Source organism: Pseudomonas sp. CF161 (genome assembly GCF_000416215.1).
In the GTDB taxonomy this organism is placed as follows: Bacteria; Pseudomonadota; Gammaproteobacteria; order Pseudomonadales; family Pseudomonadaceae; genus Aquipseudomonas.
This window is the reverse complement of sequence record NZ_ATLP01000054.1, coordinates 57,145-113,564: the sequence shown is the minus strand read 5'-3', so window position 1 is coordinate 113,564 and position 56,420 is coordinate 57,145. Positions and strand designations below refer to the sequence as shown.

Sequence of the window (56,420 nt, the reverse complement as noted above, 5' to 3'; positions counted from 1 at the left end):
CGCCAGCGCCGCGCCCAAGGCTGCGCCGCTGGAGACCCCCACCAGCCCGGGATCGGCCAGCGGGTTGCGAAACAGGCCTTGCATCGCCACCCCGGACAACGCCAGCACCCCGCCCACGGCCAGGCCCAGCAGGGTGCGCGGCAGGCGGATCTGCCCAAGGATCAGCTCGGCCTGCTCCAGGCCCTGGCCGTCGATCGGCAGCCCAAGCATGCGCAAGGCAGCGCGCAGGGTATCCAGCAGAGGCAGGCTGACCGGCCCCAGGGCCAGGGACAGCCAGATCGCCAGCAGGCAGAGACCACTCAGACCGATAAACAGACTACGAGGTTTGACCAGAGGCTTCATGGAGCGGTGTTCGCCGAGCTCGCGGCATCAGGGTAGAAGGTCGCCGCCAGCACCTTGAGGCTGTGCGGCAGGCGCGGACCCAACCCGCCCACGAGGAGCGTTGGGTCGAGCTCAACCACGCGCCCAGACTTGGCTGCTGCGGTGGAGGCCAGAATCGGGTTTTCCTTGAACAAGGCAGCGCGCGCCGCATCACCGCTCAAGCTGCGGTCGGCAAACACCAGTACATCCGGGCTGAGAGCGGCCAGCGATTCAACCGAAAAGGGTTTGTAACCGCTGTGGGTCGCCAGGTTGCGGCCACCCGCCTGGCGCAATATCCAGTCCGCCGCCGTGTCCTTGCCCGCGATCAGCGGCTTGCCACCGGCATGCCCGAGCAACAGCAGCACACCTGGGGCCGCATGCTTGGCCTGAGCCTGGCTGACGCTGGCCTGCTGTTGCTCAAGCTGCCGCTGATAGCCCTGGAACAATTGCGTGGCCTGGGCCTCGTTACCCAGCAGTTGGCCCAGATGCTCAAGTGTGCGCTGCAGGGTCGGCAGATCGGCCTGGGCCGAGAACAGCTCGACCTGCACCCCAGCGCTGCGAACCTGCGACAGCACCGGCGGCGGCCCCATTTCCTCGGTGCCGACCAGAATCTGCGGGCGCAGGCTCAAGATGCCCTCGGCGGACAACTGACGCTGATAACCGATACTCGGCAGCGTCTTGAGCGACTCGGGATGCTGGCTGGTGGTGTCGACACCGACCAGCTTCGATTCGGCCCCCAGCGCACTGACCCACTCGGACAATGCACCGCCGGCACTCACCCAACGTTGCGGCAACTCGACCGCGTTGGCATGGCCGGCCAGCATTGCGATACAGAGCGCGATTGCGCTGGCACTCAGGCGCATAAAAGCATTTCCTATAGAAGATTGAGCCGATGACGCCGCCGTCCATGTGACAAGCCCTGTAACCCGGGCATCGAAATGAGCAAGCGCCGCAAACGGGCGAAGCGGCCATTTGATAATTGTTTGCATTTAGCAGTCAAGCACAGACGTGTTTCAGCAAATCACCCGAAAACGCACCGACAGCCTGAGCTTAAAGCCTCCGGCGCCCGAGGATTGAAATGAAGTTTCTTTGCGCCAATGACCACCTGCCCGACGCTTGCAGCCGGGGCTTCGAGCTTGACGGCGTCAAGCTGTTCGCCGTGCGCCGCAACCAGCAGGTGTATGTCTACGCCAATCGCTGCCCGCACCGGGGCGTGGCCCTGGAGTGGCAGCCCGACCAATTCCTCGATCAGAGCGCCAGCCTGATTCAATGCGCGACCCACGGCGCGCTGTTTCTGATCGAGGACGGTGAATGCGTCGCCGGCCCCTGCGCCGGCCAATCCCTGACCGCCATCCCCTGCCGCGAAGATCAACAGGGGGTCTGGGTCCAGCTTTAACCGTTGAGCAAGACCTCCAGACGCCGCTCGACACAGACTTCTTCAGCCGTCAGGCGCACGCCATAGGCCAGCACCTCAACCCCCGCCGCCACCGCCTCGCGCAATGCGGCAGCGTAGGCCGGGTCGATTTCCTCGGCCGGACGCACGGCCTCGATCCCGCTCAGGTTGACGCAATACAACTGCACTGCCCGCACGCCGTCGCGCGCCAAGCTTGCCAATTCGCGCAAATGCTTGGCCCCACGCTGGGTCACGGCATCCGGAAAAGCCGCCACGGGCGTGCCGTCGAACCCCAGGGTCACGCTTTTGACTTCGACGAAGGCCGGGCCGTCGGCATAGTCGAGGCGAAAATCGATGCGGCTGTTTTCCTGGCCGTACGGCACCTCGCGCTTGAGCGCTGTAAACCCATTGAGTTCACTGATCAGCCCGGCGCGCAGCGCCTCTTCAATCAGCGGATTGGCCCGCGCGGTGTTGACACAGGCCAGGCGCCCTTGCGGGGTTTCGCTGATTTCCCAGGTGCCGGGCAACTTGCGCTTGGGGTCGTTGGACCGACTGAACCAGACCTGCCCGCCCTCGACCATGCAGTTGAACATCGAGCCGGTGTTGGGGCAGTGGATTGTCAGAAGTTCGCCGCTGGCGGTCTCGATATCCGCCAGGAACCGTTTGTAGCGCCGTATCAGACGGCCTTCTTCGAGAGGAGGATGAAAGCGCATCAGCCTTGCCAGCTCCGCAAGCCACGAGCAATGCGCTCCACCGCTTCCTGCAGGCGCGGCAGGCTTTGGGTGTAGGCAAAGCGCACATGGTGCCCGGCCTGATGCCGACCGAAATCCAGGCCCGGGGTGAACGCCACGGACTCGGTTTCGAGAAAGTGTCGACAGAAGGCAAAGGCATCACCGCCAAACGCGCTGATGTCTGCATACAGGTAAAACGCCCCTTCGGGCTCGACGGCAATGCCAAAGCCCAGCTCGCGCAACGCCGGCAGGAGAAAGTCCCGCCGCCGGCCGAACTCCGCGCGGCGCTCTTCAAGGATGCTGATGGTCGCGGGCTCAAAACAGGCCAACGCCGCATACTGGGCCATGCTCGGGGCGCTGATGTAGAGGTTCTGCGCCAACTTTTCGAGCTCGCCGACGGCTGCTGGCGGGGCTACCAGCCAACCCAGGCGCCAACCGGTCATGCCGAAGTACTTGGAAAAACTGTTCAGCACAAAGGCGCTGTCGTCGACCTCCAGCACACTGGCGGCATCCGTGCCGTAGGTCAGGCCGTGGTAGATCTCGTCCACCACCAGGTGACCATTTCGCGCCTTGATCGCAGCCGACAGGCCGGCCAGCTCATCGCGAGTCAGGATGGTCCCAGTCGGGTTGGCCGGCGACGCCACCAATGCGCCGACGCTGTCCTGATCCCAGTAACGCTCCACCAAATCCGGCGTCAGTTGGTAACGCACATCCGGGCCAACCGGCACCAACTGCGCCGCCCCCTCCACCAGCCGCAGGAAATGCCGGTTGCACGGATAGCCCGGGTCCGCCAGCAGCCAGTGTTTGCCGGGGTCGACCAGCAGGCTGCTGGCCAGCAGCAAGGCGCCGGAGCCGCCCGGGGTGATCAGGATGCGCTGCGGGTCGATATCCAGGCCGTAGCGCTGTTGATAGAAACCGGAAATGGCTGTACGCAGCTCGGGAATCCCGCGGGCAGCGGTGTAACGGGTCTTGCCGGCGGTCAGCGCGGCCTGGCCGGCCTGGATGATCGGCTCGGCCGTGGTGAAGTCCGGCTCGCCGATCTCCAGATGAATGACATCCCGACCGGCGGCCTGCAATTCATTGGCGCGCGCCAGCAGGGCCATCACATGGAAAGGTTCGATAGCGCGGCTGCGCGCACTGTAGGGCTGAGCCATTTGCCTTCCTTCATATAATAAGAGAGGGAACAAAAGCTCGATTCTACCCAACCGGGGAGCGAGGAGAGACTTTAAAGCGCTTGGCTCCGCCCGATGGCCGGGGGCCATGAGCACCAACGTGGGGCAGAAAACTGACTAAAATTACATTTTGGCCAGGCCCCCGGACTGGCCGGAGCAACCCTCTCCAGGATCTGCAAGCGCCGTGGGCTGGGGGCTCGACAACCGGGAGTAGCGCGCTCCGACTTGTTCTGGTAAGTTCGCCCGCTTGCAGGCGCAGGGCCGGCAACCGTCGGAGATGGAGCAATCCTGCGCAATGGATTACAAGAGTAGAGGCGGTCCATTCATGCCCACCCAAGCAAAGCAACAGAGCAGCCAATCGATCAGTGGCTTCGAACCCTACGTTGAAACGAAGGGCGAAGAGTACATGGGCAAGCCCATGCGCGAGCACTTCACCAAGATCCTGAACAAGTGGAAACAGGACTTGATGCAGGAGGTCGACCGCACGGTTGACCACATGAAAGACGAAGCCGCCAACTTCCCTGACCCGGCCGACCGTGCCAGCCAGGAAGAAGAGTTCAGCCTTGAACTGCGTGCCCGTGACCGTGAGCGCAAGTTGATCAAGAAGATCGACAAAACCCTGCAACTGATCGAAGACGAAGAATACGGCTGGTGCGAATCCTGCGGCGTCGAGATCGGTATTCGCCGCCTGGAAGCCCGTCCTACAGCCGACATGTGCGTCGACTGCAAGACCTTGGCCGAAATCAAGGAAAAACAGGTCGGCAAATAACAGCCGGCCCGAGTGAAAGACGGAGCGTGCGAACGCTCCGTTTTTGTTTCTGCCATTTCAACCGATGGCGCTCCCTGAGCCCGCAGCACGCGCCAACCTGGTGTCGACCGAATCAGAGCCTGTAATCGCCCTCCCATGACTGCCTCGAACTCCTCATACATCGGGCGTTTCGCCCCGACGCCCAGCGGTTACCTGCATTTCGGCTCGCTGGTGGCGGCCCTGGCCTCGTACCTGGACGCACGCGCCGCCGGTGGGCGCTGGCTGTTGCGCATGGAAGACCTTGACCCACCACGGGAAGAGCCCGGCGCCCAGGCGGCGATTCTCAAGGCCCTGGAAAGCTACGGCTTTGAATGGGACGGTGAAATGGTCCGCCAGAGCGAGCGTCATGATGCCTATGCCGACGTCCTGAATCGCCTGTTCAACCATGGCCTGGCTTACGCCTGCACCTGCTCGCGCAAACAGCTGGAGGCCTATCAAGGGATCTACCCCGGGTTGTGCCGCAACGCTGGCCATGGCCAGGATGATGCCGCGATCCGTTTGCGCGTACCGGAGCTGGAATACCATTTCAACGATCGGGTACAGGGCGAGTTTCGCCAGCATCTGGGACGTGAGGTCGGCGATTTCGTGATTCGTCGGCGTGACGGTCTGTACGCCTATCAACTGGCGGTGGTGCTGGACGATGCCTGGCAGGGCGTGACCGATATTGTGCGCGGCGCCGACCTGCTGGACTCCACCCCACGCCAGCTATACCTGCAAGAGTTGCTCGGGCTGTCGCAGCCACGCTACCTGCACGTGCCCTTGATAACCCAGCCGGACGGCAACAAGCTGGGCAAGTCCTACCGCTCACCGCCGCTGGCCGAAGATCAGGCCACAGCCCTGTTACTGCGCGCATTGCGGGCGCTGGGGCAGATGCCCGGCAGTGAACTGGACGACGCCACCCCGCGAGAAGTGCTGAACTGGGGTATCGCCCACTGGGACGCCGGGTTGATCCCGCGCACCCTCAGCGTGCCGGAAGCGCAATTACGCTGACGCCACTTGCAGCTTCGCGCCCATCCGTTACCATCGCCGCACGTTTTCGGGCACGCACACAATAAAGAGAGGCCGGGATGTACATCTATCGCTTGGTCCTGCTCCTGGTAGTGGGGATCTATCTGTTTTCCCCCGCCATCATGGATTGGTGGATCGATGCTACTGGCGCCTGGTATCGCCCGTATCTGCTCTGGCTGATTCTGATCGTCGTGACCTTCATCCTGCAGAGCCAAAAAGATGCCGATGAGCTTTAGCCTGACCCAGATGATCCTGATCAGCGCCGCCTACCTGGCCGTGCTGTTCGGCGTCGCCTGGATCAGTGAACGCGGAATGATCCCGCGCTCGATCATTCGCCACCCACTGACCTACACCCTGTCCCTCGGGGTCTATGCCAGTGCCTGGGCGTTCTACGGCACGGTTGGCCTGGCGTATCAGTACGGCTACGGCTTCCTGTCCAGTTACCTGGGGGTGTCCGGGGCCTTTCTGCTGGCGCCGGTGCTGCTGTACCCGATCCTGAAAATCACCCGCACCTACCAGCTGTCATCCCTGGCCGATCTGTTCGCCTTCCGCTTTCGCAGCACCTGGGCCGGCGCACTGACCACGATTTTCATGCTGATCGGCGTGCTGCCGCTGCTGGCGCTGCAAATCCAGGCAGTTGCCGACTCCATTGGCATTCTCACCCGCGAGCCGGTGCAGCATCGGGTCGCCCTGAGCTTCTGCGCACTGATCACCCTGTTCACCATCTTCTTCGGGTCCCGGCATATCGCCACCCGGGAAAAACACGAAGGCCTGGTGTTCGCCATTGCCTTCGAGTCGGTGATCAAACTGATCGCCATCGGCGGCGTCGGCCTCTATGCCTTATATGGCGTGTTCGATGGTCCGCAGCAGCTGGAAATCTGGCTCCTGCAGAACCAGACCGCCCTTGCCGCCCTGCACACCCCGCTGCAGGAAGGTCCGTGGCGTACCCTGCTGCTGGTGTTCTTCGCCTCGGCGATTGTGATGCCGCACATGTACCACATGACCTTCACCGAGAACCTCAACCCGCGCTCGCTGGTCAGCGCCAGTTGGGGCCTGCCGTTGTTCCTGTTGCTGATGAGCCTGGCGGTGCCGCTGATCCTCTGGGCCGGCTTGAAACTGGGCGCCACCACCAACCCGGAATACTTCACCCTTGGCATCGGCATCGCCGCCAACAGCAAGGCCTTGGCGCTGCTGGCTTATGTCGGCGGGCTGTCGGCGGCCAGCGGCCTGATCATCGTCACGACCCTGGCGCTGTCAGGCATGGCCCTGAACCACCTGGTGCTGCCGCTGTACCAGCCACCGGCCGAAGGCAATATCTACCGCTGGCTGAAATGGACCCGTCGCGCGCTGATCGTCGCCATCATCATGGCCGGCTACGCCTTCTACCTGCTGCTGGGGGCCGAGCAGGACCTGGCGAACCTGGGCATCGTCGCCTTTGTCGCCACGCTGCAATTCTTGCCCGGCGTGCTGTCCGTACTGTATTGGCCGACCGCCAACCGCCGGGGCTTTATCGCCGGCTTGCTGGCGGGGATCCTGGTATGGCTGGTGACCATGCTGCTGCCGTTGATCGGCAACTTGCAGGGCTTCTATATTCCGCTGCTGAACATGATCTACGTGCTGGATGACACCAGCTGGCATATGGCGGCGATCGCCTCCCTGGCCGCCAACGTGCTGATGTTCACCCTGATTTCGCTGTTCACCAACGCCAGCGCCGAAGAGGCCAGCGCCGCCGAAGCCTGCGCGGTGGACAACGTGCGCCGCCCGCAGCGCCGTGAACTGCATGCGGCTTCGCCCCAGGAGTTCGCCACCCAGCTGGCCAAGCCCCTGGGCGCCAAGGCTGCGCAGAAGGAAGTCGAGCAGGCCCTGCGCGACCTTTATCTGCCCTTCGACGAGCGCCGTCCGTACGCCCTGCGCCGCCTGCGCGACCGCATCGAGGCCAACCTGTCCGGGCTGATGGGCCCCAGCGTGGCCCAGGACATGGTCGAGACCTTCCTGCCCTATAAGGCCAGCGGCGAAAACTATGTCACCGAAGACATCCACTTTATTGAAAGCCGCCTTGAGGATTACCACTCGCGCCTCACAGGTCTTGCCGCCGAGCTCGACGCCTTGCGCCGCTATCACCGGCAAACCCTGCAGGAACTGCCGATGGGGGTCTGCTCCCTGGCCAAGGATCAGGAGATCCTGATGTGGAACAAGGCCATGGAGGAGCTGACCAATATCCCGGCGCAACACGTGGTCGGTTCGCGCCTGAGCACCATTGGCGATCCCTGGAAAGAACTGCTGCAGGGCTTTATCAACCTGCCTGACGAACATTTGCACAAACAGCACCTGGCCCTCGACGGCCAGACCCGCTGGCTCAACCTGCACAAGGCTGCCATCGACGAGCCCCTGGCCCCGGGCAATAGCGGCCTGGTACTGCTGGTGGAAGACCTGACCGAAACCCAGATGCTCGAAGACAAGCTGGTGCACTCCGAGCGCCTGGCCAGCATCGGCCGCCTGGCTGCGGGCGTGGCCCACGAGATTGGCAATCCGATCACCGGTATCGCCTGCCTGGCGCAAAACCTGCGCGAAGAGCGGGAAGATGACAGCGAGCTGACCGAAATCAGCGGGCAGATCCTCGAGCAGACCAAACGGGTGTCGCGCATCGTGCAATCGCTGATGAGCTTCGCCCATGCCGGCAGCCATCAGCACAACGACGAGCCGGTCTGCCTGGCCGAAGTTGCCCAGGATGCCATCGGTCTGCTGGCGCTGAACCGGCGCAATTTCGAAGTGCAATTTTTCAACCTGTGCGACCCCGATCACTGGGTCGACGGCGACCCGCAGCGGCTCGCCCAGGTTCTGATCAATCTGCTGTCCAACGCCCGCGACGCCTCACCGGCGGGCAGTGCAGTACGAGTGAAAAGCGAGGCCTCGGAACATACGATCGATCTGATCGTGGAAGACGAAGGCAGCGGCATTCCGAAGAACATCATGGATCGATTGTTCGAACCTTTCTTCACCACCAAGGATCCTGGCGAAGGCACCGGACTGGGCCTTGCACTGGTCTATTCCATCGTTGAAGAGCATTATGGACAAATCACCATCGACAGCCCGGCTGACACCGAAAGCCAACGCGGCACCCGTATTCGGGTGACTCTACCGCGTCATGTCGAAGCGACGTCCGCTGTGAACTGAGACCGTCGAGAGAATTGAATCAATGCCGCACATTCTGATCGTCGAAGACGAAACCATCATCCGCTCCGCCTTGCGTCGTCTGCTGGAGCGCAACCAGTACCAGGTCAGCGAAGCCGGCTCGGTGCAGGAAGCGCAGGAGCGTTTCAGCATCCCCACGTTCGACCTGATCGTCAGTGATTTGCGCTTGCCGGGCGCCCCCGGTACCGAGCTGATCAAGCTCGGCCAGGGCACGCCGGTGCTGATCATGACCAGCTACGCCAGCCTGCGCTCGGCCGTTGACTCAATGAAGATGGGCGCGGTGGACTACATCGCCAAACCTTTCGACCACGATGAAATGCTCCAGGCTGTGGCCCGCATCCTGCGTGATCGGCAAAGCGCCCAGGCCAACCCGGCTGAACGCCCGGTGGGCAAGGCGGCCAATACCGGCGAGAAAGCCGGCGCCGGTAACAGTAATGGCGAGATCGGCATCATCGGCTCATGCCCACCGATGCAGGACATGTACAGCAAGATCCGCAAGGTCGCCCCGACCGACTCCAATGTACTGATCCAGGGCGAATCCGGGACCGGCAAGGAACTGGTGGCCCGCGCCCTGCACAATCTGTCGAAACGCGCCAAGGCGCCGATGATTTCGGTCAACTGCGCAGCCATTCCGGAAACCCTGATCGAGTCCGAACTGTTCGGCCACGAAAAAGGCGCATTCACCGGGGCCAGCGCCGGGCGCGCGGGCTTGGTGGAAGCGGCGGACGGCGGCACGCTGTTCCTCGACGAAATCGGCGAGCTGCCCCTGGAAGCCCAGGCGCGCCTGTTGCGGGTACTGCAGGAAGGCGAAATCCGTCGTGTCGGCTCGGTGCAGTCACAGAAGGTGGATGTGCGCCTGATCGCTGCAACCCACAGGGACCTCAAGAGCCTGGCCAAGATCGGCCAGTTCCGTGAAGACCTTTATTACCGACTGCACGTGATTGCCCTCAAGCTGCCCGCACTGCGTGAGCGTGGCGCCGACGTCAACGAGATCGCCACCGCCTTTCTGGCACGCCAGAGCGCACGCGTGGGCCGCACCGACTTAAGGTTTGCCCCGGACGCCGAGCAGGCCATTCGTCATTATTCCTGGCCAGGAAACGTGCGAGAGCTGGAAAACGCCGTCGAGCGTGCGGTGATCCTGTGTGAAAGCCCGGAGATTTCTGCCGAGCTGCTGGGGATCGATATCGAACTGAGCGACCTGGACGATGACGACTTCATCGGCCTGGCTCCGCAACAGGGCGGCGCCAACACCACCAGCCACGAGCCCACCGAAGATCTGTCCCTGGAAGACTACTTCCAGCATTTCGTGCTTGAGCATCAGGACCATATGACCGAGACCGAACTGGCGCGCAAACTGGGCGTCAGCCGCAAGTGCCTGTGGGAACGGCGCCAGCGCCTGGGCATTCCACGGCGCAAGACCGGGGTCGCCAGCGAAAGCTGAACCTTGGCTGTAGGGAGTGCGGGTAACACTCGATTTTGTGAAAAAACTGTTACCTCTGCAATTTCACGTAACAAAAGCCGGGGCTAAAGGTAACGAAGCCCCGGCTTTTTTTTGCCCGTAAAAAACCAAAAACACCGCTCAACCCCCAGTTTCATTGGGGCTCACAAAAGTTGGCACGGCATCTGCTATATGTCTGGTACAAGAACAATAACAAGCAATGCATAAGACAATAAAAATAAGACGAATCGACTCACGCATAATAAAAACAACACGGCGGAGGCGCAGCTAACTGATTCTTTTGGAGAGGCGTTGTATTTGGGGCTTGCCCCACAACCAGGCCGAGAACAACAAAAACTGCCCTAAGGCAGAGCCTGAACTGGTTGGATCATCAGATCATTGCAACACAGCGATCAAAGCAATCCGTTTGCTCTTGGCTCCCGATTGGGAGGGTCACTCTGGGTAAACCAGGTGACACGGGCGTTAAACAAAAACAAGAAGCCCAAAACCAATAATAAAAATAGAGCACGCAACTACTTCTGGGGGAGCTTCGGCTCCCCTTGTAGTTTCCGCGATTCAGCTTTCCCCGCCCAACCCATGCCGCTCACGGCTTTCAGCTCAAAACTCCGCCGTCCTACACCATCCCCCGACTAAATGCTAGAATCCCGGCCCATCATGCGGTCATTCTTCGTTATGGCCGAACATTCCTTCAAACAGTGCATCCCATGCTGAAGAAGTTGTTCCAGTCATTCCGTTCGCCCAAGCGTCATACGCAACACATCCGTAGCACGCCTGAAGTGCTCAACAGCAGCCAACATTCGCTGCAACGCGCCCAGTTCAGCCGCTATGCGGTGAACATCGTCGAACGCCTGCAGAACGCTGGCTATCAGGCGTACCTGGTAGGGGGCTGCGTGCGCGACATGCTGCTCAATATCACGCCCAAGGATTTCGACGTCGCCACCAGCGCCACACCGGAACAGGTGCGGGCAGAGTTTCGTAACGCGCGCATCATCGGGCGCCGTTTCAAACTGGTGCATATCCATTTTGGTCGCGAAATCATCGAGGTCGCGACCTTCCGCGCCAACCACCCGCAGAACGACGAAGAGGAAGACAGCAACCAATCCTCGCGTAATGAAAGCGGGCGGATCCTGCGCGACAACGTCTACGGCACCCTCGAAGAAGATGCCCAGCGCCGCGACTTCACCATCAACGCCCTGTATTACGATCCGGTCAGCGAGCGCATTCTCGATTACGCCAATGGCGTGCACGACATCCGCAATCATCTGATCCGCCTGATCGGCGACCCTCAGCAACGCTACCAGGAAGACCCGGTGCGGATGCTGCGGGCCGTGCGCTTCGCGGCCAAGCTGGATTTCGGTATCGAGAAGCATACCGCCGCGCCGATTCGCGACCTGGCTCCGATGCTGCGGGAGATCCCGTCGGCACGCCTGTTCGAGGAAGTGCTCAAGCTGTTCCTTTCGGGTCACGCGGCAGACACCTTTGAGATGCTGGTGGACCTGCAGCTGTTCGATCCGTTGTTCCCGGCCAGCGCCGAGGCCCTGGAATACAACCCGACGTACACCCACACCCTGATCAGCGAAGCCCTGGCCAATACCGATCTGCGCATCAAGCAGAACAAACCGGTGACCCCGGCCTTCCTCTTCGCCGCCCTGCTCTGGCCGGCCCTTCCGGCCCGCGTGTTGCGCCTGCAGGAACGCGGCATGCCGCCAATTCCGGCGATGCAGGAAGCGGCACATGAGCTGATCGCCGAGCAGTGCCAGCGCATAGCAATTCCGAAACGCTTCACCATGCCGATCCGCGAGATCTGGGACATGCAGGAGCGCCTGCCACGTCGCAGTGGCAAACGCGCCGACCAGTTACTGGACAACCCGCGCTTTCGTGCCGGCTATGACTTCCTGTTGCTGCGTGAGAGCGCCGGTGAGCAGACCGATGGCCTGGGCGAGTGGTGGACTGATTATCAGGATGCCAACGATGCCGAACGCCGCGACATGATCCGCGACCTCAGCGGCAAGGATGACAGTGCCAGCGGCGCGCCACGTAAACGCCGCCGCAGCAGCGGGGCCAAGCGCAAACGCAGCGCGGGCGCACCCGGTCCGTCCGGCGAGTAAGTTGATGGAGCGCATCTACATCGGCATGGGCAGCAATCTGGCGGCCCCAACGCAACAACTGCGCAACGCGGCTGATGCCCTGGCGCAGCTGCCCGAGACCGAGTGGGTGGGCGTGTCGTCTTTCTATCAGAGCGACTCCCTGCTGCCCGGCCAACCGCGCTACACCAACGCGGTCGCGGCGCTTGATAGCCGCCTATCCCCCCTGGCCTTGCTGGATGCGCTGCAAGCCATCGAAAACAGCCAGGGCCGGGAGCGCAACGAGCGCTGGGGCCCGCGCACCCTTGATATGGATATCCTGCTGTTCGGTGACCGCCTGATCGACGAGCCACGGCTCAAGGTTCCGCATTACCACATGCACGCCCGGGCCTTTGTCCTCTACCCCCTGGCGGAACTGGCTCCGGAAAGCCTGCAACTGGCCGACGGCCGAACCCTGCGCGAACTCCTCGCGGCCTGCCCTTTTGTCGGGCTGGAACGGCTGGCCTGACAGCTGAAACGCATCAGTAACCGCGGTAACACCCGCGGCGTAACAATGCGGTAACACATCCAATTGACTTCCCGAGTTCTCCTCACGACTATAGGCGTCCCGTTGCCGCCAACCTGGCGCTAAAGGGCGCAATCCAGGCCTTATAAGCACGACAAAAGACCGTGCGCCTGAATAAACGAAGAATCACGCGCGTTACTCGCAGTAGTTTCCAAAGCGCCTGAATGAGGACCCTTTTGATGCCGGATATCACCCTGACCACCCTGCAAAACCTCAAGCAGAAAGGCGAGAAGATCGCCATGTTGACCTGCTATGACGCCACCTTCGCCCACACCTGCTGCGAAGCGGGCGTCGACGTTCTGCTGGTGGGCGACTCCCTCGGCATGGTCTTGCAAGGGCACGACAGCACCCTCCCCGTCACCACCGCCGAAATGGCCTACCACGTGGCTTCGGTCAAACGCGGTAACAGTGGCGCGCTGATCCTGGCCGATCTGCCCTTCATGGCCTATGCCACCACCGAACAGGCCCTCAACAACAGCGCCCAGCTGATGCAGGCCGGTGCGCACATGGTCAAGGTCGAAGGTGCACTGTGGCTGGCGGATTCGATTCGCCTGCTGGCCGAGCGCGGCATTCCGGTGTGCGCGCACATGGGCCTGACCCCGCAGTCGGTGAATATCCTTGGTGGGTACAAGGTCCAGGGCCGCAACGAGAACCAGGCGCGGCAGATGCGCGCGGATGCCATCGCCCTGGAGCAGGCGGGGGCAGCGATGCTGCTGCTCGAATGCGTGCCCAGCGAGCTGGCCACTGAAATCACCCAGGCGGTGAAAATCCCGGTGATCGGCATTGGCGCCGGCAGCGCCACTGACGGCCAGGTTCTGGTGATGCATGACATGCTCGGGCTGTCACTGAGCGGCCGCGCGCCCAAGTTCGTGAAGAACTTCATGGCCGGCCAGGACAGCATCCAGTCCGCCCTGACCGCCTACGTCAATGAAGTCAAAGCCGGGACTTTCCCGGGCGCTGAACACGGGTTCTCTGCATGAATACTGTTAAAACTGTGCGCGAACTGCGCGCGGCGGTGGCTCGCGCCCGTAGCGAAGGCAAGCGTATCGGCCTGGTCCCGACCATGGGCAACCTGCACAGCGGCCATGCCGCACTGGTGACCAAGGCGGCGCAGCGAGTGGATTTCGTGGTGGCAAGCATTTTCGTCAACCCCCTGCAATTCGGCGCGGGCGAAGACCTCGACAAGTACCCTCGGACCCTGGCCGCCGACCAGGAAAAACTGCTGCAAGCCGGCTGCCATCTGCTCTTCGCCCCCAACGTTGAGGAAGTGTATCCGGAAGGCATGAGCGGCCAGACCCGAGTCAGCGTCCCCCAGCTTTCCGAAGGCCTGTGCGGCGCCAGTCGTCCCGGGCATTTCGAGGGCGTGGCGACCGTTGTCTGCAAGCTATTCAACATGGTGCAGCCAGACCTCGCGGTGTTTGGCCAGAAGGACTTTCAGCAACTGGCGGTGATTCGCGCCCTGGTCCAGGACCTGAACATGCCGATCCAGATTATCGGCGAGCCGACCGTACGGGCTGCCGACGGCCTGGCACTGTCCTCGCGCAACGGGTACCTGGACGAGCAACAGCGCGCCATCGCCCCGGCGCTGTACCGCAGCCTGAGCCAGATTGCCCAGGCTATCGAGCAGGGCGAACGGGACTATCCCAAGCTGCTGGGCGAACAGCGGCAGCAACTGGAAGCGGCCGGTCTACGCCCCGATTACCTGGAGATCCGCCACGCCACGAACCTGCGCCCGGCCACGGCAGATGACCGTGACCTGGTGATTCTGGCGGCCGCGTATCTGGGTGCCACACGCCTGATCGACAACCTGCATCTGAACCTCGACGCCACGGCATAAAAGCCTGATTGCCCGAAGCAGGACCTTCGGGCAAACTGCCGCCGCCAGGGGCCCGCAGCCACTATTGCCGCGCCCCGCCCGAGGATCTGACAAGGGATACACCCCATGCACGCCATCATGCTCAAGGCCAAGCTGCATCGCGCCGAAGTCACCCACGCTGTGCTCGATTACGAAGGCTCTTGCGCCATCGATGGCGAATGGCTGGACCTGTCTGGCATCCGTGAGTACGAACAGATCCAGATCTACAACGTCGACAATGGTGAACGTTTCACCACCTACGCCATTCGCGGCGAGCCCGGCTCGCGCATGATCTCGGTCAACGGTGCCGCAGCGCACAAGGCCAAGGTCGGCGATCGGGTGATCATCTGCGCCTATGCCCACTACAGCGAAGCCGAGCTGCTCAACTTCCAGCCGCGCATGCTGTACATGGCCCCCGGCAACGAGCTGAGCCACACCAGCAATGCCATCCCGGTTCAGGTCGCCTGAACCCACTCTTTTCTAACAATCCACACCCCTTTGTTGCACCCGCCGTGCGCGCCGGTATAAAAAAGTACCGGCCACAGGTCAGACAAAGCCAAGACAGATCAACACGCGAGGGTTACTGTAATTGCCCCGCGCGATTTATCGTGTTGACGCAGGGTCGACCGAACGAGGCCTGTCATCCAACAGGACGTTCCGGGCTTTTCAGTGTCCAAAAGGCAGTTCAAGCAAAAGGAAAACCGCAGCGATGGCGTACTACCGCACCCCTCACGACGTTACCGCTCTGCCCGCCTGGCAGGCGTTGAATGACCACCGCCAAGCCATGCAGGATTTCAGCATGCGCGAAGCCTTTAATGCCGACCCGCAGCGCTTTCATCATTTCAGCCTGAGCAGCTGTGGGCTGTTTCTTGATTATTCGAAAAACCTGATCAACAGCGAAACCCGCGACCTGCTGGTGGGCCTGGCTGACGAAGTCGGCCTGCAGGACGCTATCAAGGCGCTGTTCAATGGCGAGTTGGTCAACTCTTCCGAAGGCCGCCCGGCCCTGCATACCGCCCTGCGCCGCCCGGTAGGCGACAAACTGTCGGTCAATGGCGTCAACGTGATGCCTGACGTGCACAAGGTGCTGAATCAGATCACCGACCTGGTGGGTCGCATTCACGACGGCCTGTGGCGTGGCTACACCGAAAAACCGATCACCGACGTGGTGAACATCGGTATCGGTGGGTCGTTCCTGGGCCCGGAACTGGTTTCCGAAGCCCTGCTGTCCTACGCCCAAAAAGGCGTGCGCTGCCATTACTTGGCAAACATCGACGGCAGTGAGTTCCATGAACTGACCCTCAAGCTGCGCGCCGAGACCACGCTGTTCATCGTCTCGTCGAAATCCTTCAACACCCTGGAAACCCTGAAAAACGCCCAGGCCGCGCGCGCCTGGTACCTGGCCCAGGGTGGCTCGGAAGCCGAGCTGTATCGTCACTTCATTGCGGTTTCCAGCAACAACGCCGCTGCCGTGGCGTTCGGTATCCGCGAAGAAAACATCTTCCCGATGTGGGACTGGGTTGGCGGCCGCTATTCACTGTGGTCGGCCATCGGTTTGCCGATCGCCCTGGCCATCGGCATGTCGAACTTCAAGGAACTGCTGTCCGGTGCCTACACCATGGACCAGCATTTCCAGAGCGCGCCATTCGAACAGAACATGCCGGTACTGCTGGCGTTGCTCGGTGTCTGGTACGGCAACTTCTGGGGCGCGCAGAGCCACGCGATCCTGCCGTACGACCACTACCTGCGTAACATCACCAAGCACTTGCAGCAGCTGGACATGGAATCCAACGGCAAGAGCGTGCGCCAGGACGGCACCCCGGTGTCCACCGATACCGGCCCGGTCATCTGGGGCGGCGTCGGCTGCAACGGTCAGCACGCTTACCACCAGTTGCTGCACCAAGGCACCCAACTGATTCCGGCCGACTTCATCGTGCCGATCGTCAGCTTCAACCCGGTCTCCGACCACCACCAGTGGCTGTACGCCAACTGCCTGTCGCAAAGCCAGGCACTGATGCTGGGCAAGACCCGCGCCGAAGCCGAAACCGAGCTGCGCGACAAAGGCCTGAGCGAAGACGACGTGCACAAGCTTGCGCCGCACAAGGTGATTCCGGGCAACCGCCCGAGCAACACCCTGGTGGTCGAGCGCATCAGCCCGCGGCGCCTGGGCGCACTGGTGGCGCTGTATGAACACAAGGTGTTCGTGCAGAGCGTGGTGTGGGGCATCAACGCCTTCGACCAATGGGGCGTGGAGCTGGGCAAGGAGTTGGGCAAAGGCGTCTACAACCGCTTGGTTGGCAGCGAGGAAACACCGGCTGACGATGCCTCGACCCAGGGCCTGATCAACTACTTCCGCGGTCGCCACCGCGGCTGACGGGTTGTTCGCGTGGCCTGTGCAACGGGCCACGCTTTCACCTCCTGCAACAAAGCCAACAGCCAACCGGCATGCACCCGCAAGCCGCGCCGGGCCTAACCTGCTGCGCCCCTGGCCAAACCGCCTCGACCGCTACGGCGGGCCTGCCTCTTGAACCCTCCCCCCGCTCGGCGCATCTTTATTACTTGTCGCAAAAACAAGAATAAGGAACCGTCATGTTCGATATCAGCACGTTCCCCAAAGCCGATGCCGTCCGCCGGGCAGCACAACTGAGCCAGGACGATTACCAGCGCCTGTACCGCCAATCCATCGAACACCCCAGCACCTTCTGGGCCGACCAGGCCACACGGTTTCTCGACTGGAGCAAACCGTGGCAGACCGTCCAGCGCTATGACCTGAAAACCGGGGCCGCCAGCTGGTTTGCCGGTGCCGAGCTGAACGTCAGCTACAACTGCATCGACCGTCACCTGGAACAGCGCGGCGATCAGGTGGCTATCCTCTGGGAAGGCGACGACCCGGCCGAGTCGCTGCAGATCACCTATAAAAAGCTCCACCACTACGTGTGCCGCCTGGCCAACGTGTTGAAAAGCCGTGGCGTGAAGAAAGGCGACCGGGTGTGCATCTACATGCCGATGATCCCCGAAGCCGCCTACGCCATGCTCGCCTGCACCCGAATCGGCGCCGTGCACTCGGTGGTATTTGGCGGCTTCTCCCCGGATGCCTTGCGCGACCGGATTCTGGATGCCGACTGCCGCACCGTCATCACCGCCGATGAAGGCGTACGCGGCGGCAAGTTCGTACCGCTCAAAAACAACGTCGACCAAGCCCTGCGTAACTGCCCCGGGGTCAGTACCGTGGTGGTGGTCGAGCGCACGCAAAACCCGGTGAACTGGGTCGAAGGCCGCGACCTCTGGTATCACCAGGCCCTGCGCAGCGTCGACGATGACTGCCCGCCAGAGCCCATGGACGCCGAAGACCCGCTGTTTATCCTCTACACCTCGGGCAGCACCGGCAAACCCAAGGGCGTGCTGCACACCACCGGCGGTTACCTGCTGCAGGCGGCCATGACCTTCAAGTACGTGCTCGACTACCGCGACGGCGAAGTCTTCTGGTGCACGGCGGATGTCGGCTGGGTCACCGGCCACAGCTACATCGTCTACGGCCCGCTGGCCAATGGCGCCACGACCCTGATCTTCGAGGGCGTGCCCAGCTACCCGAGCAGCTCGCGGTTCTGGGAGGTCATCGACAAGCACCAGGTGAATATTTTCTACACCGCGCCAACCGCCCTGCGGGCCTTGATGCGCGAGGGGCCCGAACCCTTGCAGCAGACCTCGCGCAGCAGCCTGCGCCTGCTCGGCAGCGTCGGCGAACCGATCAACCCGGAAGCCTGGGAATGGTATTTCAATGTGGTGGGCGAACAACGCTGCCCGATCGTCGATACCTGGTGGCAGACCGAGACCGGCGGCATCATGCTCAGCCCCCTGGTCAGCGCGACCCGGATCAAGCCTGGCTGCGCCACCCAACCCATGTTCGGCGTACAGCCCGTGCTGCTGGACGAACAGGGCAAGGAAATCATCGGCGCCGGCAGCGGCGTGCTGGCCATAAAAGCCAGTTGGCCTGGGCAGATCCGCAGCGTCTATGGCGACCCGCAGCGCATGGTCGATACCTATTTCAAACCTTATCCCGGCTACTACTTCACCGGTGACGGCGCGCGCCGCGACGAGGACGGCGATTACTGGATCACCGGACGCATCGATGACGTGATCAACGTCTCCGGCCATCGCATCGGCACCGCCGAGGTCGAGAGCGCGCTGGTGCTGCATGACAGCGTTGCCGAAGCCGCCGTGGTCGGTTACCCCCATGACCTCAAGGGCCAGGGCATCTATGCCTTCGTCACCCCCATGAACGGGGTCGAAGCCAACGATGACCTGAAGAAACAACTGCTGGCCCTGGTCAGCAAGGAAATCGGCAGCTTCGCCAAGCCGGAACTGCTGCAATGGGCGCCGGCCTTGCCGAAAACCCGGTCGGGCAAGATCATGCGGCGTATCCTGCGCAAGATCGCCTGCAACGAGCTGGACAGCCTGGGCGACACCTCGACCCTGGCCGACCCCAGCGTGGTCGAGGGGCTGATCGACAAACGCCTGAACCTCTGAATCGGCGCGGCCCAGGCCGCGCTTCTCTCACGAAGACACCACCGAGCTGTCATGGAATTCATTCGTAGCCGCATCGAAAACCAAGTCATGAGCCTGTCCGGCCTGTCGCTGGGCAAACTCGACCTGGAAAACCCCAAGGGCGACCCGGGCCTGTTCGGCCCGGATTCGGTCAGTTGGCAAGTGCATGGCGACTTCAGCAGCATGCTGATCGGCGGCATCAGCGCCCTGTTGATGCAGGCTCTGCACCCGCTGGCCCTGGCCGGGGTCTGGGACCATTCGAACTTTCGCCAGGACATGCTCGGCCGCCTGCGCCGCACCGGCCAGTTCATTTCCGGCACCACCTTCGGTTCGCGCCAGGATGCTGAATGGCTGATCGACAAAGTGCGCACCATTCACCTGCAGGTGGTGGGCACCGCGCCCGACGGCCGCCCCTACGCCGCCAGCGACCCTGACCTGCTGACCTGGGTGCATGTGGCTGAAGTCAGCAGCTTCCTCGCGGCCCACTTGCGCTACCGCAACCCGAACTTGTCACCCGCCGATCAAGACCGGTATTACGCCGAGATCGCGCTGGTTGCCGAACGCCTCGGCGCCCGCGATATCCCGCGCTCGCGCCGGGAGGTCGGCGATTACCTGGCCCGCATGCAGCCGCAGTTGTTGTGTGACGAGCGCAGTCGAGAAGTGCTACGCCTGTTGCTGGCGGCCCCCGCTCCCAGCCGCCTGGCCAAGCCTTTTGGCGCATTGATGATGAAGGCCGGAATCGATCTGCTGCCGGACTGGGCCAGTGCGATGCTCGACGTCAGCCAGAACCCGCTGCAACGCCAGTTGATCCGCGCCAGCGTCAACCGCAGTGCGCCCATGCTGCGCTGGGCGGTGCGTAACGGCTCGGTACAACGAGCGAAACGGCGCATGGGGTTGTAAGACCGAAGCAGTCGAGGATGCAGAAACTGTCGGGATGCCCGGGGGCTGTTGAATGGATTGCGCCCCCAGGGTCCAGGCCAGCAGGAACAAGCCCCCTGGCGACTTAGCTGGTAAACTGCCGCGCCCAATCATTCGCAAGGCGCCCGCATGTCTTCCTTGAATCAGGCGCTGCGCGCCGCCCTCGATCATCGTCAGGACCTGCTCGCCGAGTTGCATCAGCAAGGCACCGATTGCTATCGCCTGTTCCACGGCAGCCAGGAAGGGGCCGGCGGTCTGACCGTCGACCGCTATGGCCCGCAATTGCTGGTGCAGAGCTTTCACCAGAGCCTGGAACGCGACACGCTGCTGGAACTGCACCAGGCCATCAACCAGCATCTGGGCCTGGACACCCTGCTGGTCTACAACGACCGCTCCCGGGGCAACTCGCGGATCGACCGCGAAGACACGGTGTATCGCGCCGATGAGGCCGCGCTGCAAGACCTGGTGGGCCATGAATGGGGCCTGAACTACCGGGTCCGCGGCCGACATGCGGGGCAGGATCCCCTGCTGTTTCTCGACCTGCGCAACGCCCGCGGCTGGGTCAAGGCACACAGCGCCGGCAAAAGCGTGCTCAACCTGTTTGCCTATACCTGTGGCGTCGGCCTGAGTGCCGCAGCCGGTGGTGCCCGCGAGGTCTGCAACCTGGACTTCGCCGAAGGCAACCTGGCGGTGGGCCGGGAGAACGGTGCGCTGAACCCGCAGTTGCCGACCATGGAGTTCGTGCAGTCCGATTACTTCCCGGCCATTCGCCAATTGGCCGGGCTGCCCATCAGCCAGCGTCGCGGGCAGAAACTGCCCAGTTATCCGCGCCTGGAACAGCGTCAATACGACCTGGTATTGCTCGACCCGCCCGCCTGGGCCAAGAGTGCCTTCGGCACCGTCGACCTGTTGCGCGATTACCAGAGCCTGCTGAAGCCGGCGTTGCTGGCCACCGCAGAGGATGGGGTGCTGATCTGCTGCAACAACCTGGCAAAGGTATCGATGGACGATTGGCGCGAACAGGTGCTGCGTTGCGCCGAAAAAGCCGGGCGCCCGGTGCGTGACTGCCAGGTACTGAGCCCGGGGGCGGACTTCCCGTCGCAGGACCAACAGCCACCGCTCAAGACCCTGGTCCTGCAACTCTGACCCGGTAGCGGCAAATCTGAATAATCCTGTACCCACCGATTGTTTCGGAACCGGAAACGCGTGCCATACTCCAAGGCACTTCCGATATCAGATAGATGAAGCCCTCGCATGACCAAAGGATTGATTCGCGCTATCGGCGCCCTGTTGACTGCTCTTGCCCTTTACAGTCTGTTGGGCTTTCTGATCTTGCCGGGCATTGCCCTGCGGGTGGCCAATCAGCAACTCGCCAACTACGCCACCACCCCGGCCCATATCCAACGTATCGAATTCAATCCCTACAGCCTGGAGCTCACGCTCTGGGGGCTGAATATCGGTGCGCCAGGTAAAGAGCAGGTAGGCTTCGAGCGCCTCTATCTGAACCTGCAACTGGACAGCCTGTGGACCCGCGCGCTGCATCTGGCGGATATCGAACTGGATAAACCCAAGACCGAGATCCTGTTCGACAAGGAAGGCAAACTCAATCTGCTGGGGCTGTTCAAGATCCCGGCCAGCGAACCGACCCCGGCCAACCCCGACGCCAAGCCGTTCCCATTGCGTATCGAACGCATCAAGCTGGCAAGCGGTTATGTGCACTTCCAGGACCTGCGCCCGAGCGAGCCGATCGAGTTCCTGTACGACAAACTCGATTTCGAGTTGAAGAACCTCAGCACCCTGCCCGATGACAACGCCGACATGACCCTGGTCGCGGCCGGGCCCGAAGGCGGACAGATCGATTGGTCCGGTAACTTCAGCCTGATTCCGCTGACTTCCGAGGGCAACCTGAAGGTCACTGACGGCAAGATGAAAGTCTGGTGGCCCTACGTGCGCGACGCCGTGCCGCTGGTTCTCGAGGACGGCATCCTCAACCTCAGCACGCACTACAAGCTCAACCTGTCCAAGGAAACCGAGTTGCTGCTCAGCGATACGTCGCTGAGCGTCGCACCCTTCGCCATCAAGGCCCCGGACGGCCGTCCCCTGGCCCGCCTGGAGCGCCTGGAGGTCAGCGAAACCACGGTAGACCTGGCCAAGCAGCAAGTGGTGGTCGGCAAAATCCGCAGCCAGAAACTGGAAACCTGGGCCGCCCTCGAAGCCGATGGCCAGCTGGACTGGCAAAAACTGTTCGCCAGCCAACCGTCCAAACCGGCACCGGCCCCAGCGCCCGCGACTGCCGACACCCCCAAGGCGCAGCCGGCAGCACCGAGCAAACCCTGGCAGGTGCTGCTCAAGGATGTGCAACTGCGCAATTACCAGGTGCACCTCGCGGACCGCAAAGCCAAACCTGCGGTGGCCCTGGAAGTCGGCCCGCTGAACCTGGACCTGCAGAATTTCGACAGCCTCAACCAGTCGCCCTTCACCCTCAAGCTCGACAGCGGGCTGGGTAAACAGGGCAAGCTCCAAGCGAACGGCGAGGTCAACCTGAACCCGGTCACGGCCAAGCTCCAGGTGCAGACCCGGGATATCGACCTGCGGGTCGCGCAGTCCTATATCAGCCCGTTCATTCGCCTGGAACTGCGCAGCGGCATGCTCGACAGCGACCTGGCGGTCAACCTGAAAAAAGTCGACCCGCTGACACTCGCCATCACCGGCCGCGCCGAAGTGAACCAGTTGCACACCCTCGACACCCTGAAAACCCGCGACTTCGTGAAGTGGCAAAAGGTGGTGGTCGAAGGTCTCAACTATCAACACGGCGACAGCCTGTCGATCGACAAGGTCAACCTGTACCAGCCTTATGCGCGGTTCATGATCAACGATGACCGCACCACCAACGTCGACGACCTGCTGATCCCGCAACCGGCCAACAGCGGCGCCAAGCCTGCTGCCAAACCCGCGCCCGGCAAGGACAAGCCCCTGGGGATTCACATCGGTGCGATTGCCATCAACGACGGCTCGGCCAACTTTGCCGACTTCAGCCTGACGCCCAACTTCGCCACCGCGGTGCAACAACTCAACGGGCAGATCGGCACCATCGACAGTCGCCAGGCGAAACCGGCCAGTGTCGACATCAAGGGCAAGGTCGATCGTTATGCGCCGGTCACCATCAAGGGCAGCGTCAACCCGTTCAACCCCATGGCCGCGCTGGATATCGCCACCAGCTTCAAGCGCGTGGAGTTGACCACCCTCACCCCTTACTCGGGCAAGTTCGCCGGCTACCGCATCCGCAAGGGCCGACTCAACCTCGACCTGCATTACCTGATCACCAACGGCCAGCTCAAGGCCGAAAACAAGGTGGTGGTCGAACAGCTGCAACTGGGTGAAAAAGTCGACAGCCCGGACGCCGTGAGCCTGCCGCTGAAACTGGCGATTGCCTTGCTCAAGGACGTCGATGGCAAGATTTCCATCGAGCTGCCCGTGACCGGCGACCTCAATAACCCACAGTTCAGTGTGATGCCGATTGTCTGGCAGACCCTGCGTAACCTGATCGTCAAAGCTGCCGCTGCGCCCTTCAAACTTATTGGCGGGCTGATCGCAGGCGGAGGTGCGGAAGACCTGGGCAGTGTGTCGTTCGCCCCTGGCTCAAGCGACCTGGGCAAGGACTCGGAAGCCGCGCTGGTAAAACTTGCCAACGCACTCAAAGAGCGTCCGGCCCTGCGCCTGGAGATCGAAGGCACTGCGGCGCAAAGCAGCGATGGCCCACTGCTGGCCCAGCAACGACTGGAGCGGGAATACCAGTACAACTACTACAAGATGCTCCAGCGTCGTGGCGACAAGGTGCCCGCCCAAGCGTCGCTGCTGCAAGTACCCGACGGTGAGAAGAGCCCGCTGCTCGAAGGCATTTATCGCACGCGCCTCAAGACCCAGCCGCCGGCCGAGTGGAAGGACCTGGGCAAGGAAGAACGCAGCGCAAAAATGCGTGAAGCGGTGATCCAGTTCTGGAGTGGCAGCGATGTACTGTTGCGCCAACTGGGCCAGGAGCGCGCCAGCAGCATCAAGGACTTCCTGGTGGACAAGGGCCAACTGGCCGATGACCGCGTCTATTTCATCGACGCCAACCTCGGTGAAGCAGAAAGCGATGGCCGAGTGATCACCCCGATGCACCTGGATGCGGAATAACCCCTGACTGCACCGCAGCCTGAAGGCCGCGGTCTTTTCCCGGCGCAATAGAACAGGCCCCGACACAATGTGCCGGGGCCTGTAATGACCACATCCTTGTGGTCTTCCGCATGAACCTTCAGGAAGCGCCAGGCGTGTTGCTCAGCTCGCCTTACACCTCGTCTCCCAGTCCAGGCAAGAACACTTACTCGGCTTTCAGGCCGTCAGCGGAAACCGCTTTAACGCCTTTGATTTTCTTGGTGATGGCAACAGCAGTGGCTTTCTGCGCATCGGTCACCGCGACGGTGGACGACAGCGACACTACGCCTTTGTTGGTTTCGACTTTGATGTCGGTGCCTGGGATGCCTTTTTCGGTAACCAGGTCGCTTTTAACTTTGGTGGTGATCCAGGTATCGGAGGTAGCTTCTTTAGCCTTGGTCACTTCACCGGCAGCCACAACCATCGGTGCCTGGGTGTTTTGAGTGGTCTGCGCAAATGCTGCGTTGGCCATGGTCAGGGTCAGAGCGGTAGCAGTTGCGGCAGCGATAGCGAACTTCTTCATACGAGTAACTCCTGTTTTTCTGGAAAGCCTGCGCCGTGTCCTGGCAACAGGGTTACCAGAGATATTGCAGGCGCTGTGCCAACTTCTGACAACAGATAAAAACCTTATAAAACAACAAGTTATAAAAACAGCAAAAATCCGGAATCATGCAATTTGCATGACGCCCCGCGGATCTGCGTGCAAGTTGCGGTTTCTCGTCCAGCCTTAACCTTCTGAAATCGCGAAACTTTCCCTGCGACCTGGATTCTGGTCGTACCTGTATCGCAAAGACCGGCCTGGCGCGCGCCATGCCCCGGCTGGCGGGGCATGTGCGGTCCCGGCAAAACGTCAGGCACCGCCGGCCGTGCAACCCTTGGGCGCGTAATCCGCCCCTACCGTGGTGTTGCACAACCACCCGGACGTGTTGGTACGACTCAGGGTCAGGGTCTGGTTCAGTACCGGGCCCGGCGCGTTGAGGATGGTACAGGCAATCACGCCCTCGCCACTGGCCGCCGTGCCGCTGGCAGTCATGCGGCAATTGGTGGTGAGGGCGGTGCCGCCGACCAGCTCAAGGGTCGGGTCACTGCCCTGGTTGAGCTGATCTTCGAAATTGACCTTCAGCGCCGAGGCTTCGGCCAATGCCGCCACCACCTTGGCCCGAGCCTGGTATTTGGAATACAGCGGCAGGGCAAAAGTGGCGAGGATGCCGATGATGGCGACCACCACCAGCAATTCAATCAGGGTAAAGCCCTTCTGACTCTTCATGGACAAGCTCCAAGCATGAACGGGAATGTCATGACCTGAAGTGCTTGAAGCATGGCCTGTGCCAGCCCCTGAAAGCCCGTAGATCAAGGCTTGCAGCAGAGGTGGCCGATGGCTTTCATCACAAGGAGTCGCACAAACTGACAATTTTCGTCAGCCGTCAGCCTGGGGCTGAGGGTATTTGCTGGCTAGGCTTGCACAGGACAACGGCCCAGGGAGGCGCCGTTCCCCAGCGCTCAGGAACATCCCGGGACAATCACGATCTATCAGGCGGTCGGCGCGACCTTAAAGGCGTCACACCCATTGCCTGCGGCCCGGAATAGTCCAAAGGCGCCAGCAAGGACCGAACCATGGCGGTAAAAGCAGCAAGAGTCAGTGTCTACGCCTGGGAAGGCAGCGACCGAAACGGACGCAAGCTGAGCGGCGAATTGACCGGACACAACCCGGCGCTGATCAAGGCGCAATTGCGTCAGCAGGGAATCAACCCGGGGCGGGTGCGGAAAAAGCCCGTGGCCCTGTTCAGCAGCGGCAAAACCATCGTTGCGCGGGATATCGTGCTGTTCACCCGGCAGATGGCAACCATGATGAAAGCCGGGGTGCCGCTGCTGCAGTCGTTCGACATCATCGCCGAGGGTTTCGACAAGCCGCGCATGCGCAACCTGATCCACGCCCTCAAGCGTGAAATCGAAGCCGGCAACAGCTTTGCCGGGGCCCTGCGCAAACATCCCCGGCAGTTCGACGAGCTGTATTGCAACCTGGTGGATGCCGGCGAGCAAGCCGGCGCCCTGGACACCCTGCTGGAGCGGGTAGCCACCTACAAGGAAAAAAGCGAAAGCCTCAAGGCCAGGATCAAGAAGGCCATGACCTATCCCTTGGCGGTCATCTGCGTCGCCTTAATCGTCAGCGGCATTTTGCTGGTCAAGGTGGTGCCGCAATTTCAGTCGATGTTCGCCGGGCTGAATACCCAGCTGCCGGCGTTTACCCAGGCGGTCATCGGGCTCTCGCAGTTTATGCAGGAGCGCTGGTGGCAAATGCTGCTGGCTGGCGCCCTTGCGTTGCTCGCGGCGCGCTACGGCTATCGGCGTTTCCGGGGGCTGCGCGACTGGCTGGATATCAGCCTGCTGAAGCTGCCACTGGCCGGGCCGCTGTTGTACAAATCGGCGGTGGCACGTTACGCCCGGACCCTGGCCACCACCTTTGCCGCTGGCGTGCCCCTGGTGCAGGCCCTGGACTCGGTCGCCGGCGCCACCGGCAACAGTCAGTTCAAAAAGGCGGTGCAGCAGGTCAAGGAAGATGTGGCCAGCGGTATGCAACTGAACTTCGCCATGCGCACCTGTGGAATGTTCCCTACTATGGCGATCCAGATGACGGCGATCGGCGAAGAATCCGGCGCCCTGGACTCCATGCTGGAAAAAGTGGCGACCTACTATGAAGCCGAAGTCGACAACCTGGTCGACACCCTGACCAGTCTCATGGAGCCCTTTATCATGGTGATTTTGGGCAGCATCGTCGGCGGCCTGGTGGTGGCCATGTACCTGCCCATCTTTCAACTCGGCACAGCGATCTGAGCATGTCTTTGACTGAAGTTCTGGCCAGCTATCCATTGGCCTTCGTGTTATCCGCGCTGATTCTCGGGCTGCTGATCGGCAGCTTTCTCAATGTGCTGGCCTGGCGCCTGCCCAAGATGCTCCAGCGCGACTGGCAGGCCCAGGCCCATGAGGTTCTGGGCCTGCCCGAGCAGTCGTCGGCGCCGACCTATAACCTGCTGTTGCCGCACTCCCACTGCCCGCACTGTGCCCACCAGGTCCGCGCCTGGGAGAACATCCCGCTGCTCAGCTACCTGCTGCTGCGGGGGCGTTGCTCACACTGCACGACCAGGATCAGCCCACGCTATCCGCTTACCGAGCTGGCCTGCGGCCTGTTGTCGGCCGTGATCGCCTGGCATTTCGGGTTTGGCTGGCAGGCCGGCATGGTGCTACTGCTCAGTTGGGGGCTGCTGGCGCTGAGCCTGATCGATGCCGAGCATCAACTGCTGCCTGACGTGCTGGTATTGCCCCTGTTGTGGCTGGGGCTGATCGTCAACAGTTTCGGGCTGTTCGTCAGCCTGGACGATGCCGTGTGGGGCGCGGTACTGGGTTACCTGTGCCTGTGGTCGGTGTATTGGCTGTTCAAGCTGCTGACCGGCAAGGATGGCATCGGCCATGGCGACTTCAAGCTGCTGGCCATGATTGGTGCCTGGGGCGGCTGGCAGAGCCTGCCACTGACCATCATGCTGGCTTCGCTGGTGGGAGCCTTGGTCGGGGCGCTGATGCTGCGCCGGCGCAATGCGCAAACCTCGACCCCGATCCCCTTCGGGCCCTTTCTGGCAATTGCCGGCTGGATTGCCTTGCTCTGGGGTGGTCAAATAACCGACCTCTATTTGCAGTTTGTCGGGCTCCAATGACTAACCCTGTAACCAAACCCTGGATTCTTGGCCTCACCGGCGGCATCGGCAGTGGCAAAAGCGCAGCGGCGCAACACTTTATCGACCTGGGCATCCATGTCGTCGACGCCGATCACGCCGCCCGCTGGGTGGTGGAGCCTGGACGTCCGGCCCTGGCGCGCATCGCCGAACATTTCGGCGCCGGTGTGCTGCAGGCTGACGGCCAGCTGGACCGAGCGGCCCTGCGCAAGCTGATTTTTGAAGTTCCGGAGCAGCGACGCTGGCTCGAAGCCCTGCTGCACCCGTTGATCGCCGAGGAAATCGTCGCCCACTTGGCGCGTGCACAATCGCCCTATGCAATCCTGGTGTCGCCGCTGCTGATCGAGTCCGGCCAGGCGGCAATGACTCAGCGGGTGCTGGTGATCGATGTCCCGCAACAACTGCAAATCGAGCGCACCCTGCAGCGCGACCAGATCAGCGAACAGCAGATCCAGGCGATTCTCCAGGCCCAGGCCAGCCGCGAAGAGCGCCTGCGCCATGCCGACGATGTGCTGGCCAACGACCGCGACCTTGCCTGGTTGCACACTGAGGTCGAGCGCCTGCACCACTTTTATCTAACTTTGCGTGGAGGCCAGTCATGAGCCAACCCCTGACCGTAGAATGCCCAACCTGTGGCGCCCCCGTTGAATGGACCGCCGAGAACAGCAACCGGCCGTTCTGCTCGGACCGTTGCAAACTGATCGACCTGGGTGCCTGGGCGTCCGAGGAACACAAGATCCCGGTCAGCCCGGACGCCGAAGACGAATTGTTCTCCGAAGACCTGCCGCCCCGCGCCCACTGAACCTCGGCGGCATCGTCCTAAGGACGCATAAACCCGTAATCCTGCTGATCGTCGAGGTTCTCTGCGAGAAACTGCAATTCGTCGGCCAGATCCTCAATACTGCGTACGCTCTTGCTCTGCTGCACCACCGCGCTGAGCAGGGCACGCAGGCTCAGTCCCGGCTCAAAGCCCTGCTCCTGGGCCTGTTCCAGATTCTTGCGCATTTCCTGCCTTGCCCATTCGTAGACACTCATGACCGTACTCCAGAAATTTTCCAGAGCATGAGACGGTGCCTGGCCGAGGTAATTGATATGGATCAAGAACGTGGATCGTCGTCCTTCCACGGCGCCGAGAGGTAGCGAGTGCGGTTGAAGGTTTCCAGCCACTCGGGGCAGAACACCACCAGCGCACTGATCACCATGCCGTTGATAAAGGCCTCGGGGAAAATGATCAGCCAAAGGTAACCGATGAAATCTTCCAGCCACTCAGGCATGGCAAAACGCTCGTCGAACCACAGCAAACCCAACCCGACCAACAGGCACAGCAAGGCCGAGAGTGCCGCAGCAAAAAAGCCGGAGCAAAAGATGTACACAAAGGGATTACGCGGTTGCGCCCGCTCCACCAGGATCGCGCAACATTCGGTGACCAGCACCGGCAACAGAATCAGCAACGCTCCGTTGACCCCCATGGCAGCCAGGTCCTGACGCCCCAGCAGCACCAGCCCCAACTGGGCCACCAACCCGCCGACCACTGCCAGCGGCCAGTCCAGGAGCAGGGTCACGGCGGTCATGCCGATAAAGTGATAAGACACGCCGGTGTCGAAGTCCCGACGCACCAGCCACAACATAAACAGCGCGAACACCGTGCCAAACAGCAAATGCTGACGTCGACGGTCGGAGAACAACTCGACCCAGGGCGACCGCGCTATCGCCCAGAGCAACACCGGCACATACAGCAGCCAGCCGACCACCAGGGTCGGCGCCGACAGCACGGCCGCACTGATCATGGCTGTAGTTGCTCCAGCGCCTCGCGCAGTTCGGCCGCGGTGGCGTACTCACGTTGCGCAACCAGCTGCCCTTGATTGAGCTGCAACCACAAGACCTTATTTTCGGCGCCGGGATAACGCGGTGCGACTCGCCCTTCGCGGTCGAGCAGAACCCGGTAGGAGTAATCGCGCATGGCCGGGACCGCGAACATTTTCGCGATCAGCGTCGGCATGCGCTGGATATCTGCAACAAATACCGTATGTCGCGCCTCCAGATAGCCCTTGGGGCGGTCTTCCAGCGCGGCCTTGACCAGCTTGGCCGCGTCCATGCCACGCGCCACCAGCAAGGTGCTGGTCTGCTGATCCAGGCTGTAGGGTTGATCGAACTGGTCGAGCAGGGTCCAGGGCGCCAGGCGCTCCCCGATTTCAGTCGCCTGCGCCCCCAGGCACAGCACACTCAGCAACAGCATCACGCCATACTTCACCGCATTCTCTCCTCAGGGCATCGCACATGATTCAGGCCAGCAGTCTACACCGCCCTTCGCCGCCCTCCAGTCAAACGAACCTTTCAGCAATCGGCGTTTGAACGCTAAGCTTGGCCTATGGATGACTCAGATTACTTGCGCCTGCTCACCATTCAGGCCGAACAAGCCAATGCGTTCCTGTCCAATGCCCGCAAATGGGAGCGTGAGCGTTGGGTCTGCCAACGCCTGCTGCAAGGCTTGAACATCAGTTACCGCGCCGACGAGTTCACCCCTGCCGGGCAGGAACCGCCGGACGTACTGTTTCGCGAGGCCAGCTTCGAGGTGTTTTTCGTCCTCGACGAAGGCCGGCGCCTCAACGACGAATGGCGGGACGAACTGCAACGACGCCGCAGCGCATTCTCCCTGAGCCAACTGGTGCGCCGCGAAGCCAAGCCCAAGCGTATTCCGGCCAGCGAACTGCTGCTGCGCCTGGCGCCCACCCTGCGCAAGAAAGCCCACAACTATAAAGAACGCGGCATGGACCTGGGCGAGCTGGACATCATTGCCTTCGCCAGCCTCAAGCGCGAGGTGCTGGACCTCAACAGCCACTTCCCACCGCCCACCGAGTATCTGCGCCAAGGCTGGCGCTCGCTGTCGCTGGTCGGCCCGACCTTCGCCCGGGTCCTGTTTGCCCACCCCGACGCACCGGACTTTTTACGCAGCAACCTGGGACGCAGCATCCTGTTCGACGTCGGGATCAGCCTGTGAGAACCTGGCGCCCTGCGGCATGCGCCTGTTCCCAGGGGCCCTGCAAACCTTTGGCTGGAGCTGTAGCTTCCCCACATTTCGCAACGTCTACCTGACGAGGCCTTTATGAGCAGCCGCCTGAACCCCGACGACCAAAAACATGTCGAAGAGTATCTGCAACTGACCCAACACCGTGTCGAGCGCCGGCCCTTTCGGCCGTGGATGCTCCTGGTGGTGGTGCTGGCAGTGACCATCGGCCTGGGCCTGCTGAGCCGTTTTATCAGTTACCTGACGCTATGAGCTGCCTTGCGCTCGCTCGGGTAACTGCACCGATTTCTTTTAGCCTTGCGAGATATCCCCATGACCCATCGTATTGTTATCGTCGGCGGCGGCGCCGGCGGCCTGGAGTTGGCGACCCGCCTGGGTAAGACTCTGGGCAAGCGCGGCACCGCCAGCGTAATGCTGGTCGACGCCAACCTGACCCACATCTGGAAACCGTTGCTGCACGAAGTGGCCGCCGGCTCCCTGAACTCCTCCGAAGACGAACTCAACTATGTTGCCCAAGCCAAATGGAACCACTTCGAGTTCCAGCTGGGGCGCATGAGCGGGCTCGATCGCGAGCGCAAGCGAATCCAGCTGGCCGCCACCTACGATGAAAGTGGCGTAGAACTGCTGCCTGCCCGGGAACTGGGCTACGACACCCTGGTGATCGCCGTCGGCAGCACCACCAATGACTTCGGCACCCAGGGCGCGGCCCAGCACTGCCTATTCCTCGACACCCGCAAACAGGCAGAGCGCTTCCACCAGCAATTGCTCAACCACTACCTGCGCGCCCATGCCGGGCAAACAGATGCGGTTGAACAGATCAGCGTGGCGATCGTAGGTGCCGGTGCCACCGGGGTCGAACTGGCCGCCGAACTGCACAATGCCGCCCACGAGCTGGCCGCCTATGGCCTGGACAAGATCAAGCCGGAAAACATGCACATCACCCTGATCGAAGCCGGTCCACGGGTGCTGCCGGCCCTGCCGGAGCGCATCGGCGGGCCTGTGCATAAAACCCTGGAGAAACTCGGGGTCAGGGTCATGACCAATGCTGCCGTGAGCGAGGTCACCGCCGAAAGCCTGATTACCGCCGACGGCCAGGTAATCCCCGCCAGCCTGAAAGTCTGGGCCGCCGGGATCCGCGCACCGGGGTTCCTCAAGGACATCGACGGCCTGGAAACCAACCGCATCAACCAGCTGCAAGTCCTGCCGACCCTGCAAACCAGCCGCGATGAAAACATCTTCGCCTTCGGTGACTGCGCGGCCTGCCCGCAACCTGGCAGCGATCGCAACGTGCCGCCGCGAGCCCAGGCGGCTCACCAGCAGGCCTCGCTGCTGGCCAAATCGCTCAAACTGCGCATCGAAGGCAAGGCCCTGCCTGAATACAAGTACACCGACTACGGATCACTGATCTCGCTGTCGCGCTTTTCGGCTGTGGGTAACTTGATGGGCAACCTGACCGGCAGCGTCATGCTCGAAGGCTGGTTGGCGCGGATGTTCTACATCTCGCTCTACCGCATGCACCAGATGGCGCTCTACGGCGCGTTCCGCACCGCCATGCTGATGCTCGGCAGCCGGATCGGACGCGGGACGGATCCGCGGTTGAAGTTGCACTGACCCCTATAAAAAATGCCCCGAACTGATCGGGGCATTTTTTTGCCTGCCGATAGAGGGCGAACAAATTCGAGGCAAAAAAAATCCCCGTATCTTGCGATACGAGGACTTTAAATATGGTCGGGGTAAGGGGATTCGAACTCCTGACATCCTGCTCCCAAAGCAGGCGCGCTACCGGACTGCGCTATACCCCGGTAAAAAAAAGGCGACCTATCAAGTCGCCTTCTTCGATCAAGGCTTTTGGCCGCTGATCTTAAGATTCGATTCCAGTGTTAGCTGGTCTCAAAAATGGTGGGTCGTGTGGGATTCGAACCTACGACCAATTGGTTAAAAGCCAACTGCTCTACCAACTGAGCTAACGACCCAAAAATGGTCGGGGTAAGGGGATTCGAACTCCTGACATCCTGCTCCCAAAGCAGGCGCGCTACCGGACTGCGCTATACCCCGGTTTGAAATTGGCTCCGTGACCAGGACTCGAACCTGGGACCCAATGATTAACAGTCATTTGCTCTACCGACTGAGCTATCACGGAACTACATATTTCAATTTGCAACATTTACTGCGTATTTCACTCTCTTCGACTTCGCCTGCATCGCTGCGTTCGCGTCTCTGAGGCGCGCTATTCTACAATCTTAAAAACCCCTGTCAACCCTTTAAATTGCTTTTAAGACAATGATTTGCGACTTGTTTCAGATTTCTTCTTGGGGAGAAGGAACCGTTGGGCTGACATACTGCGGGGCGCACTTTACAAGCCTTTGCCTTTCAGTTCAACGCCCTATCGAAAAAAAAAGGCCTCGCAGTGCGAGGCCTTTTTCACAGCAACGTCCGTGTCGGTCAGGCAAAGACGATTTCGTCGTTTTCCACCGTGCCCTTGACCGTTGCTCCCGGCAAGAAGCTGCCAGAGAGAATCAACTGCGCCAGCGGGTTCTCGATCCAGCGCTGAATCGCCCGTTTCAACGGCCGCGCACCATAGACCGGGTCGTAACCCACGGCGATCAGCTTGTCCAACGCCTCGTCGCTCAGTTCCAGGGTCAGCTCGCGCTCGGCCAGGCGGCTGCGCAGACGGCCCATCTGGATCTGGGTGATGCCAGCGATCTGATCCCGGGCCAATGGCTCGAAGATCACCACTTCGTCGATCCGGTTGATGAACTCCGGACGGAAGTGGGTCGACACCGCGTCCATCACCGCCGCACGCTGCGCTTCACGATCACCGACCAGTTCCTGGATCTGCGCCGAGCCCAGGTTGGAGGTCATGACGATCACCGTATTGCGGAAGTCCACGGTACGGCCATGGCTGTCGGTCAGGCGACCGTCTTCGAGGACCTGCAGCAACACGTTGAACACATCCGGGTGGGCCTTCTCGACCTCGTCCAGGAGGATCACCGAGTAAGGCTTACGCCGTACCGCCTCGGTCAGGTAACCGCCTTCCTCATAGCCCACATAGCCTGGTGGCGCACCGATCAGGCGAGCGACCGAGTGTTTCTCCATGAATTCGGACATATCGATCCGCACCATGGCCTCTTCGGTATCGAAGAGGAACTCGGCCAAGGCCTTGCACAGCTCGGTTTTACCCACGCCGGTCGGGCCGAGGAACATGAACGAGCCGCTTGGCCGGTTCGGGTCGGACAACCCGGCACGGGAACGCCGCACTGCGTTGGCCACTGCCACCACCGCTTCGTTCTGGCCGATCACACGTTGGTGCAACAGGCTTTCCATTTTCAACAACTTGTCACGCTCGCCTTCGAGCATTTTCGAGACCGGAATCCCGGTCCACTTGGAAACCACTTCGGCGATTTCTTCCTCAGTGACCTTGCTGCGCAGCAACTGGTTTTCGCTGTGACCGTGCTGGTCGACCATCTGCAGGCTGCGCTCCAGGTCCGGGATGACCCCGTACTGCAACTCGGCCATGCGATTCAGGTCGCCTTTCCGGCGTGCGGCTTCCAATTCCTGACGCGACTGCTCGATCTTCTGCTGGATCTGCGCGGAGCCCTGCACTTCGGCTTTCTCCGAGGTCCAGATCTCCTCCAGGTCCGCGTATTCGCGTTCCAGCCGGACGATTTCTTCCTGGAGTTTCTCCAGGCGTTTGATCGCGGCTTCGTCGTCTTCTTTTTTCAGCGCCTGGGACTCAACCTTGAGTTGAATCAAGCGCCGCTCCAGACGGTCCAGCACTTCCGGCTTGGAGTCGATCTCCATGCGGATGCGGCTGGCGGCCTCATCGATCAGGTCGATGGCCTTGTCCGGCAATTGCCGATCAGTGATGTAGCGGTGGCTGAGCTTGGCCGCGGCAATGATCGCGCCATCGGTAATCGCCACTTTATGGTGGACCTCATACCGCTCCTTGAGGCCACGCAGGATGGCAATCGTGTCTTCTTCGCTCGGTTCTTCCACCAGTACTTTCTGGAAGCGCCGCTCGAGGGCTGCATCCTTCTCTATATATTGGCGGTACTCGTTGAGCGTGGTGGCGCCGACGCAATGCAGCTCGCCACGGGCCAGGGCCGGCTTGAGCATGTTGCCCGCATCCATGGAACCCTCGCCCTTACCGGCGCCCACCATGGTGTGCAGCTCGTCGATGAACAGAATGATCTGCCCTTCCTGTTTCGACAGCTCGTTGAGCAGGCCTTTGAGCCGCTCCTCGAACTCGCCGCGATACTTGGCACCGGCGATCAGCGCCCCCATATCCAGCGAGAGCAGACGCTTGCCTTTGAGGCCGTCCGGCACTTCACCATTGATGATGCGCTGGGCCAGGCCCTCGGCGATGGCCGTCTTGCCCACGCCAGGCTCACCGATCAGTACCGGGTTGTTCTTGGTCCGACGCTGCAGGACCTGGATGGTCCGGCGAATTTCGTCATCACGGCCGATCACCGGGTCGAGCTTGCCTTCTTCGGCACGCTTGGTCAGATCGACGGTGTATTTATCCAGGGCCTGGCGCGACTCCTCGACGTTGGCGTCATTGACTGCCTCGCCGCCACGAAGATTGTTGATGGCGTTTTCCAGGGCCTTTTTGCTCACGCCCTGGCCAAGCAACAACTTGCCAAGCTTGCTGTTCTCGTCCATGGCCGCGAGCAGCACCATCTCGCTGGAGATGAACTGGTCGCCTTTCTGCTGCGCCAGGCGGTCGGCCTGATTGAGCAGACGCGCCAGATCCTGGGACATATTGACGTCGCCAGTAGGATTTTGAATTTTCGGCAGTTGGTCGAGCTCTTTGCTCAACTCCTTGCGTAGGCTGTTGATGTCGAAGCCCACTTGCATCAGCAGGGGTTTGATCGAACCACCCTGCTGCTCAAGCAATGCTTGCATCAAGTGCGCCGGCTCGATCGCGGGATGGTCGAGGCCAACCGCCAAAGATTGAGAATCGGACAGCGCCAACTGCAATTTGCTGGTTAAACGGTCTATACGCATTAGTCACCTTCCTTTTGAGCAGGCCGGAGCGATGGACACACCTAAATAAAGAAACCTGCCAGATACCCCTATAGATGCGGTCGATTCTGGGAGTTTCAAGCGCCTGACAATTGACGCAGGTCAGAAGAGTCTAGCGCTCGAGCCAGATAAGGGAGGCAAACCGTCCTGTACGAGGACTGCGACGGTAAGAATAGAAACGCGCATCACTGACCGTGCAGTAATCGCCACCGTAGACCGCGGTGACGCCGCGAACCGCCAGGCGCAAGCGGGCCAGGCTGTAGATGTCGGCCATGAACTTGCCGGGGTTGAGGCTGGGAACAAAGGCCTGTTCGGCTTGCGCCAGTTGGCTGACGAAGGTTTCTCGCACCTCGGGGCCGACCTCGAAAGCCCGCGGGCCGATGGCCGGTCCAAGCCAGACCATCACCTCGGCCGGCGCAACGTCCAGCGTGTCGAGGGTGGCTTCCAGCACGCCGGCAGCCAGCCCGCGCCAACCGGCATGGGCCGCCGCAACACGGGTCCCGGCGCGATCGCAGAACAGCGCCGGCAGGCAATCAGCGGTCATCGAGGCGCAGGCGATACCCGGCGTGGCCGTCCAGCTGGCATCGGCGGTGGCGATGACGGACGGATCCGCCTCGACCACGTCAATACCGTGGACCTGCCGCAGCCAGGCGGGCCTTATGGAAAAGTGATCCGTCAGGCGACGACGATTCTCGGCAACGGCTTCGGGGCTGTCATCGACATGGTCGCCCAGGTTGAGGCTGTCGAACGGCGCCAGGCTGACGCCGCCCGCACGGGTGGTGACACAGGCTTTCACCCCGGCCGGCGCAGGCCAGTCAGGAATCAGCCATTCACTCATCCGATGAACGCCTCGCGGTCTTGCTTGAGCAGGGTCAGCAACCAGACGAAGTCGTCCGGCAGCGGCGACTCCCAGCTCATGCGCACACCGGTGGTCGGATGATCCAGCTCCAGGAACCGCGCATGCAGCGCCTGACGCGGGAACGCCTTCAACGACTCGACCATGGTCACGCTGGCCGCAGGCGGAATGCGGAAACGGCCGCCGTAGGCCGGATCTCCGACCAACGGGAAGTTGATGTGAGCCATGTGCACCCGAATCTGGTGGGTACGGCCGGTTTCCAGCTTGACCCGCACGTGGGTGTGGGAGCGGAAACGCTCGAGCACGCGGTAATGACTGACCGCCTGCTTACCGCCTTCCATCACCGCCATGCGCTGGCGCTGCTGGCCGTGGCGACCGATGGGCGCGTTGATCTTGCCACCCGCCGTCACCACGCCAATCACGATGCACTCGTAGATCCGGCTGACGCTGCGGCTTTGCAGCTGGGTCACCAGCTGGGTCTGGGCCTGAATGGTCTTGGCCACCACCATCAAACCGGTGGTGTCCTTGTCCAGGCGGTGGACGATGCCGGCGCGCGGCACATTGATGATGTCCGGGACGTGGTGCAGCAAGGCATTGAGCAAGGTGCCATCAGCGTGCCCGGCAGCCGGGTGCACCACCAGGCCCGCGGGTTTGTTGATGACCAGGATATCGTCGTCTTCATAGACAATATCCAGCTCGATGTCCTGAGCGACCCATTCTCCCTGAGCTTCCTGCTCGGCGGTCAGCTCAAGAATCGCACCGCCATGCACAATGTCACGCGGCCGAATAACGGCTCCGTCCACAGTCAGGCGGCCGTCTTTGATCCAGGCGGAAAGGCGCGAGCGTGAATGCTCAGCGAATAATTGGGCGGCGACTTGATCGAGGCGTTGGCCGCCCAGTTCGGACGGCACCTCTGCGCGAAGTTCAATTTTATCGGACATGCTCAGACTAGGCGTCGGCACAGCCTTTGGTTTCGGCTGCGCGCTTGTGGTTAAATACGGCGTCTTTTGCCCCGAGGCTTTCAACGGGGCGCTCATCATAACAGGACGGCCCCGCCCAAGACAGCGGCCGTCATAGGGACGCAAGCCGCCATGCAAGTGAAACACCTGCTGCTGATCGCCATCCTCGCACTGACCGCTGCTTGCTCATCGAAGGAAGTCGTTGACGAAAACTTGAGCGAAGTCGAGCTGTACCAGCAGGCACAGGCCGACCTGGACAACCACAGCTATACCAGCGCTACCGCCAAGTTGAAGGCCCTGGAGTCGCGTTATCCGTTTGGTCGCTACGCCGACCAGGCACAGCTCGAGCTGATCTACGCCAACTACAAGAACGCCGAGCCGGAAGCCGCCAAGTCCGCCGCCGAGCGTTTCATTCGCCTGCATCCACAGCATCCGAACGTGGATTACGCCTATTACCTCAAGGGCCTGACCTCCTTTGACCAGGACGTCGGCCTGCTGGCTCGCTTCCTGCCCCTGGACATGACCAAGCGTGACCCGGGTGCTGCCCGCGACTCCTACAACGAGTTCGCCCAGCTCACCAGCCGCTTCCCGAACAGCCGTTACGCTCCAGACGCCAAGCAGCGCATGATTTATCTGCGCAACCTGCTGGCCGCCTATGAGATCCACGTGGCCGACTACTACCTGACCCGTCAGGCCTATGTCGCGGCTGCCAACCGTGGTCGCTATGTGGTGGAGAACTTCCAGGAAACCCCTTCGGTCGGTGACGGCCTGGCGGTGATGACTGAGGCTTACCAGCGTCTGCACCTAGACGAACTGGCCGCCACCAGCCTGGAAACCCTGAAGCTCAACTACCCGAACCACCCGAGCCTGGTTGATGGTCAGTTCGTGCCGCGAGTGGCCGAAGCCGACAACCGTTCGTGGCTGAGCAAGGCCACCCTGGGTCTGATCGAATCGCGTCCGCCGCTGCCGCCGGGCGAAACCCGCGCCAACCAGGACGTGGTCAAGCAGTTCCAGGACGCCAAGGATGCGATCCCTTCCGACCTCAAGCCTAAAGATGCCAACGGCGATGTGATCGAAGAAGAACAGCATGAAGCCGAAGGCAACAACGACGATCGTTCGTGGTTCAGCTACATGACCTTCGGTGTGTTCGACTGATAGCACCGACGCCGTCAAGAAAAGGGAGACTTTCGAGTCTCCCTTTTTCATGCCCGTGTTTTATTGTTCTGTGCGCCCGCAAGGTCCTTGGCTAAACTGCGCCATCTTTCCTCATAAAGCTGGTTGCCATGGTTCGTCTACTGTTCTGGATCGCCCTGATTGCCGCTGCGGTATGGTTCTGGCGCAAATTCAAGCGCCAGGCATCCGCTGGCAGCCCTCCCCCTGAGCAAAGTGCCACCCCCATGGTCCGTTGCGCCCAATGCGGCCTGCATCTGCCCCGTGACCGAGCGTTGAGTCAGCAGCAACAGTGGTATTGCAGCCAGACTCACCTGGAACAAGGGCCAGGCCCCGGCCACCGCTGAGGCCCTCTGCGCCAGCGACGGTGCCGGTTCGCTGGCACAAGGCCTGCCCAGCCACTGGTCCCACCCCGCCCTATTTGAGGAACAAAGCCCCCGAATGGGCGTCTGACGCTGATTATTCAAGACCTTAATCAGCGCATGAATCGGGTGATCGATAACTTTCCCACGCCTTCTTACCCATTACCTGACGAGCCCCAGACCACTGGCCTGACGAGTCAGCGGCGACGCGCTGTCAGCCCCCTCTGGCCCTCGAACAATTGGCTACACAAAAGTCGCCTCTGCCCCCGCTTCCCGAGCGCTTACAAGGCCTCGGCACCCGGCGAACCGCGCAAGCAGCTCCTAGACTTCAACTCTCGCCAGGATGGCGAGCGCCCATGCCCTACCTGCGTTCACGGATGAAGTTTCAAGCAAACATGAGCCCACAGCACAAAGTACTGGTGGTCGATGATCAAGCGGAGGTTCGCGCGCTCCTGGAAATCAATCTGGGCCGCATGAACCTTCACACCCAGAGCGCCCGCAGCCTCGGCGAAGCTCGCCGGTGGCTGGCCGCGGGCCCTTTCGACCTGTGCCTGAGCGCCAGCCAGTTGCCGGACGGCACCGGCCTGGAGCTGCTGCAACACATTCAACAGCATCACCCCCAAGTCCAGACCGCGATGATCAGCGCCTGCGGCACCCCGGCCACTGTCATCGAGGGGGGCAAAGGCTCCTGCAGCGATGGGCCACCTTCCCCGCTGGACCTCACCCACCTGCGCAACCTGATCAATCGCACCCTGCACCGGCCCCGTGACAGTGGCGACAGCCCCTTGCTTGGCGACTCGACGCCCATGCGCACGCTGCGCCGGCACATCGGCAAACTGGCCCAGAGCCAGGCCCCGGTCTATATCAGCGGCGAATCCGGCAGTGGCAAGGAGCTGGTGGCCCGGCTGATCCACGCCCAGGGTCCGCGGGCCGACCAGCCGTGGGTGCCGGTGAACTGCGGCGCAATCCCGACGGAGCTGATGGAGAGCGAGTTTTTCGGCCACCGCAAGGGCAGCTTCAGCGGCGCTGTCAGCGATCAGCCCGGACTGTTCCAGGCGGCCCATGGCGGCACGCTGCTGCTGGATGAGGTGGCCGATCTGCCGCTGTCCATGCAAGTCAAGCTGCTCCGGGCACTTCAGGAGAAAGCCGTGCGCCGGGTCGGCAGCCAGCAGGAGGTGGCGGTCGATGTGCGGATCCTCTGCGCCACCCACAAGAACCTGCAGGCCGAGGTCAGCGCTGGGCGCTTTCGCCAGGACCTCTACTACCGATTGAATGTGATCGAATTGCGGGTCCCGCCCCTGCGGGAACGCAAAGACGATATCGAGCCCCTGGCCAGGCGTGTTCTGCAAAGACTGGCCGCCGAGCACGGCGCGCTACCGACGCAGCTGCACGCCAATGCGCTGGCAGCGCTCATGGGCTATCACTTCCCCGGCAACGTGCGAGAACTGGAAAACCTGCTGGAACGCGCCTACACCCTGTGCGACAACCGGCTGATCAAGCCACAGGACCTGGGGCTGGATGACCACCGCCCAGCCTGCGCCAGAACTGACCTGGCCCAGGTGACCCACCTTGACCAGCACCTGCAACAGGTTGAGCGCGAGCTGATCCTCCTGGCCCTGGAAGACACTCGCTGGAACCGCACGGCAGCGGCCCAGCGCCTGGGCCTGTCGTTTCGTTCGATGCGCTACCGGATGCAGAAACTCGGCCTGGATTAAAGCCGACCGCTTGGCGCGTACGGCGCCGGATCGATGATCGGCTCGCGACCCAGCATCAGGTCGGTGAACAGTTGGCAGGAAGCCGGTGCCAGCACCAGGCCATTGCGGTAATGCCCGCAATTGAGCCACAAGCCACTGAACCCCGGCACCGGCCCGATGTAGGGAATACCTTCCGGCGACCCTGGCCGCAGGCCCGCCCAATGCCCCACCACCTCGGCCTCGGCCAGGGCCGGAATCAGCTCGACGGCAGACGCCTTGAGGCTTTCCAGCGCTGACTCGGTCGGGGTCTTGTCGAAGCCTTCATGCTCCAGGGTGCTGCCGATCAGGATATGTCCGTCCCGCCGCGGGATCGCATAACGGCCCTTGGCCAAGACCATGCACGACAGGAAGTCCTCAGCGCACTTATAGAGAATCATCTGACCCTTGACCGGCTCCACCGGTAGCGTCAGGCCCAGACTGCCCAGCAACTCGCCGCTCCAGGCACCGGCGGCCAGCACCACCTGGTCGCCATGGACATCGCCGTTGGCGGTATGCACGCCGACAATCCGCTGCCCATCACGAATAAAACCACTGACCGCGCACTGTTCATGCACGGTGACGTCGGGCAGCGCCAGCAATGCCGCCCGGAGCGACTTCAGCAGGCGCGGGTTGCGCACATTGGCCACGTTGGCCATGTAGATCGCCCGCGAAAAGCCAGGACCCAGTACCGGCACCGCAGTGTGGGTGGCGTCGATGTCCACCACGCTCAACGGCCGATTTTCACGCCGTGCCCACTCCAGCGCCGTGCTTTCATCATCCAGGTCCAGCCAGTAGAGCCCGGTGGTGTGAACCTGTGGATCAACGCCAGTACTGGCGAACAGACGCTCGGCCAGTTGTGGATAAAAATCCTGGGACCAGTGGGCCAGCGCGGTGACGGCAGGGCTGTAGCGCCAGGGGTAAAGCGGCGAGACGATGCCGCCACCCGCCCATGACGACTCCTGCCCCAGGTTCGAACGGTCCAACAGCACCACCCGCTGCCCGGCCGAAGCCAGATTGAACGCTGTCAGCAGGCCAATCACCCCGCCCCCAACTACCACCACTTGCTGTTGCTTAGCCATAGCCGATCCAGTCATTAAAAAGACGCTGGGCGCAGCACGCCCACCCAGGGGCTCAACGACCCCAGCAATCCTTGGCCGTCACACCCTCGGTCTGATTGCTGATGGTGGTCGCGCCGGTTTCGCTGATGCTGAAGCTGCCGCATTTATCCCCGGCCATTTTGCTCTCGGCCTTGGGCGTCGCGGTCAGCAGGAAGGTTTTGTCGGCCAGGGTTGCGGTGATGCTGTAGTCATCGTTACCGCTACTCAGATCAGTAGCACCGGTGTAGACGCCGTTTTTCGAATAGAAACGCTCGAGCAACTGCGCCTGGTCGGAGAGCAGGCCGGCGATCTCGGTGCGGTGCGGCTTCTTGGTGTATTCGGTAATGGCCGGAAGGCTCAAGGTGAGGACCAGCCCGATGATCGCAATCACGATCATGATTTCGATCAGGGTAAAACCTTGGTTGGATCTGCGCATGGGTGAATCTCGCTTACTGTATTTGTCGCCACATGATGCGGCGGCCGGCACTTCCCGGCGGTTGCGGCTGCGATGCCAAAGGGTCATCGGCGCGGTTCAGGGGCTCGCCAGGCGTGCCCTGGGCACGGCCATCCGGGCCTGGAACCTCACCCACAAACACCACCTCATCAGAGAGCCGGTCCGGGTCGCGAACTGCGTGGTCGAGCATCTTACCGCCGAACGGGTCGAGCTCCAGCAGTTTCCCGCGATCAATAGTCGAACAGGGGTCAATGGGATCAGGCAGACGGCGGTGCTGCCCGCGCTCATAGGGCATCGGTACCGACCAGCCAATCGGCACCGGGTCCAGAGGTTGCACGCAAGGCGCAGCAGCGCCGCGCGCCTGAACAGGCAGCGCAAACACCAGGCAGCACCCTGCCATGGCCCGCCAGCCCGCCTTTCGCCAGCTCCGTCCACGAGGCTCAATACTTGGCATAAATACTCTCCAGCACCGTGCGCGAATGCCCGGCCACACCCACCGCCGTGACCCGGTACAGGGTGGCTGCGGTATGGGGCGGCAGGTTGACCGCATCAAGGGTTGTCCCCAGGTTCTGCACCCCGTAGAAACCCTGATCGGTGGCAACCCAGGTCACGCCGGAATGGCTGTTGGCACCGGCGCTGGTCAGCCCGGAAGACTCCGCCGGCGGTGGGCAACGCGCACAGGCAGGCAGCGTGTAATGCCCCTGCTGGACCGCCCCCTCACCAACCCGCAGGGCCGACTCTGCGGCCTGGAACGACTGATTGCGCAAACTCAGGCTGGCGGCCATTTTTTCCTGCAACGTCGCGTTACGCAGGGACGACACCCCGATCAAGGTGAGCAATAACAGGAACACCAGGCTGATCAGCAATGCCATGCCCTGCTGACGGCCACGCCCAAATCGTGTTGGCTTTCTGCGCATCGCCATCACCGCAGCCGATTGCGCAAGGCAGCCACCACGGTGAACGTCTGGCTAGCAACCCGCTGCAGAGGATCAGCCAGGGTCAGGCTCAGGCGCACACTGCGAATCAACTGCGGGTCTTCGGGGTTGGGACTGTAGCGGGAAGCGCCCGTGTCCGACGCCGAGCGGGCCATGCCAAAGCTGACCTCGAACGCCTCGACATCGCTCACCAGTACCGCCTGATCGTTGCCGGTGCCGGTGCCCATCATCAGTTGGCGGTTGTCCAGGCGGTAGGACAGCCGACGGATCGCAAACGCCTGCTGCCCTACTCCCGCGACCCGGGCCCCGCTGTACGCAGTGGAGGTGTCACGGCAGTCGGACAGCACGGTCCAGGTCGGCACCCCGCCATCCCGGCCGACGTCAGCGGTGACTAACGTCAGGCGCCGACTGGCATTGTCCCAGCGCACCGGAGTCGCCGCATTGCCGGTAAAGTCCCCGGCCGCACTGGCATCGACCACCGTTGCCAGGCATCCGAACATCCCGACCATCCGCACCTCCTGCATCAGCTTGCTCAGGACAAAACGCCCATCCTCCTGCAGGGTCGCCGCGGCGTTCTGACTGAGGTAGGTGTTCTTGGCCGAGATAAAAATCCGCGTCACACCCAGCACCACCACCAGGCTCAGGGCCAGGGCCAGCATCATTTCGATCAGGCCAAAGCCGCGCATCGACCCCTTCATGGCTGCCCCGGCTCGTCGACCGCGACCCGGCTGCTCAGGACGAAACTGCGTTGCGCCTCGGCAGCCCCGCCCGCGCGGGCGTCATCCCAGGTCACGGTGATGGTGTATAGCCGCTGGTTCACACTGATGCTGCCCGTGGCCGTCGGCCCGCCAAAACTGGCGATATTGTTCGCGAAGTCATAGAGGTCCTGATCCCGGGCCTGTTCCAGGTTACCCGCGGCCGGCGTCGGCACGCTGTAGTCGGCGCCGGCGTTGGCGCGAATCCGGTCCAGCATGTCGTAAGCCACAAAGCTGGCCTGGCTGGCCATCCTTGCACTGTCGGTGTACTTCAGCGCCTTGAGTTGGACCGCCGCCGCTCCCAGCAGGCCCACCCCCAGAATCAACAGCGCAACCAGCACTTCAATCAGGCTCATGCCGCGTTGCCCACGCCTGTCAGTCATCGGCAGCTCCCTGCAAAAATAATCCGTCCATTGAGGCAGACACTGATCGAGCGCTGCAGCGCCCCGCGTTCATAGCGGATCAGCAACGGTCGGTCCGCCCCGGCCAGCCCCCCAAGCGGACTGAAAGCCACAGCGTCGATGGCTGAGGGTAGCGCCAGAATCGCCCCCCGAGAGAGCGCGGGAACAACCCGCAATACATTCGCCTGGGGTGCTGCGCCGTCGTACACACCGAGTGCACCCGCCCATTGTCGCGAATCATCCATGGGCCGGAGGTGGGTGGCAATACCGCGCTCAATGGCCTCGAAACGCGCGTAATTGAGGGCTCGCAGCAATTCATTGAGCTCGCTGTCGGCCTGGCTGCGCTGCAACGATTGGCTGAATGCCGGAAGGATCAAGGCCAACAACAGCCCACCAATGGCCAGGGTCACCAACATCTCGATCAGGGTGAAACCCTTTGTACGCAAATTCATTGCCTGTCCTGCAAACGCCTTCGGCTATAACGGGCTACAACCTCGAACACTCATAGACCGGCTGTTTGCCGTTTTGCTCAATGGCCACGTACGGATAGCGTTGGCATTCACTTTTCCAAGGAGGGAAAACCCATGGATCAAAGAGGTTTCAGCCTGATAGAACTGCTGGCGGTGCTGGCCCTGCTCGGCATGCTGCTGCAGTTTGGCGCCGCGTCATTGGGCCAGCTGCTGATTTCGAATCGCCAGCAGGAGATGGCTCAAGGGCTCGCCAGCGGCCTGCGCCAAGCCCGCAGCGAGGCCATCCTGCGCCATGCCACGACGGTGATTCAGGCACAGGACGACGACTGGGGTCTTGGCTGGCGGATCATTCTGGATGTCAGTGGCCGAGGGCCGCAGGACAGCGACAACCCGGTGCTGGTGGAGCACCTGGCGCGAGGAAAGGTCGTGGTGGTGGGCAATCGCCCGGTGAAGAGTTTTGTGCGTTTCAGCAGCCTGGGACAGCCGCTGTTACCCAGCGGCGCCTTCCAGGCCGGCACTTTGCATATCTGTGCCAGCGAGCAATCGAGCAGCCAGTATCAGGTGGTGCTGGCCCGAACCGGGCGGGTCAGCCTGCGCAGCGAACAGGCCGGGCAGGCCGCCTGCGCAGGCAGCGACTGATCAGAGCAGCGAGCGAACCCGCAGCTCCTTGGGCATGGAGAACGTGATGTTCTCTTCGCGGCCGGCCAATTCATCGGCCCCGGTGGCGCCCCAGGCCTGCAACTGCTGGATCACGCCCCGCACCAGTACTTCCGGGGCCGATGCACCGGCGGTGATGCCGATCCGCTCGACACCGTCGAACCAGCTGCGCTGCATGTCTTCGGCACCGTCGATCAGGTAGGCCGGAGTGGCCATGCGCTCAGCCAGTTCACGCAGACGGTTGGAGTTGGAACTGTTGGGGCTGCCCACCACCAACACCACATCGCACTCGTTCGCCAGTTGCTTGACCGCATCCTGGCGGTTTTGCGTGGCGTAGCAGATGTCGTCCTTGCGCGGGCCACCAATGGCCGGGAAGCGTGTACGCAGCGCGTCGATCACCCGGCTGGTGTCGTCCATGGACAGGGTGGTCTGGGTCACGAAAGCCAGTTTCTCGGGGTTGCGCACCTGCAGGGCGGCAACGTCCTTCTCGTCTTCGACCAGGTAGATCGCGCCGCCATTGCTGGCGTCGTACTGGCCCATGGTGCCCTCGACTTCCGGGTGCCCGGCGTGGCCGATCAGGATGCACTCACGGCCGTCGCGGCTGTAGCGCGCGACCTCGATATGCACCTTGGTCACCAACGGACACGTGGCATCGAACACCTTGAGGCCACGGCCGGCGGCTTCGGTGCGCACGGCCTGGGAAACACCGTGGGCACTGAAGATCACGATGACGTCGTCCGGAACCTGTTCCAGCTCTTCGACAAAGATCGCGCCGCGAGCACGCAGGTCTTCGACGACAAATTTGTTGTGCACCACTTCATGGCGAACGTAGATCGGCGGTCCGAAGACCTCCAGGGCACGATTGACGATTTCGATCGCGCGGTCCACGCCGGCGCAGAAGCCACGGGGGTTGGCGAGTTTGATTTGCATGCTGTGCCTCGTGTCTTGCGCGCAAGAAGTTAGATCGTTGCCACTGTAGCGATGAATCCCCGGCATGCGGGCGCCTAAAGCATAGGCGCCGGCTTGCCGGGGATTACGTTTAAAGCGCCTTGACGTCGATGATCTCGACATCAAAGGTCAAGGTCTTGCCCGCCAGCGGGTGGTTGAAGTCGATGGTCACCTCAGCGTCATCGAAGGCTTTGACCACGCCGGGCAGTTCGGTATTCGCCGCATCGTTGAAAATCACCAGCAACCCCTCAGACAGCTCCATGTCCTGGAACTGCGAGCGCGGGATGATCTGCACATTCTGCGGGTTCGGCTGGCCGAAGGCGTTTTCCGGCTCGATCGCCAGCGTCCGCTTGTCGCCCGCCTTGAAACCGAACAACGCCGCTTCGAAACCTGGCAGCAGGTTGCCGTCGCCGACCTTGAAGGTCGCCGGGGCCTTGTCGAAGGTGCTATCTACCGTATCGCCATTCTCCAGGCGCAATGCGAAATGCAAAGTGACTTCCGTGTTCTGGCCAATGCGTTGTTCAGCCAATACCTGCTCAGTCATGAACGGCTTCTCCGGTCTTCTTGCCTTTGAACATATCCAGCGCAAGCATCACTGCACCGACGCTGATGGCGCTGTCGGCAAAGTTGAACGCCGGGAAATACCAGCGGTTCTGCCAATGCACCAGGATGAAATCGATCACATGGCCCAGGGCAATGCGGTCGTAGAGGTTACCCAGGGCGCCGCCGAGTACCAGCGCCAGGGCCACGGCCAGCCAGGTTTCATTGCGGCCCAGGCGCTTGAGCCAGACCACCAGCACCGCACTGACCACCACTGCGATCAGGGCAAACAGCCAGCGCTGCCAGCCGGAGCTGTCAGCCAGGAAGCTGAAGGCCGCACCGGTGTTGTAGGCCAGGGTCCAGCTGAAGTAATCCGGGATCACCACGATCTGCTGGTACATCGACAACGAGCTTTCGAAGTGGAACTTGCTGGCCTGGTCAATGACCAGGACCAGCAGGCTCAACCACAGCCAGCCCAGACGGCCGAAACGGCCCGCGGCGTTAGGCATAGTGACGAACCTCGCCCGCACCGCTGATGTTGTCCACGCAGCGACCGCAGATTTCCGGGTGCTCAGGGTTCACGCCGACGTCTTCACGGCAGTGCCAGCAACGGGCGCACTTGGCGAAGGCCGACTTGACCACCTTGAGTTTCAGGCCAGGTACTTCGGTGGCCACCGCATCAGCCGGAGCCTGGGCGAAAGGTGCCAGGCTGGCGGTCGAAGTGATCAACACGAAGCGCAGTTCGTTGCTCAGCTTGCCCAGGTCAGCGGTCAGGCCATCCTCGGCATACAGGGTGACTTCGGCCTGCAGGTTGCCACCGACGGCCTTGGCCGCGCGCTGGTTCTCCAGTTCCTTGTTCACGGCAACCTTGACCGCCATCACGCCTTCCCAGTACTCGCGGCCCAGTTCGAAGTCGGCCGGCAATTCGCTCAGGCCCTCGTACCAGGTGTTGAGCATGACCGATTCGTTACGCTCGCCCGGCAGGTACTCCCACAGTTCGTCGGCGGTGAAGGCCAGGATCGGCGCGATCCAGCGCACCAGCGCTTCGGAGATGTGGTACAGCGCGGTCTGCGCCGAGCGGCGCGCCTTGCTGTTGGCGCCGGTGGTGTACTGGCGGTCCTTGATGATGTCGAGGTAGAAACCGCCCAGCTCCTGCACGCAGAAGTTGTGGATCTTCGAGTACACGTTCCAGAAACGGTATTCGCCGTAGTGCAGCTCCAGCTCGCGCTGCAGCAACAGGGTGCGGTCCACGGCCCAACGGTCCAGGGCGAGCATGTCCTCGGCCGGCAGGATGTCGGTGGCCGGGTTGAAGCCGGTCAGGTTCGACAGCATGAAGCGCGCGGTGTTGCGGATACGGCGGTAGGCGTCGGCGCTGCGCTGCAGGATCTGCTCGGAAACCGCGATCTCGCCGGAGTAGTCGGTGGAGGCCACCCACAGGCGCATGATGTCGGCGCCCAGGGTGTCGTTGACTTTCTGCGGCGCGATCACGTTGCCCAGGGACTTGGACATCTTCCGACCGCTTTCATCCACGGTGAAACCGTGGGTCAGCAGCTCGCGATACGGCGCGTGGCCGTCGATGGCGCAACCGGTCAGCAACGACGAGTGGAACCAGCCACGGTGCTGGTCCGAGCCTTCCAGGTACAGGTCGGCACGCGGGCCGGTGTCGTGGCCCATCGGGTGCGAGCCGCGCAGCACGTGCCAATGGGTGGTGCCCGAGTCGAACCAGACGTCGAGGGTGTCGCTGATCTTGTCGTACAGCGGCGCTTCGTCGCCCAGCAGCTCGGCGGCGTCCAGCTTGAACCAGGCCTCGATGCCCTCTTCTTCAACGCGCTGAGCCACGACTTCCATCAGCTCGACGGTACGCGGGTGCAGTTCACCGCTTTCCTTGTTCAGGAAGAACGGGATCGGCACGCCCCAGTTGCGCTGGCGGGAGATGCACCAGTCCGGACGGTTGGCGATCATCGAGTGCAGGCGCGCCTGGCCCCAGGCCGGCACGAACTGCGTCTCTTCGATGGCTTCAAGGGCACGCTTGCGCAGGGTTTCGCCGCTGGTCGGCTCCTTGTCCATGCCGATAAACCACTGCGCAGTGGCGCGGTAGATCAGCGGGGTCTTGTGGCGCCAGCAGTGCATGTAGCTGTGGACGATGGTTTCGGTGTGCATCAGCGCGCCGACTTCCGAGAGTTTCTCGACGATCGCCGGGTTGGCTTTCCAGATGAACTGGCCACCGAAGAACTCCAGGGACGGCACGTAGACGCCGTTGCTCTGCACCGGGTTGAGGATGTCGTCGTTGACCATGCCGTAGGCTTTGCAGGTCACGAAGTCGTCCACGCCGTAGGCAGGCGCGGAGTGAACCACGCCGGTGCCGGCGCCCAGTTCGACGTACTCGGCCAGGTACACCGGCGACAGGCGGTCGTAGAACGGGTGACGGAAATTGATCAGCTCCAGTGCCGAGCCGGTGGTGGTGGCAATCACCGAACCTTGCAGGTTGTAACGAGCCAGGCACGACTCGACCAACTCTTCGGCCAGCACCAGCAGCTTGTCACCGACGTCCACCAGGGCGTAGGTGAATTCCGGGTGCACGTTGAGCGCCTGGTTGGCCGGGATGGTCCAGGGGGTCGTGGTCCAGATCACGATCGAGGCCGGCTTGGCCAGGCTTGCCAGGCCAAAGGCCTCGGCCAGCTTGTCGGCGTCGGCAATCGGGAAGGCGACGTCGATGGTCGAGGACTTTTTGTCTTCGTACTCGACTTCCGCTTCAGCCAGGGCCGAACCGCAGTCGAAGCACCAGTTCACGGGCTTGAGGCCCTTGAACACGAAACCGCCCTTGACGATTTCGGCCAGGGCACGGATTTCACCGGCCTCGTTCTTGAAGTTCATGGTCTTGTAGGGGTTGGCGAAATCGCCCAGCACGCCCAGACGGATGAATTCGGACTTCTGGCCTTCGATCTGCTCGGTGGCGTAGGCACGGCACAGCTCGCGGGTCTTGTCGGCGCCCAGGTTCTTGCCGTGGGTCACTTCAACCTTGTGCTCGATCGGCAGGCCGTGGCAGTCCCAACCCGGAACATAAGGTGCGTCGAAACCCGCCAGGGTCTTCGAGCGGATGATCATGTCTTTCAGAATCTTGTTCAGCGCATGACCGATGTGAATCGTGCCGTTGGCATACGGAGGACCGTCGTGCAGAACGAACTTAGGACGATCCTTGCCAATCTCGCGCAACTTACCGTACAGGCCAATGCTGTCCCAGCGCTGCAGAATCTGCGGTTCGCGCTGAGGCAGGCCGGCCTTCATTGGGAAGGCGGTGTCCGGAAGGTTTAGCGTGGCTTTATAGTCGGTCATTTAAGGCTCTTCATTAGCGATTGGCGCTATGGATACGTGCAACTTGGGCACGGGCGGCGGCAACATCCGCATTGATCGCCGTCTTCAACGCCTCCAGAGAGGCGAAACGCTGCTCTTCACGCAGCTTGTGGTGGAAAACCACCGTCAAACGCCGGTCATACAAATCGCCGGCAAAATCTAAAAGATGGACTTCCAGGTGGGCCTTGCCATCACCTGCAACCGTTGGCCGAACGCCAATATTGGCGACCCCGGGCCAAGGCTGGCCGTCGATTTCGACACTCACCAGGTACACCCCGGAAAGCGGCACACGACGGCGTTTGAGCTGTACGTTGGCGGTAGGCGTACCCAATTGGCGCGCCAGCTTCTGCCCGTGCAGAACCCGTCCGGCAATACGGAACGGGCGACCCAGCAAACGCTCGGCCAACTCGAAGTCAGCCGCGGCCAGGGCGTTACGGACCTGGGTGCTGCTGACACGTAAACCGTCCAGCTCCACGGTCTGCGCCGCTTCGACGGTAAAACCCCGGGCGCTGCCGGCCTGTTGCAGGAAATCGAAATCCCCTACCCGGTCGCAGCCAAAACGGAAGTCGTCGCCAACTTCCAGGTGCTGCACTCCCAGGCCATCCACCAGAATGGTATCGACGAATTCACTGGCACTGAGCTTGCTGAGGCGCTGGTTGAATGCCAGGCACAACACGCGGTCGACGCCCTCGTCAGCCAGCAGCTGCAACTTGTCACGCAGGCGTGCCAGACGGGCTGGAGCGGTGTCCGGCGCAAAGAACTCACGGGGCTGCGGCTCGAAAATCACCACGCAGCTGGGCACGCCCAACTCGAGCGCGCGCTCGCGCAGCCGGCCCAGGATAGCCTGGTGGCCACGGTGAACACCGTCAAAGTTGCCAATAGTGGCGACACAGCCCCGATGCTGGGGGCGCAGGTTGTGGAGACCTCGAACCAGCTGCATAACGCGCTTCTTGCTCATAAAGTGGTCGATTATAACCACACCCGGCGGTCGGCGACAGGCAACACCGCCACCCAAAGTGATCGAACCGATAAAACCAGGGCCCGATCACGGTTCAACGCCAGGCAGGCGTCAGTTCAAGCCCTTGCGATTGAAGTCCCGCAGGCGAAAGCCCAGCAGCGCCAGCATGCCGAAATACGTCACCACCCCGGCCAGCACCAACGCCCCAAGGCGCAGAAAGCGTTGCAGCATATGCCCCTGGTCCCAGGCCGGCATCACGTACATCAAGCCCAGCAGCACCGCCGACATCACCAGCACCGCGATCACCAACTTGAGGGCAAACAGCCCCCAGCCCGGCTGCGGCTGGAACATTTTCTGCTTGCGCAACTGATAGAACAGCAAGCCGGCGTTGATGCAGGCACCGCCGCTGATCGCCAGGGCCAGCCCCGCGTGCTTCAAGGGACCGATAAACACCAGGTTGAGCAACTGGGTGACGATCAGGGTAAAAATCGCGATTTTGACCGGTGTCCGAATGTTTTGCTGGGCATAGAAGCCCGGCGCCAGGACCTTGATCACGATAATCCCGAGCAGGCCAATGGAGTAGGCAACCAGCGCCCGCTGAGTCATGGCCGCATCCAGCGCGCTGAATTCACCGTACTGGAACAGCGAAACCGTCAGCGGCTCGGCAAGAATCCCCAGGGCCAGGGCACAGGGCAGCACCAGCACAAAACACAGGCGCAAGCCCCAATCGAGAATTCGCGAATACTCGTGGCGGTCCTGGCTGGCGTAGGTCTTGGCCAGGGTCGGCAGCAGAATAGTGCCCAATGCCACCCCCAGCACACCGGACGGCAACTCCATCAGGCGGTCGGCGTAGTACATCCAGGACACGGAGCCTGCGACCAGGAACGAGGCAAAAATAGTGTTGATGATCAGTGAAATCTGACTCACCGAGACCCCGAGAATCGCCGGCAGCATCTGCTTCATCACCCGCCAGACCCCGGTGTCATGCAGGTTCAGCCGTGGCAGCACCAGCATGCCGATCTTGCGCAGGTGCGGCAGCTGGTACAGCAACTGCGCCAGGCCACCGGCCAATACCGCCCAGCCCAGGGCCATCACCGGCGGGTCGAAGTAGGGCGTCAGAAACAGGGCAAAAATGATCATGCTCACGTTGAGCAAGGTCGGCACAAAGGCCGGCACCGAAAAACGGTTCCAGGTATTGAGGATCGCCCCCGCCAGCGAGGACAGGGAAATCAGCAATATATAAGGGAAGGTCACCCGCAGCAGGTCAGAGGTCAGGGCGAATTTTTCCGGAGTATCGGCAAAACCCGGCGCCGTGGCCCAGATCACCCAGGGCGCGAAAATCATCCCCAGGGCCGTGACCAACGCCAGCACCAGGGTCAACAGACCCGACACATAAGCGATGAAAATCCGAGTCGCCTCCTCGCCCTGCTGGCTTTTATATTCCGCCAGGATCGGCACAAACGCCTGGGAGAAAGCCCCCTCGGCAAAGATCCGGCGCAGCAGATTGGGCAATTTGAAGGCAATGAAGAAGGCATCGGTAGCCATGCCGGCCCCAAAGGCACGCGCGATGATGGTGTCACGCACAAACCCCAACACCCGGGAAATCATGGTGATAGAGCTGACAGCGGCCAACGATTTGAGCAGGTTCATTGAAAGGTTTTTTGCCTGTAGATAAACAGCAGGCGAACAATGCGCCCACTTATGCGATACTCCGCGCCGCAACAGCACAGAGCCAAAGCTCGCGAGTTTACAGGTCAAGCGCCGGAAATAAATATCCCGCCTCTTCAGATCGACCACTCAGCGGAACGCATCACCCGCCCTTGACAAGACTTCAACTCATCGGCATGATTCGCGGCCTATTTTGTTTGCTATTTCCCAAAAAGTCTTTCGAGGAGCTCGACGGTGGCCAACACACCTTCCGCCAAAAAACGTGCAAAACAGGCTGAGAAGCGTCGCAGCCACAACGCCAGCCTGCGTTCCATGGTTCGTACCTACATCAAGAATGTAGTTAAAGCCATCGACGCAAAAGACGCTGAAAAAGCGCAAGCTGCTTATGTTCTGGCCGTGCCAGTTATCGACCGTATGGCCGATAAAGGCATCATCCACAAGAACAAAGCTGCTCGCCATAAAGGTCGTCTGAATGGCCACATCAAGGCGTTGAACCTTGCTGCTGCAGCCTAAGCGACACGCTTGTTAAAAAACCGACCCTAGGGTCGGTTTTTTATTGCCTGCGATTTGGCAGCACCACCAGCAACCCGCTCACCCCTTGCAGAGGGCGAGCCGGTCGGCAAAGGCCGTTACTGTGGCTGGACCCACGGCAGGATCGGAATCGCCGTCACCGCATTCTGCGGACTGCCCTCGATCAAGCGATCGCTGTAGACCAGGTACACCAGCGTATTGCGCTTCTTGTCGAGGAAGCGCACCACCTGCATGGTCTTGAACACCAGCGAGGTGCGCTCCTTGAATACTTCCTCGCCATCCTTGAGCTCACCCTTGAAGCTGATAGGGCCGACCTGACGACAGGCAATCGACGCCTCGGCACGATCCTCGGCCAGACCCAGACCACCCTTCACCCCGCCCGTCTTGGCTCGCGACAGGTAGCAGGTCACACCCTCGACCCGAGGATCATCGAACGCCTCGACCACAATGCGATCGTTCGGCCCGACAAATTTGAATACCGTGGACACCTGGCCGATTTCCTCAGCGGACGCCAGGAGTGGCATCACCAACAGCAAACCCAACAACCCTTTTGCTACGCGCATTGGTTTTTTCCCTAAATGACTCGAATCAGTGCTTAAACCAGGATCAGGTTATCGCGATGCACCAGCTCTGGCTCAGCCATGTAGCCCAGCAGACCGACAATCGCATCAGACGACTGGCCAATGATCTTCTGCGCCTCAAGCGCACTGTAGTTGGCCAGGCCGCGAGCGATCTCCCGCCCGTCCGGCGCCACGCAAACCACCATCTCGCCCCGACGGAAACCGCCCTGGACCTGCTTCACACCCACTGGCAACAGACTCTTGTTGCCCTGGGACAGCGCCGAGACCGCTCCCGCATCCAGCACCAGGGTGCCGCGGGTCTGCAAGTGCCCAGCCAGCCACTGCTTGCGCGCCGCCAGCATGCCGCGCTCCGGCGAGAGCAAGGTGCCGATGCGCTCACCCGCCTTCAGGCGATCCAGAACTCGCTCCAGACGCCCACCAACAATAATTGTGTGCGCCCCGGAACGCGCCGCCAGACGCGCCGCCCGCAGCTTGGTCTGCATGCCGCCACGTCCCAGCGCACCGCCGGTGCCGCCCGCCACCGCATCCAGCGCCGGATCATCGGCCCGCGCCTCGTAAATCAGCTGGGCGTCAGGGTTATTGCGCGGATCAGCATCGAACATGCCGTCACGGTCAGTGAGGATCACCAGCAGATCAGCCTCGACCAGGTTCGCCACCAGCGCCGCCAGGGTGTCGTTGTCGCCGAAACGGATTTCGTCGGTCACCACGGTGTCATTCTCGTTGATCACCGGGATCACCTTGAGCTCGACCAGGGCGCGCAAGGTACTGCGAGCATTGAGGTAGCGCTTGCGATCAGAGAGGTCGTCATGGGTCAGGAGGATCTGCGCGGTGTGCCGGCCATGCTCGGCAAAGCTCGACTCCCAAGCCTGCACCAGGCCCATCTGGCCAATGGCCGCAGCCGCCTGCAACTCGTGCATCGCACTGGGTCGCGAGGTCCAGCCCAGACGGCTCATGCCAGCCGCTACCGCCCCCGAAGAAACCAGCACCAACTCGACGCCAGCCTCGTGCAAGGCCACCATCTGCTCGACCCATACACTCATTGCCGCACGATCCAGGCCCTTGCCATCCGCCGTCAGCAGTGCGCTGCCGATCTTCACGACCCAGCGCTGCGCACCCGTCACCTTGCTCCGCATCTTCTTCAACCTTAGCTTGAGGACAGCACGACCCAGCACTGCCCGTAACGTTATTCGTGACTATCGATTTCCGGATACTAAAACGCCGCTCGATTGAGCGGCGCTTAAGTTTACTGCAAGGAATCAGTCACGCACGTAAATGATTTCCGGACCATCTTCGTCATCCACATCTTCTTCGTCCCAGTCATCGTCACCGATGTCATGGACCGACTTCACGCCGCTACGGCGCAGAGCACGCTGGTCATCCAGGGCCTGCAACTGAGCACGGGCTTCGTCTTCGATGCGCTGATCGAGTTCGGCCAGCTCTTCCTTATAGGCCGGGTCATTGGCCAGGCGATCGGCACGATCTTCCATGTAACGCATGATGTCGTGACACAGACGCTCGGTACCCAGCTTGGAGATGGCCGAGATCACGTACACCGGACCGGTCCACTCCAGGCGATCAACGATTTCCTTGACCCGAGCATCGTGCTCTTCTTCAAGGATCTGGTCGCACTTGTTCAGCACCAGCCAGCGGTCACGCTCAGCCAGCGACGGGCTGAACTTGGTCAGCTCGCTGACAATCACTTCGGCAGCATCCGGCGCACTGGAGTCATCCAGCGGCGCCATGTCCACGAGGTGCAACAGCAGGCGGGTACGGGACAAATGCTTGAGGAAACGAATCCCCAGGCCAGCACCGTCGGAAGCACCCTCGATCAGGCCCGGAATGTCCGCGACCACGAAGCTTTTCCAGCGATCGACACTGACCACACCCAGGTTCGGCACCAGGGTGGTGAACGGGTAGTCGGCCACTTTCGGCTTG

General features: G+C 61.8%; 56 protein-coding genes and 4 tRNA genes (2 of these 60 only partly in view). 28 read left to right on the top strand and 32 right to left on the bottom strand.

Annotated features, from left to right (window positions below; all coding sequences use genetic code 11):
* Both CF161_RS10205 and CF161_RS10200 read right to left on the bottom strand, forming a co-directional pair.
* Positions 1-288: the start of an iron ABC transporter permease gene (locus CF161_RS10205; RefSeq protein WP_177326766.1), read on the bottom strand. It extends 696 nt beyond the left edge of the window; only the first 288 of its 984 coding nucleotides appear in the window; its start codon is at positions 286-288; the stop codon falls past the left edge of the window.
* A 50-nt stretch (positions 289-338) separates the two neighbouring features.
* Entirely contained in the window at positions 339-1,223 is an 885-nt protein-coding gene (locus tag CF161_RS10200; protein ID WP_020296499.1) for a hemin ABC transporter substrate-binding protein, read from the bottom strand.
* Positions 1,224-1,438: 215 nt separating this feature from the next.
* Here CF161_RS10200 and CF161_RS10195 point away from each other — a divergent pair, with 215 nt between their 5' ends.
* The gene (locus CF161_RS10195) at positions 1,439-1,756 is read left to right on the top strand and encodes a Rieske (2Fe-2S) protein (RefSeq protein WP_020296498.1); all 318 of its coding nucleotides are present in this window, start codon (positions 1,439-1,441) and stop codon (positions 1,754-1,756) included.
* Here CF161_RS10195 and sfsA read toward each other — a convergent pair.
* A complete protein-coding gene (gene sfsA / locus CF161_RS10190; RefSeq protein WP_020296497.1) occupies positions 1,753-2,466 on the bottom strand; it encodes a DNA/RNA nuclease SfsA in 714 nt (237 codons plus the stop codon). The two genes, CF161_RS10195 and sfsA, sit on opposite strands and share 4 nt — an antisense overlap.
* On the bottom strand, positions 2,466-3,638 hold the full coding sequence (locus tag CF161_RS10185) for a pyridoxal phosphate-dependent aminotransferase (protein WP_020296496.1): 1,173 nt from the start codon (positions 3,636-3,638) through the stop codon (positions 2,466-2,468). The genes sfsA and CF161_RS10185 overlap by 1 nt, the downstream gene beginning before the upstream one ends.
* Positions 3,639-3,981: 343 nt before the next feature.
* Between CF161_RS10185 and dksA the strand changes: the two genes are divergently transcribed.
* The 15 genes from dksA to CF161_RS10110 all read left to right on the top strand — a co-directional run bounded on the left by dksA (position 3,982) and on the right by CF161_RS10110 (position 24,266).
* A complete protein-coding gene (dksA, locus tag CF161_RS10180; protein ID WP_020296495.1) occupies positions 3,982-4,425 on the top strand; it encodes an RNA polymerase-binding protein DksA in 444 nt (147 codons plus the stop codon).
* 135 nt (positions 4,426-4,560) lie between these two features.
* A complete protein-coding gene (gene gluQRS / locus CF161_RS10175; RefSeq protein WP_020296494.1) occupies positions 4,561-5,454 on the top strand; it encodes a tRNA glutamyl-Q(34) synthetase GluQRS in 894 nt (297 codons plus the stop codon).
* A 77-nt stretch (positions 5,455-5,531) separates the two neighbouring features.
* Positions 5,532-5,708, top strand: a complete 177-nt coding sequence (locus CF161_RS32800) for a hypothetical protein (protein ID WP_003176118.1) — start codon at positions 5,532-5,534, stop codon at positions 5,706-5,708.
* Positions 5,692-8,646 carry a sensor histidine kinase gene (locus tag CF161_RS10165; RefSeq protein ID WP_177326764.1) on the top strand — a complete coding sequence of 985 codons (2,955 nt, stop codon included), beginning with the start codon at positions 5,692-5,694 and terminating at the stop codon, positions 8,644-8,646. The genes CF161_RS32800 and CF161_RS10165 overlap by 17 nt, the downstream gene beginning before the upstream one ends.
* A 22-nt stretch (positions 8,647-8,668) precedes the next feature.
* On the top strand, positions 8,669-10,105 hold the full coding sequence (locus CF161_RS10160) for a sigma-54 dependent transcriptional regulator (protein WP_020296492.1): 1,437 nt from the start codon (positions 8,669-8,671) through the stop codon (positions 10,103-10,105).
* Between the two features lie 722 nt (positions 10,106-10,827).
* Positions 10,828-12,231 (top strand): polynucleotide adenylyltransferase PcnB, encoded by a 1,404-nt coding sequence (locus tag CF161_RS10155; protein ID WP_020296491.1) that lies wholly within the window; start codon positions 10,828-10,830, stop codon positions 12,229-12,231.
* Between the two features lie 4 nt (positions 12,232-12,235).
* A complete protein-coding gene (gene folK / locus CF161_RS10150) occupies positions 12,236-12,715 on the top strand; it encodes a 2-amino-4-hydroxy-6-hydroxymethyldihydropteridine diphosphokinase (protein ID WP_020296490.1) in 480 nt (159 codons plus the stop codon).
* A 236-nt stretch (positions 12,716-12,951) separates the two neighbouring features.
* Entirely contained in the window at positions 12,952-13,752 is an 801-nt protein-coding gene (gene panB / locus CF161_RS10145; RefSeq protein ID WP_020296489.1) for a 3-methyl-2-oxobutanoate hydroxymethyltransferase, read from the top strand.
* Entirely contained in the window at positions 13,749-14,609 is an 861-nt protein-coding gene (gene panC, locus CF161_RS10140; protein ID WP_043229070.1) for a pantoate--beta-alanine ligase, read from the top strand. The genes panB and panC overlap by 4 nt, the downstream gene beginning before the upstream one ends.
* Positions 14,610-14,714: 105 nt before the next feature.
* On the top strand, positions 14,715-15,095 hold the full coding sequence (gene panD / locus CF161_RS10135; protein WP_020296487.1) for an aspartate 1-decarboxylase: 381 nt from the start codon (positions 14,715-14,717) through the stop codon (positions 15,093-15,095).
* A gap of 241 nt (positions 15,096-15,336) precedes the next feature.
* The gene (pgi, locus tag CF161_RS10130) at positions 15,337-17,001 is read left to right on the top strand and encodes a glucose-6-phosphate isomerase (RefSeq protein ID WP_020296486.1); all 1,665 of its coding nucleotides are present in this window, start codon (positions 15,337-15,339) and stop codon (positions 16,999-17,001) included.
* 215 nt (positions 17,002-17,216) lie between these two features.
* Entirely contained in the window at positions 17,217-19,154 is a 1,938-nt protein-coding gene (gene acs / locus CF161_RS10125; RefSeq protein ID WP_020296485.1) for an acetate--CoA ligase, read from the top strand.
* Between the two features lie 51 nt (positions 19,155-19,205).
* The gene (locus CF161_RS10120; protein ID WP_020296484.1) at positions 19,206-20,072 is read left to right on the top strand and encodes an oxygenase MpaB family protein; all 867 of its coding nucleotides are present in this window, start codon (positions 19,206-19,208) and stop codon (positions 20,070-20,072) included.
* A gap of 147 nt (positions 20,073-20,219) precedes the next feature.
* Complete coding sequence (locus CF161_RS10115; RefSeq protein ID WP_020296483.1) at positions 20,220-21,236, top strand: class I SAM-dependent rRNA methyltransferase; 1,017 nt, start codon at positions 20,220-20,222, stop codon at positions 21,234-21,236.
* Positions 21,237-21,344: 108 nt separating this feature from the next.
* A complete protein-coding gene (locus CF161_RS10110; protein ID WP_020296482.1) occupies positions 21,345-24,266 on the top strand; it encodes a DUF748 domain-containing protein in 2,922 nt (973 codons plus the stop codon).
* 184 nt (positions 24,267-24,450) lie between these two features.
* Here CF161_RS10110 and CF161_RS10105 read toward each other — a convergent pair whose 3' ends face one another.
* Positions 24,451-24,807 (bottom strand): BON domain-containing protein, encoded by a 357-nt coding sequence (locus CF161_RS10105; protein WP_020296481.1) that lies wholly within the window; start codon positions 24,805-24,807, stop codon positions 24,451-24,453.
* A 327-nt stretch (positions 24,808-25,134) separates the two neighbouring features.
* Positions 25,135-25,551 carry a pilin gene (locus CF161_RS10100; protein WP_020296480.1) on the bottom strand — a complete coding sequence of 139 codons (417 nt, stop codon included), beginning with the start codon at positions 25,549-25,551 and terminating at the stop codon, positions 25,135-25,137.
* 347 nt (positions 25,552-25,898) lie between these two features.
* Here CF161_RS10100 and CF161_RS10095 point away from each other — a divergent pair, with 347 nt between their 5' ends.
* Genes CF161_RS10095 through yacG form a run of 4 tightly spaced genes read left to right on the top strand, consistent with a single transcriptional unit; the run spans position 25,899 to position 28,811 of the window.
* Positions 25,899-27,116 (top strand): type II secretion system F family protein, encoded by a 1,218-nt coding sequence (locus CF161_RS10095; protein ID WP_020296479.1) that lies wholly within the window; start codon positions 25,899-25,901, stop codon positions 27,114-27,116.
* Between the two features lie 2 nt (positions 27,117-27,118).
* A complete protein-coding gene (locus CF161_RS10090; RefSeq protein ID WP_020296478.1) occupies positions 27,119-27,991 on the top strand; it encodes an A24 family peptidase in 873 nt (290 codons plus the stop codon).
* On the top strand, positions 27,988-28,611 hold the full coding sequence (gene coaE, locus CF161_RS10085) for a dephospho-CoA kinase (RefSeq protein ID WP_020296477.1): 624 nt from the start codon (positions 27,988-27,990) through the stop codon (positions 28,609-28,611). The genes CF161_RS10090 and coaE overlap by 4 nt, the downstream gene beginning before the upstream one ends.
* Complete coding sequence (gene yacG, locus CF161_RS10080; protein WP_020296476.1) at positions 28,608-28,811, top strand: DNA gyrase inhibitor YacG; 204 nt, start codon at positions 28,608-28,610, stop codon at positions 28,809-28,811. The genes coaE and yacG overlap by 4 nt, the downstream gene beginning before the upstream one ends.
* A gap of 17 nt (positions 28,812-28,828) precedes the next feature.
* Here yacG and CF161_RS10075 read toward each other — a convergent pair whose 3' ends face one another.
* The 3 genes from CF161_RS10075 to CF161_RS10065 form a co-directional block, all read right to left on the bottom strand.
* Positions 28,829-29,044 (bottom strand): hypothetical protein, encoded by a 216-nt coding sequence (locus tag CF161_RS10075; RefSeq protein WP_020296475.1) that lies wholly within the window; start codon positions 29,042-29,044, stop codon positions 28,829-28,831.
* Between the two features lie 62 nt (positions 29,045-29,106).
* Positions 29,107-29,796, bottom strand: coding sequence for an energy-coupling factor ABC transporter permease (locus tag CF161_RS10070; RefSeq protein WP_020296474.1), 690 nt, complete (start codon positions 29,794-29,796; stop codon positions 29,107-29,109).
* A complete protein-coding gene (locus CF161_RS10065) occupies positions 29,793-30,260 on the bottom strand; it encodes a hypothetical protein (protein WP_020296473.1) in 468 nt (155 codons plus the stop codon). The genes CF161_RS10070 and CF161_RS10065 overlap by 4 nt, the downstream gene beginning before the upstream one ends.
* A 117-nt stretch (positions 30,261-30,377) precedes the next feature.
* Between CF161_RS10065 and CF161_RS10060 the strand changes: the two genes are divergently transcribed.
* The 3 genes from CF161_RS10060 to CF161_RS10050 all read left to right on the top strand — a co-directional run bounded on the left by CF161_RS10060 (position 30,378) and on the right by CF161_RS10050 (position 32,645).
* Positions 30,378-31,007 (top strand): DUF1780 domain-containing protein, encoded by a 630-nt coding sequence (locus CF161_RS10060; RefSeq protein WP_020296472.1) that lies wholly within the window; start codon positions 30,378-30,380, stop codon positions 31,005-31,007.
* Between the two features lie 105 nt (positions 31,008-31,112).
* A complete protein-coding gene (locus CF161_RS10055; RefSeq protein ID WP_020296471.1) occupies positions 31,113-31,286 on the top strand; it encodes a DUF3094 domain-containing protein in 174 nt (57 codons plus the stop codon).
* Positions 31,287-31,346: 60 nt separating this feature from the next.
* On the top strand, positions 31,347-32,645 hold the full coding sequence (locus tag CF161_RS10050) for an NAD(P)/FAD-dependent oxidoreductase (RefSeq protein ID WP_020296470.1): 1,299 nt from the start codon (positions 31,347-31,349) through the stop codon (positions 32,643-32,645).
* 114 nt (positions 32,646-32,759) lie between these two features.
* On the opposite strand, the gene CF161_RS10045 is transcribed toward CF161_RS10050, so the two are convergent.
* The 7 genes from CF161_RS10045 to rluD all read right to left on the bottom strand — a co-directional run bounded on the left by CF161_RS10045 (position 32,760) and on the right by rluD (position 37,856).
* Positions 32,760-32,836, bottom strand: a tRNA-Pro gene (locus tag CF161_RS10045).
* A gap of 95 nt (positions 32,837-32,931) precedes the next feature.
* Positions 32,932-33,007: transfer RNA gene (locus CF161_RS10040), tRNA-Lys, on the bottom strand.
* 5 nt (positions 33,008-33,012) lie between these two features.
* A tRNA-Pro gene (locus CF161_RS10035) sits at positions 33,013-33,089 on the bottom strand.
* Between the two features lie 9 nt (positions 33,090-33,098).
* Positions 33,099-33,174, bottom strand: a tRNA-Asn gene (locus tag CF161_RS10030).
* Positions 33,175-33,476: 302 nt separating this feature from the next.
* On the bottom strand, positions 33,477-36,041 hold the full coding sequence (gene clpB / locus CF161_RS10025) for an ATP-dependent chaperone ClpB (RefSeq protein WP_020296469.1): 2,565 nt from the start codon (positions 36,039-36,041) through the stop codon (positions 33,477-33,479).
* Positions 36,042-36,171: 130 nt separating this feature from the next.
* Positions 36,172-36,897 carry a peptidoglycan editing factor PgeF gene (pgeF, locus tag CF161_RS10020; RefSeq protein WP_020296468.1) on the bottom strand — a complete coding sequence of 242 codons (726 nt, stop codon included), beginning with the start codon at positions 36,895-36,897 and terminating at the stop codon, positions 36,172-36,174.
* On the bottom strand, positions 36,894-37,856 hold the full coding sequence (gene rluD / locus CF161_RS10015; RefSeq protein ID WP_020296467.1) for a 23S rRNA pseudouridine(1911/1915/1917) synthase RluD: 963 nt from the start codon (positions 37,854-37,856) through the stop codon (positions 36,894-36,896). The genes pgeF and rluD overlap by 4 nt, the downstream gene beginning before the upstream one ends.
* Before the next feature lie 150 nt (positions 37,857-38,006).
* Between rluD and CF161_RS10010 the strand changes: the two genes are divergently transcribed.
* From CF161_RS10010 to CF161_RS10005, 3 genes are all read left to right on the top strand, one after another.
* Entirely contained in the window at positions 38,007-39,029 is a 1,023-nt protein-coding gene (locus tag CF161_RS10010; protein ID WP_020296466.1) for an outer membrane protein assembly factor BamD, read from the top strand.
* A 128-nt stretch (positions 39,030-39,157) separates the two neighbouring features.
* Positions 39,158-39,391 carry a PP0621 family protein gene (locus CF161_RS32160; RefSeq protein ID WP_020296465.1) on the top strand — a complete coding sequence of 78 codons (234 nt, stop codon included), beginning with the start codon at positions 39,158-39,160 and terminating at the stop codon, positions 39,389-39,391.
* Between the two features lie 410 nt (positions 39,392-39,801).
* Complete coding sequence (locus CF161_RS10005) at positions 39,802-41,121, top strand: sigma-54 dependent transcriptional regulator (RefSeq protein WP_043229080.1); 1,320 nt, start codon at positions 39,802-39,804, stop codon at positions 41,119-41,121.
* Here CF161_RS10005 and thiO read toward each other — a convergent pair.
* The 7 genes from thiO to CF161_RS09970 are packed head-to-tail and all read right to left on the bottom strand — an operon-like array spanning position 41,118 to position 45,233.
* The gene (gene thiO, locus CF161_RS10000; protein WP_020296463.1) at positions 41,118-42,218 is read right to left on the bottom strand and encodes a glycine oxidase ThiO; all 1,101 of its coding nucleotides are present in this window, start codon (positions 42,216-42,218) and stop codon (positions 41,118-41,120) included. The two genes, CF161_RS10005 and thiO, sit on opposite strands and share 4 nt — an antisense overlap.
* 52 nt (positions 42,219-42,270) lie before the next feature.
* Entirely contained in the window at positions 42,271-42,672 is a 402-nt protein-coding gene (locus CF161_RS09995; protein ID WP_020296462.1) for a type IV pilin protein, read from the bottom strand.
* A gap of 13 nt (positions 42,673-42,685) precedes the next feature.
* On the bottom strand, positions 42,686-43,072 hold the full coding sequence (locus tag CF161_RS09990; protein ID WP_156882675.1) for a hypothetical protein: 387 nt from the start codon (positions 43,070-43,072) through the stop codon (positions 42,686-42,688).
* Positions 43,073-43,130: 58 nt separating this feature from the next.
* A complete protein-coding gene (locus CF161_RS09985) occupies positions 43,131-43,562 on the bottom strand; it encodes a PilX N-terminal domain-containing pilus assembly protein (protein ID WP_020296460.1) in 432 nt (143 codons plus the stop codon).
* Between the two features lie 50 nt (positions 43,563-43,612).
* Positions 43,613-44,323 (bottom strand): PilW family protein, encoded by a 711-nt coding sequence (locus CF161_RS09980; protein ID WP_043229067.1) that lies wholly within the window; start codon positions 44,321-44,323, stop codon positions 43,613-43,615.
* A complete protein-coding gene (pilV, locus tag CF161_RS09975; RefSeq protein WP_043229066.1) occupies positions 44,320-44,763 on the bottom strand; it encodes a type IV pilus modification protein PilV in 444 nt (147 codons plus the stop codon). The genes CF161_RS09980 and pilV overlap by 4 nt, the downstream gene beginning before the upstream one ends.
* Positions 44,760-45,233, bottom strand: a complete 474-nt coding sequence (locus CF161_RS09970) for a GspH/FimT family pseudopilin (RefSeq protein ID WP_020296457.1) — start codon at positions 45,231-45,233, stop codon at positions 44,760-44,762. The genes pilV and CF161_RS09970 overlap by 4 nt, the downstream gene beginning before the upstream one ends.
* Positions 45,234-45,365: 132 nt before the next feature.
* Here CF161_RS09970 and CF161_RS09965 point away from each other — a divergent pair, with 132 nt between their 5' ends.
* Entirely contained in the window at positions 45,366-45,890 is a 525-nt protein-coding gene (locus CF161_RS09965) for a GspH/FimT family protein (protein ID WP_020296456.1), read from the top strand.
* Here the strand turns inward: CF161_RS09965 and ispH are convergent, their stop codons facing one another.
* From ispH to murJ, 6 genes are all read right to left on the bottom strand, one after another.
* Positions 45,891-46,838 carry a 4-hydroxy-3-methylbut-2-enyl diphosphate reductase gene (gene ispH / locus CF161_RS09960; RefSeq protein WP_020296455.1) on the bottom strand — a complete coding sequence of 316 codons (948 nt, stop codon included), beginning with the start codon at positions 46,836-46,838 and terminating at the stop codon, positions 45,891-45,893.
* A gap of 109 nt (positions 46,839-46,947) precedes the next feature.
* The gene (gene fkpB / locus CF161_RS09955) at positions 46,948-47,385 is read right to left on the bottom strand and encodes an FKBP-type peptidyl-prolyl cis-trans isomerase (protein WP_177326765.1); all 438 of its coding nucleotides are present in this window, start codon (positions 47,383-47,385) and stop codon (positions 46,948-46,950) included.
* 7 nt (positions 47,386-47,392) lie between these two features.
* Positions 47,393-47,905 (bottom strand): signal peptidase II, encoded by a 513-nt coding sequence (gene lspA, locus CF161_RS09950; protein WP_020296453.1) that lies wholly within the window; start codon positions 47,903-47,905, stop codon positions 47,393-47,395.
* Complete coding sequence (gene ileS / locus CF161_RS09945; RefSeq protein ID WP_020296452.1) at positions 47,898-50,729, bottom strand: isoleucine--tRNA ligase; 2,832 nt, start codon at positions 50,727-50,729, stop codon at positions 47,898-47,900. Before ileS ends, lspA begins: the two co-directional genes overlap by 8 nt.
* Positions 50,730-50,742: 13 nt before the next feature.
* Entirely contained in the window at positions 50,743-51,687 is a 945-nt protein-coding gene (ribF, locus tag CF161_RS09940; RefSeq protein WP_020296451.1) for a bifunctional riboflavin kinase/FAD synthetase, read from the bottom strand.
* Between the two features lie 129 nt (positions 51,688-51,816).
* The gene (gene murJ, locus CF161_RS09935) at positions 51,817-53,355 is read right to left on the bottom strand and encodes a murein biosynthesis integral membrane protein MurJ (RefSeq protein WP_020296450.1); all 1,539 of its coding nucleotides are present in this window, start codon (positions 53,353-53,355) and stop codon (positions 51,817-51,819) included.
* 252 nt (positions 53,356-53,607) lie between these two features.
* Between murJ and rpsT the strand changes: the two genes are divergently transcribed.
* Complete coding sequence (rpsT, locus tag CF161_RS09930) at positions 53,608-53,886, top strand: 30S ribosomal protein S20 (protein WP_003215870.1); 279 nt, start codon at positions 53,608-53,610, stop codon at positions 53,884-53,886.
* A gap of 116 nt (positions 53,887-54,002) precedes the next feature.
* Here the strand turns inward: rpsT and CF161_RS09925 are convergent, their stop codons facing one another.
* From CF161_RS09925 to cgtA, 3 genes are all read right to left on the bottom strand, one after another.
* Complete coding sequence (locus CF161_RS09925; protein WP_020296449.1) at positions 54,003-54,467, bottom strand: CreA family protein; 465 nt, start codon at positions 54,465-54,467, stop codon at positions 54,003-54,005.
* Between the two features lie 32 nt (positions 54,468-54,499).
* Positions 54,500-55,618, bottom strand: a complete 1,119-nt coding sequence (gene proB, locus CF161_RS09920; protein WP_020296448.1) for a glutamate 5-kinase — start codon at positions 55,616-55,618, stop codon at positions 54,500-54,502.
* A gap of 123 nt (positions 55,619-55,741) precedes the next feature.
* Positions 55,742-56,420, bottom strand: the 3' portion of a protein-coding gene (cgtA, locus tag CF161_RS09915; RefSeq protein ID WP_020296447.1) for an Obg family GTPase CgtA. 545 nt of this gene lie beyond the right edge of the window; 679 of the gene's 1,224 nt are visible here — the last part of the coding sequence; the start codon falls outside the window, past its right edge; the stop codon is at positions 55,742-55,744.

Coding starts and splice junctions, on each gene's coding strand:
- CF161_RS10200 (WP_020296499.1), bottom strand. CDS start 1,223: ATGCGCCTGAGTGCCAGCGCAATCGCGCTCTGTATCGCAATGCTGGCC.
- CF161_RS10195 (WP_020296498.1), top strand. CDS start 1,439: ATGAAGTTTCTTTGCGCCAATGACCACCTGCCCGACGCTTGCAGCCGG.
- sfsA (WP_020296497.1), bottom strand. CDS start 2,466: ATGCGCTTTCATCCTCCTCTCGAAGAAGGCCGTCTGATACGGCGCTAC.
- CF161_RS10185 (WP_020296496.1), bottom strand. CDS start 3,638: ATGGCTCAGCCCTACAGTGCGCGCAGCCGCGCTATCGAACCTTTCCAT.
- dksA (WP_020296495.1), top strand. CDS start 3,982: ATGCCCACCCAAGCAAAGCAACAGAGCAGCCAATCGATCAGTGGCTTC.
- gluQRS (WP_020296494.1), top strand. CDS start 4,561: ATGACTGCCTCGAACTCCTCATACATCGGGCGTTTCGCCCCGACGCCC.
- CF161_RS32800 (WP_003176118.1), top strand. CDS start 5,532: ATGTACATCTATCGCTTGGTCCTGCTCCTGGTAGTGGGGATCTATCTG.
- CF161_RS10165 (WP_177326764.1), top strand. CDS start 5,692: ATGCCGATGAGCTTTAGCCTGACCCAGATGATCCTGATCAGCGCCGCC.
- CF161_RS10160 (WP_020296492.1), top strand. CDS start 8,669: ATGCCGCACATTCTGATCGTCGAAGACGAAACCATCATCCGCTCCGCC.
- CF161_RS10155 (WP_020296491.1), top strand. CDS start 10,828: ATGCTGAAGAAGTTGTTCCAGTCATTCCGTTCGCCCAAGCGTCATACG.
- folK (WP_020296490.1), top strand. CDS start 12,236: ATGGAGCGCATCTACATCGGCATGGGCAGCAATCTGGCGGCCCCAACG.
- panB (WP_020296489.1), top strand. CDS start 12,952: ATGCCGGATATCACCCTGACCACCCTGCAAAACCTCAAGCAGAAAGGC.
- panC (WP_043229070.1), top strand. CDS start 13,749: ATGAATACTGTTAAAACTGTGCGCGAACTGCGCGCGGCGGTGGCTCGC.
- panD (WP_020296487.1), top strand. CDS start 14,715: ATGCACGCCATCATGCTCAAGGCCAAGCTGCATCGCGCCGAAGTCACC.
- pgi (WP_020296486.1), top strand. CDS start 15,337: ATGGCGTACTACCGCACCCCTCACGACGTTACCGCTCTGCCCGCCTGG.
- acs (WP_020296485.1), top strand. CDS start 17,217: ATGTTCGATATCAGCACGTTCCCCAAAGCCGATGCCGTCCGCCGGGCA.
- CF161_RS10120 (WP_020296484.1), top strand. CDS start 19,206: ATGGAATTCATTCGTAGCCGCATCGAAAACCAAGTCATGAGCCTGTCC.
- CF161_RS10115 (WP_020296483.1), top strand. CDS start 20,220: ATGTCTTCCTTGAATCAGGCGCTGCGCGCCGCCCTCGATCATCGTCAG.
- CF161_RS10110 (WP_020296482.1), top strand. CDS start 21,345: ATGACCAAAGGATTGATTCGCGCTATCGGCGCCCTGTTGACTGCTCTT.
- CF161_RS10105 (WP_020296481.1), bottom strand. CDS start 24,807: ATGAAGAAGTTCGCTATCGCTGCCGCAACTGCTACCGCTCTGACCCTG.
- CF161_RS10100 (WP_020296480.1), bottom strand. CDS start 25,551: ATGAAGAGTCAGAAGGGCTTTACCCTGATTGAATTGCTGGTGGTGGTC.
- CF161_RS10095 (WP_020296479.1), top strand. CDS start 25,899: ATGGCGGTAAAAGCAGCAAGAGTCAGTGTCTACGCCTGGGAAGGCAGC.
- CF161_RS10090 (WP_020296478.1), top strand. CDS start 27,119: ATGTCTTTGACTGAAGTTCTGGCCAGCTATCCATTGGCCTTCGTGTTA.
- coaE (WP_020296477.1), top strand. CDS start 27,988: ATGACTAACCCTGTAACCAAACCCTGGATTCTTGGCCTCACCGGCGGC.
- yacG (WP_020296476.1), top strand. CDS start 28,608: ATGAGCCAACCCCTGACCGTAGAATGCCCAACCTGTGGCGCCCCCGTT.
- CF161_RS10075 (WP_020296475.1), bottom strand. CDS start 29,044: ATGAGTGTCTACGAATGGGCAAGGCAGGAAATGCGCAAGAATCTGGAA.
- CF161_RS10070 (WP_020296474.1), bottom strand. CDS start 29,796: ATGATCAGTGCGGCCGTGCTGTCGGCGCCGACCCTGGTGGTCGGCTGG.
- CF161_RS10060 (WP_020296472.1), top strand. CDS start 30,378: ATGGATGACTCAGATTACTTGCGCCTGCTCACCATTCAGGCCGAACAA.
- CF161_RS10055 (WP_020296471.1), top strand. CDS start 31,113: ATGAGCAGCCGCCTGAACCCCGACGACCAAAAACATGTCGAAGAGTAT.
- CF161_RS10050 (WP_020296470.1), top strand. CDS start 31,347: ATGACCCATCGTATTGTTATCGTCGGCGGCGGCGCCGGCGGCCTGGAG.
- clpB (WP_020296469.1), bottom strand. CDS start 36,041: ATGCGTATAGACCGTTTAACCAGCAAATTGCAGTTGGCGCTGTCCGAT.
- pgeF (WP_020296468.1), bottom strand. CDS start 36,897: ATGAGTGAATGGCTGATTCCTGACTGGCCTGCGCCGGCCGGGGTGAAA.
- rluD (WP_020296467.1), bottom strand. CDS start 37,856: ATGTCCGATAAAATTGAACTTCGCGCAGAGGTGCCGTCCGAACTGGGC.
- CF161_RS10010 (WP_020296466.1), top strand. CDS start 38,007: ATGCAAGTGAAACACCTGCTGCTGATCGCCATCCTCGCACTGACCGCT.
- CF161_RS32160 (WP_020296465.1), top strand. CDS start 39,158: ATGGTTCGTCTACTGTTCTGGATCGCCCTGATTGCCGCTGCGGTATGG.
- CF161_RS10005 (WP_043229080.1), top strand. CDS start 39,802: ATGAGCCCACAGCACAAAGTACTGGTGGTCGATGATCAAGCGGAGGTT.
- thiO (WP_020296463.1), bottom strand. CDS start 42,218: ATGGCTAAGCAACAGCAAGTGGTGGTAGTTGGGGGCGGGGTGATTGGC.
- CF161_RS09995 (WP_020296462.1), bottom strand. CDS start 42,672: ATGCGCAGATCCAACCAAGGTTTTACCCTGATCGAAATCATGATCGTG.
- CF161_RS09985 (WP_020296460.1), bottom strand. CDS start 43,562: ATGGCATTGCTGATCAGCCTGGTGTTCCTGTTATTGCTCACCTTGATC.
- CF161_RS09980 (WP_043229067.1), bottom strand. CDS start 44,323: ATGAAGGGGTCGATGCGCGGCTTTGGCCTGATCGAAATGATGCTGGCC.
- pilV (WP_043229066.1), bottom strand. CDS start 44,763: ATGACTGACAGGCGTGGGCAACGCGGCATGAGCCTGATTGAAGTGCTG.
- CF161_RS09970 (WP_020296457.1), bottom strand. CDS start 45,233: ATGAATTTGCGTACAAAGGGTTTCACCCTGATCGAGATGTTGGTGACC.
- CF161_RS09965 (WP_020296456.1), top strand. CDS start 45,366: ATGGATCAAAGAGGTTTCAGCCTGATAGAACTGCTGGCGGTGCTGGCC.
- ispH (WP_020296455.1), bottom strand. CDS start 46,838: ATGCAAATCAAACTCGCCAACCCCCGTGGCTTCTGCGCCGGCGTGGAC.
- lspA (WP_020296453.1), bottom strand. CDS start 47,905: ATGCCTAACGCCGCGGGCCGTTTCGGCCGTCTGGGCTGGCTGTGGTTG.
- ileS (WP_020296452.1), bottom strand. CDS start 50,729: ATGACCGACTATAAAGCCACGCTAAACCTTCCGGACACCGCCTTCCCA.
- ribF (WP_020296451.1), bottom strand. CDS start 51,687: ATGCAGCTGGTTCGAGGTCTCCACAACCTGCGCCCCCAGCATCGGGGC.
- murJ (WP_020296450.1), bottom strand. CDS start 53,355: ATGAACCTGCTCAAATCGTTGGCCGCTGTCAGCTCTATCACCATGATT.
- CF161_RS09925 (WP_020296449.1), bottom strand. CDS start 54,467: ATGCGCGTAGCAAAAGGGTTGTTGGGTTTGCTGTTGGTGATGCCACTC.
- proB (WP_020296448.1), bottom strand. CDS start 55,618: ATGCGGAGCAAGGTGACGGGTGCGCAGCGCTGGGTCGTGAAGATCGGC.